Origin of the sequence: Prevotella sp. KH2C16 (genome assembly GCF_900113305.1) — a bacterium.
Lineage (GTDB): Bacteria > Bacteroidota > Bacteroidia > Bacteroidales > Bacteroidaceae > Prevotella.
The window spans coordinates 1-52,799 of sequence record NZ_FOOW01000020.1 but is presented as its reverse complement, the minus strand read 5'-3'; the positions used below and the strand labels follow the sequence as shown (position 1 = coordinate 52,799).

At 41.0% G+C, this 52,799-nt stretch carries 74 protein-coding genes, 3 tRNA genes and 3 pseudogenes; 5 read left to right on the top strand and 75 right to left on the bottom strand.

Going from position 1 to position 52,799, the window contains the following annotated elements; genetic code table 11:
* From BM114_RS11380 to BM114_RS11310, 15 genes and pseudogenes are all read right to left on the bottom strand, one after another.
* A pseudogene (locus tag BM114_RS11380) lies at positions 1–2,173 on the bottom strand (hypothetical protein); the annotation flags it as partial.
* Between the two features lie 44 nt (positions 2,174–2,217).
* Entirely contained in the window at positions 2,218–2,634 is a 417-nt protein-coding gene (locus BM114_RS11375; RefSeq protein WP_092113522.1) for a hypothetical protein, read from the bottom strand.
* Entirely contained in the window at positions 2,634–7,544 is a 4,911-nt protein-coding gene (locus BM114_RS11370; RefSeq protein WP_092113520.1) for a tape measure protein, read from the bottom strand. Before BM114_RS11370 ends, BM114_RS11375 begins: the two co-directional genes overlap by 1 nt.
* A 41-nt stretch (positions 7,545–7,585) precedes the next feature.
* A complete protein-coding gene (locus BM114_RS11365) occupies positions 7,586–8,299 on the bottom strand; it encodes a hypothetical protein (RefSeq protein ID WP_092113518.1) in 714 nt (237 codons plus the stop codon).
* A gap of 15 nt (positions 8,300–8,314) precedes the next feature.
* Positions 8,315–8,386, bottom strand: a tRNA-Met gene (locus BM114_RS11360).
* Between the two features lie 67 nt (positions 8,387–8,453).
* Positions 8,454–8,972 carry a hypothetical protein gene (locus tag BM114_RS11355; RefSeq protein WP_092113516.1) on the bottom strand — a complete coding sequence of 173 codons (519 nt, stop codon included), beginning with the start codon at positions 8,970–8,972 and terminating at the stop codon, positions 8,454–8,456.
* Between the two features lie 4 nt (positions 8,973–8,976).
* Positions 8,977–9,393 carry a hypothetical protein gene (locus BM114_RS11350; RefSeq protein WP_092113514.1) on the bottom strand — a complete coding sequence of 139 codons (417 nt, stop codon included), beginning with the start codon at positions 9,391–9,393 and terminating at the stop codon, positions 8,977–8,979.
* Positions 9,390–9,872 carry a hypothetical protein gene (locus BM114_RS11345; RefSeq protein WP_177207108.1) on the bottom strand — a complete coding sequence of 161 codons (483 nt, stop codon included), beginning with the start codon at positions 9,870–9,872 and terminating at the stop codon, positions 9,390–9,392. The genes BM114_RS11350 and BM114_RS11345 overlap by 4 nt, the downstream gene beginning before the upstream one ends.
* 1 nt (position 9,873) lies before the next feature.
* Positions 9,874–10,212 carry a hypothetical protein gene (locus BM114_RS11340; RefSeq protein WP_092113512.1) on the bottom strand — a complete coding sequence of 113 codons (339 nt, stop codon included), beginning with the start codon at positions 10,210–10,212 and terminating at the stop codon, positions 9,874–9,876.
* Position 10,213: 1 nt separating this feature from the next.
* Positions 10,214–10,540 carry a hypothetical protein gene (locus BM114_RS11335; RefSeq protein WP_092113511.1) on the bottom strand — a complete coding sequence of 109 codons (327 nt, stop codon included), beginning with the start codon at positions 10,538–10,540 and terminating at the stop codon, positions 10,214–10,216.
* A 2-nt stretch (positions 10,541–10,542) separates the two neighbouring features.
* Entirely contained in the window at positions 10,543–11,856 is a 1,314-nt protein-coding gene (locus BM114_RS11330; protein ID WP_092113509.1) for a major capsid protein, read from the bottom strand.
* Positions 11,857–11,871: 15 nt separating this feature from the next.
* Entirely contained in the window at positions 11,872–12,282 is a 411-nt protein-coding gene (locus tag BM114_RS11325) for a hypothetical protein (protein WP_092113507.1), read from the bottom strand.
* Positions 12,283–12,315: 33 nt separating this feature from the next.
* Positions 12,316–13,071 (bottom strand): hypothetical protein, encoded by a 756-nt coding sequence (locus BM114_RS11320; RefSeq protein ID WP_092113506.1) that lies wholly within the window; start codon positions 13,069–13,071, stop codon positions 12,316–12,318.
* Between the two features lie 264 nt (positions 13,072–13,335).
* Entirely contained in the window at positions 13,336–14,772 is a 1,437-nt protein-coding gene (locus BM114_RS11315; RefSeq protein ID WP_092113505.1) for a class I SAM-dependent methyltransferase, read from the bottom strand.
* A gap of 19 nt (positions 14,773–14,791) precedes the next feature.
* Positions 14,792–15,115: a hypothetical protein gene (locus tag BM114_RS11310; RefSeq protein WP_092113503.1), complete on the bottom strand. Its 324-nt coding sequence runs from the start codon at positions 15,113–15,115 to the stop codon at positions 14,792–14,794.
* Between the two features lie 227 nt (positions 15,116–15,342).
* On the opposite strand from BM114_RS11310, the gene BM114_RS11305 reads away from it, so the two are divergent.
* From BM114_RS11305 to BM114_RS11295, 3 genes are read left to right on the top strand one after another with little or no spacing between them, the layout of a single operon-like run.
* A complete protein-coding gene (locus tag BM114_RS11305) occupies positions 15,343–15,816 on the top strand; it encodes a hypothetical protein (protein ID WP_092113501.1) in 474 nt (157 codons plus the stop codon).
* The gene (locus BM114_RS11300; protein WP_143089323.1) at positions 15,813–16,334 is read left to right on the top strand and encodes a hypothetical protein; all 522 of its coding nucleotides are present in this window, start codon (positions 15,813–15,815) and stop codon (positions 16,332–16,334) included. The genes BM114_RS11305 and BM114_RS11300 overlap by 4 nt, the downstream gene beginning before the upstream one ends.
* Before the next feature lie 28 nt (positions 16,335–16,362).
* The gene (locus tag BM114_RS11295) at positions 16,363–16,692 is read left to right on the top strand and encodes a hypothetical protein (protein WP_092113497.1); all 330 of its coding nucleotides are present in this window, start codon (positions 16,363–16,365) and stop codon (positions 16,690–16,692) included.
* Between the two features lie 31 nt (positions 16,693–16,723).
* Here BM114_RS11295 and BM114_RS11290 read toward each other — a convergent pair whose 3' ends face one another.
* The 58 genes and pseudogenes from BM114_RS11290 to BM114_RS11040 form a co-directional block, all read right to left on the bottom strand.
* Positions 16,724–16,939: a hypothetical protein gene (locus BM114_RS11290; protein WP_092113496.1), complete on the bottom strand. Its 216-nt coding sequence runs from the start codon at positions 16,937–16,939 to the stop codon at positions 16,724–16,726.
* Between the two features lie 24 nt (positions 16,940–16,963).
* Complete coding sequence (locus BM114_RS14450) at positions 16,964–18,691, bottom strand: GNAT family N-acetyltransferase (RefSeq protein WP_177207107.1); 1,728 nt, start codon at positions 18,689–18,691, stop codon at positions 16,964–16,966.
* 173 nt (positions 18,692–18,864) lie between these two features.
* Entirely contained in the window at positions 18,865–19,197 is a 333-nt protein-coding gene (locus BM114_RS11280; protein WP_092113494.1) for a hypothetical protein, read from the bottom strand.
* On the bottom strand, positions 19,194–19,382 hold the full coding sequence (locus tag BM114_RS11275; protein WP_092113492.1) for a hypothetical protein: 189 nt from the start codon (positions 19,380–19,382) through the stop codon (positions 19,194–19,196). The genes BM114_RS11280 and BM114_RS11275 overlap by 4 nt, the downstream gene beginning before the upstream one ends.
* Positions 19,379–20,824 carry a phage portal protein gene (locus BM114_RS11270; RefSeq protein ID WP_092113491.1) on the bottom strand — a complete coding sequence of 482 codons (1,446 nt, stop codon included), beginning with the start codon at positions 20,822–20,824 and terminating at the stop codon, positions 19,379–19,381. Before BM114_RS11270 ends, BM114_RS11275 begins: the two co-directional genes overlap by 4 nt.
* A 129-nt stretch (positions 20,825–20,953) precedes the next feature.
* Positions 20,954–21,184, bottom strand: coding sequence for a hypothetical protein (locus BM114_RS11265; RefSeq protein WP_092113489.1), 231 nt, complete (start codon positions 21,182–21,184; stop codon positions 20,954–20,956).
* Between the two features lie 30 nt (positions 21,185–21,214).
* On the bottom strand, positions 21,215–21,460 hold the full coding sequence (locus tag BM114_RS14175) for a hypothetical protein (protein ID WP_143089322.1): 246 nt from the start codon (positions 21,458–21,460) through the stop codon (positions 21,215–21,217).
* A 10-nt stretch (positions 21,461–21,470) separates the two neighbouring features.
* A complete protein-coding gene (locus tag BM114_RS11260) occupies positions 21,471–21,767 on the bottom strand; it encodes a hypothetical protein (protein WP_092113487.1) in 297 nt (98 codons plus the stop codon).
* 42 nt (positions 21,768–21,809) lie between these two features.
* Positions 21,810–21,986 (bottom strand): hypothetical protein, encoded by a 177-nt coding sequence (locus BM114_RS14445; protein WP_177207106.1) that lies wholly within the window; start codon positions 21,984–21,986, stop codon positions 21,810–21,812.
* A 206-nt stretch (positions 21,987–22,192) separates the two neighbouring features.
* A complete protein-coding gene (locus tag BM114_RS11255; RefSeq protein WP_177207109.1) occupies positions 22,193–23,707 on the bottom strand; it encodes a hypothetical protein in 1,515 nt (504 codons plus the stop codon).
* Positions 23,697–24,041: a hypothetical protein gene (locus BM114_RS11250; RefSeq protein WP_143089321.1), complete on the bottom strand. Its 345-nt coding sequence runs from the start codon at positions 24,039–24,041 to the stop codon at positions 23,697–23,699. Before BM114_RS11250 ends, BM114_RS11255 begins: the two co-directional genes overlap by 11 nt.
* A gap of 4 nt (positions 24,042–24,045) precedes the next feature.
* A complete protein-coding gene (locus tag BM114_RS11245) occupies positions 24,046–24,912 on the bottom strand; it encodes an ATP-grasp domain-containing protein (RefSeq protein WP_092113484.1) in 867 nt (288 codons plus the stop codon).
* Complete coding sequence (locus BM114_RS11240; protein WP_092113483.1) at positions 24,890–25,609, bottom strand: ParB/RepB/Spo0J family partition protein; 720 nt, start codon at positions 25,607–25,609, stop codon at positions 24,890–24,892. The genes BM114_RS11245 and BM114_RS11240 overlap by 23 nt, the downstream gene beginning before the upstream one ends.
* The gene (locus BM114_RS11235; protein WP_092113481.1) at positions 25,599–27,674 is read right to left on the bottom strand and encodes a GNAT-like putative antirestriction protein; all 2,076 of its coding nucleotides are present in this window, start codon (positions 27,672–27,674) and stop codon (positions 25,599–25,601) included. Before BM114_RS11235 ends, BM114_RS11240 begins: the two co-directional genes overlap by 11 nt.
* Positions 27,659–28,744, bottom strand: a complete 1,086-nt coding sequence (locus BM114_RS11230; protein WP_092113480.1) for an NAD/NADP-dependent octopine/nopaline dehydrogenase family protein — start codon at positions 28,742–28,744, stop codon at positions 27,659–27,661. Before BM114_RS11230 ends, BM114_RS11235 begins: the two co-directional genes overlap by 16 nt.
* 28 nt (positions 28,745–28,772) lie before the next feature.
* A tRNA-Gly gene (locus BM114_RS11225) sits at positions 28,773–28,846 on the bottom strand.
* Positions 28,847–28,855: 9 nt separating this feature from the next.
* A tRNA-Gly gene (locus BM114_RS11220) sits at positions 28,856–28,927 on the bottom strand.
* Positions 28,928–28,984: 57 nt separating this feature from the next.
* On the bottom strand, positions 28,985–29,392 hold the full coding sequence (locus tag BM114_RS11215) for a DUF488 domain-containing protein (RefSeq protein ID WP_092113478.1): 408 nt from the start codon (positions 29,390–29,392) through the stop codon (positions 28,985–28,987).
* A gap of 90 nt (positions 29,393–29,482) precedes the next feature.
* Positions 29,483–29,629, bottom strand: a complete 147-nt coding sequence (locus BM114_RS14440; protein ID WP_177207105.1) for a hypothetical protein — start codon at positions 29,627–29,629, stop codon at positions 29,483–29,485.
* A complete protein-coding gene (locus tag BM114_RS11210) occupies positions 29,626–30,006 on the bottom strand; it encodes a hypothetical protein (RefSeq protein ID WP_092113477.1) in 381 nt (126 codons plus the stop codon). Before BM114_RS11210 ends, BM114_RS14440 begins: the two co-directional genes overlap by 4 nt.
* A 182-nt stretch (positions 30,007–30,188) precedes the next feature.
* Positions 30,189–30,434 carry a hypothetical protein gene (locus BM114_RS14170; protein ID WP_143089320.1) on the bottom strand — a complete coding sequence of 82 codons (246 nt, stop codon included), beginning with the start codon at positions 30,432–30,434 and terminating at the stop codon, positions 30,189–30,191.
* Complete coding sequence (locus BM114_RS11205) at positions 30,427–30,678, bottom strand: hypothetical protein (protein ID WP_092113475.1); 252 nt, start codon at positions 30,676–30,678, stop codon at positions 30,427–30,429. The genes BM114_RS14170 and BM114_RS11205 overlap by 8 nt, the downstream gene beginning before the upstream one ends.
* Before the next feature lie 2 nt (positions 30,679–30,680).
* Positions 30,681–30,845 carry a hypothetical protein gene (locus tag BM114_RS14435; RefSeq protein WP_177207104.1) on the bottom strand — a complete coding sequence of 55 codons (165 nt, stop codon included), beginning with the start codon at positions 30,843–30,845 and terminating at the stop codon, positions 30,681–30,683.
* Between the two features lie 397 nt (positions 30,846–31,242).
* Positions 31,243–32,409, bottom strand: coding sequence for a PcfJ domain-containing protein (locus tag BM114_RS11200; protein ID WP_092113474.1), 1,167 nt, complete (start codon positions 32,407–32,409; stop codon positions 31,243–31,245).
* Positions 32,406–32,819 carry a PcfK-like family protein gene (locus BM114_RS11195; RefSeq protein ID WP_092113473.1) on the bottom strand — a complete coding sequence of 138 codons (414 nt, stop codon included), beginning with the start codon at positions 32,817–32,819 and terminating at the stop codon, positions 32,406–32,408. Before BM114_RS11195 ends, BM114_RS11200 begins: the two co-directional genes overlap by 4 nt.
* Before the next feature lie 4 nt (positions 32,820–32,823).
* Entirely contained in the window at positions 32,824–33,180 is a 357-nt protein-coding gene (locus BM114_RS11190) for a hypothetical protein (RefSeq protein ID WP_092113471.1), read from the bottom strand.
* A complete protein-coding gene (locus BM114_RS11185; RefSeq protein ID WP_177207103.1) occupies positions 33,177–33,341 on the bottom strand; it encodes a DpnD/PcfM family protein in 165 nt (54 codons plus the stop codon). The genes BM114_RS11190 and BM114_RS11185 overlap by 4 nt, the downstream gene beginning before the upstream one ends.
* Before the next feature lie 360 nt (positions 33,342–33,701).
* Complete coding sequence (locus BM114_RS11180) at positions 33,702–34,343, bottom strand: DUF3560 domain-containing protein (RefSeq protein WP_092113466.1); 642 nt, start codon at positions 34,341–34,343, stop codon at positions 33,702–33,704.
* Positions 34,344–34,360: 17 nt separating this feature from the next.
* Positions 34,361–34,714 (bottom strand): annotated as a pseudogene (locus tag BM114_RS11175) (DNA mismatch repair protein MutS); the annotation flags it as partial.
* Between the two features lie 142 nt (positions 34,715–34,856).
* On the bottom strand, positions 34,857–35,210 hold the full coding sequence (locus BM114_RS11170; protein ID WP_092113465.1) for a DUF2958 domain-containing protein: 354 nt from the start codon (positions 35,208–35,210) through the stop codon (positions 34,857–34,859).
* Positions 35,211–35,222: 12 nt separating this feature from the next.
* Positions 35,223–35,453 carry a hypothetical protein gene (locus BM114_RS11165; RefSeq protein ID WP_092113463.1) on the bottom strand — a complete coding sequence of 77 codons (231 nt, stop codon included), beginning with the start codon at positions 35,451–35,453 and terminating at the stop codon, positions 35,223–35,225.
* 106 nt (positions 35,454–35,559) lie between these two features.
* The gene (locus BM114_RS11160) at positions 35,560–35,808 is read right to left on the bottom strand and encodes a hypothetical protein (RefSeq protein ID WP_092113524.1); all 249 of its coding nucleotides are present in this window, start codon (positions 35,806–35,808) and stop codon (positions 35,560–35,562) included.
* Positions 35,780–35,956 (bottom strand): hypothetical protein, encoded by a 177-nt coding sequence (locus BM114_RS14430; RefSeq protein ID WP_177207102.1) that lies wholly within the window; start codon positions 35,954–35,956, stop codon positions 35,780–35,782. The genes BM114_RS11160 and BM114_RS14430 overlap by 29 nt, the downstream gene beginning before the upstream one ends.
* Complete coding sequence (locus tag BM114_RS11155) at positions 35,940–36,221, bottom strand: hypothetical protein (protein WP_092113462.1); 282 nt, start codon at positions 36,219–36,221, stop codon at positions 35,940–35,942. The genes BM114_RS14430 and BM114_RS11155 overlap by 17 nt, the downstream gene beginning before the upstream one ends.
* A gap of 4 nt (positions 36,222–36,225) precedes the next feature.
* Positions 36,226–36,747, bottom strand: a complete 522-nt coding sequence (locus tag BM114_RS11150) for a hypothetical protein (RefSeq protein ID WP_218151488.1) — start codon at positions 36,745–36,747, stop codon at positions 36,226–36,228.
* Between the two features lie 13 nt (positions 36,748–36,760).
* Positions 36,761–37,018, bottom strand: a complete 258-nt coding sequence (locus BM114_RS11145; RefSeq protein WP_092113460.1) for a hypothetical protein — start codon at positions 37,016–37,018, stop codon at positions 36,761–36,763.
* 4 nt (positions 37,019–37,022) lie between these two features.
* Entirely contained in the window at positions 37,023–37,346 is a 324-nt protein-coding gene (locus tag BM114_RS14165) for a hypothetical protein (protein ID WP_143089319.1), read from the bottom strand.
* Between the two features lie 12 nt (positions 37,347–37,358).
* Positions 37,359–37,625 (bottom strand): hypothetical protein, encoded by a 267-nt coding sequence (locus BM114_RS11135; RefSeq protein ID WP_092113457.1) that lies wholly within the window; start codon positions 37,623–37,625, stop codon positions 37,359–37,361.
* A 323-nt stretch (positions 37,626–37,948) separates the two neighbouring features.
* Positions 37,949–38,239 carry a hypothetical protein gene (locus BM114_RS11130; RefSeq protein ID WP_092113455.1) on the bottom strand — a complete coding sequence of 97 codons (291 nt, stop codon included), beginning with the start codon at positions 38,237–38,239 and terminating at the stop codon, positions 37,949–37,951.
* Between the two features lie 3 nt (positions 38,240–38,242).
* The gene (locus BM114_RS11125; protein ID WP_092113453.1) at positions 38,243–38,632 is read right to left on the bottom strand and encodes a hypothetical protein; all 390 of its coding nucleotides are present in this window, start codon (positions 38,630–38,632) and stop codon (positions 38,243–38,245) included.
* Between the two features lie 128 nt (positions 38,633–38,760).
* Positions 38,761–38,946 (bottom strand): hypothetical protein, encoded by a 186-nt coding sequence (locus BM114_RS11120; protein WP_177207101.1) that lies wholly within the window; start codon positions 38,944–38,946, stop codon positions 38,761–38,763.
* A complete protein-coding gene (locus BM114_RS14660; protein WP_255406497.1) occupies positions 38,930–39,052 on the bottom strand; it encodes a hypothetical protein in 123 nt (40 codons plus the stop codon). Before BM114_RS14660 ends, BM114_RS11120 begins: the two co-directional genes overlap by 17 nt.
* On the bottom strand, positions 39,052–40,419 hold the full coding sequence (locus tag BM114_RS11115; protein WP_092113450.1) for a replicative DNA helicase: 1,368 nt from the start codon (positions 40,417–40,419) through the stop codon (positions 39,052–39,054). The genes BM114_RS14660 and BM114_RS11115 overlap by 1 nt, the downstream gene beginning before the upstream one ends.
* Before the next feature lie 109 nt (positions 40,420–40,528).
* Entirely contained in the window at positions 40,529–40,945 is a 417-nt protein-coding gene (locus BM114_RS11110) for a DnaB-like helicase N-terminal domain-containing protein (RefSeq protein ID WP_092113448.1), read from the bottom strand.
* Positions 40,942–41,511: a hypothetical protein gene (locus BM114_RS11105; RefSeq protein ID WP_092113447.1), complete on the bottom strand. Its 570-nt coding sequence runs from the start codon at positions 41,509–41,511 to the stop codon at positions 40,942–40,944. The genes BM114_RS11110 and BM114_RS11105 overlap by 4 nt, the downstream gene beginning before the upstream one ends.
* Positions 41,502–42,383, bottom strand: a complete 882-nt coding sequence (locus BM114_RS11100) for a helix-turn-helix domain-containing protein (RefSeq protein WP_092113446.1) — start codon at positions 42,381–42,383, stop codon at positions 41,502–41,504. Before BM114_RS11100 ends, BM114_RS11105 begins: the two co-directional genes overlap by 10 nt.
* A 207-nt stretch (positions 42,384–42,590) precedes the next feature.
* Positions 42,591–43,079 (bottom strand): recombination protein NinG, encoded by a 489-nt coding sequence (locus BM114_RS11095; protein WP_092113444.1) that lies wholly within the window; start codon positions 43,077–43,079, stop codon positions 42,591–42,593.
* Entirely contained in the window at positions 43,076–43,426 is a 351-nt protein-coding gene (locus tag BM114_RS11090) for a DUF4406 domain-containing protein (RefSeq protein WP_177207100.1), read from the bottom strand. Before BM114_RS11090 ends, BM114_RS11095 begins: the two co-directional genes overlap by 4 nt.
* Positions 43,416–43,811 (bottom strand): hypothetical protein, encoded by a 396-nt coding sequence (locus BM114_RS14160; RefSeq protein WP_143089317.1) that lies wholly within the window; start codon positions 43,809–43,811, stop codon positions 43,416–43,418. Before BM114_RS14160 ends, BM114_RS11090 begins: the two co-directional genes overlap by 11 nt.
* Before the next feature lie 1,244 nt (positions 43,812–45,055).
* A pseudogene (locus tag BM114_RS11080) lies at positions 45,056–46,057 on the bottom strand (DEAD/DEAH box helicase); the annotation flags it as partial.
* A 53-nt stretch (positions 46,058–46,110) separates the two neighbouring features.
* Entirely contained in the window at positions 46,111–46,770 is a 660-nt protein-coding gene (locus BM114_RS11075) for a hypothetical protein (RefSeq protein ID WP_092113438.1), read from the bottom strand.
* Between the two features lie 20 nt (positions 46,771–46,790).
* Complete coding sequence (locus tag BM114_RS11070; RefSeq protein ID WP_092113436.1) at positions 46,791–47,231, bottom strand: NinB/YbcN family protein; 441 nt, start codon at positions 47,229–47,231, stop codon at positions 46,791–46,793.
* Entirely contained in the window at positions 47,218–47,457 is a 240-nt protein-coding gene (locus BM114_RS11065) for a helix-turn-helix domain-containing protein (protein WP_092113434.1), read from the bottom strand. Before BM114_RS11065 ends, BM114_RS11070 begins: the two co-directional genes overlap by 14 nt.
* A 3-nt stretch (positions 47,458–47,460) precedes the next feature.
* Positions 47,461–47,928, bottom strand: a complete 468-nt coding sequence (locus BM114_RS11060) for a DUF3127 domain-containing protein (RefSeq protein ID WP_092113432.1) — start codon at positions 47,926–47,928, stop codon at positions 47,461–47,463.
* Positions 47,929–47,930: 2 nt separating this feature from the next.
* The gene (locus BM114_RS11055; protein WP_092113430.1) at positions 47,931–48,749 is read right to left on the bottom strand and encodes a hypothetical protein; all 819 of its coding nucleotides are present in this window, start codon (positions 48,747–48,749) and stop codon (positions 47,931–47,933) included.
* Complete coding sequence (locus BM114_RS11050) at positions 48,742–49,668, bottom strand: ATP-binding protein (protein WP_092113429.1); 927 nt, start codon at positions 49,666–49,668, stop codon at positions 48,742–48,744. The genes BM114_RS11055 and BM114_RS11050 overlap by 8 nt, the downstream gene beginning before the upstream one ends.
* 14 nt (positions 49,669–49,682) lie before the next feature.
* Positions 49,683–50,237, bottom strand: coding sequence for a response regulator transcription factor (locus tag BM114_RS11045; protein WP_092113427.1), 555 nt, complete (start codon positions 50,235–50,237; stop codon positions 49,683–49,685).
* Complete coding sequence (locus tag BM114_RS11040) at positions 50,225–50,452, bottom strand: RNA polymerase sigma factor sigma-70 region 4 domain-containing protein (protein WP_143089316.1); 228 nt, start codon at positions 50,450–50,452, stop codon at positions 50,225–50,227. Before BM114_RS11040 ends, BM114_RS11045 begins: the two co-directional genes overlap by 13 nt.
* 135 nt (positions 50,453–50,587) lie before the next feature.
* Between BM114_RS11040 and BM114_RS11035 the strand changes: the two genes are divergently transcribed.
* Together BM114_RS11035 and BM114_RS11030 are read left to right on the top strand one after the other, a co-directional pair.
* Entirely contained in the window at positions 50,588–51,334 is a 747-nt protein-coding gene (locus BM114_RS11035; RefSeq protein WP_092113424.1) for a hypothetical protein, read from the top strand.
* A gap of 5 nt (positions 51,335–51,339) precedes the next feature.
* Positions 51,340–51,651, top strand: coding sequence for a hypothetical protein (locus BM114_RS11030; protein ID WP_092113422.1), 312 nt, complete (start codon positions 51,340–51,342; stop codon positions 51,649–51,651).
* A 288-nt stretch (positions 51,652–51,939) separates the two neighbouring features.
* Here the strand turns inward: BM114_RS11030 and BM114_RS14425 are convergent, their stop codons facing one another.
* A complete protein-coding gene (locus tag BM114_RS14425) occupies positions 51,940–52,098 on the bottom strand; it encodes a hypothetical protein (RefSeq protein ID WP_177207099.1) in 159 nt (52 codons plus the stop codon).
* A 266-nt stretch (positions 52,099–52,364) separates the two neighbouring features.
* On the bottom strand, positions 52,365–52,799 hold a 435-nt coding region (locus BM114_RS14420), incomplete at its 5' end, for a hypothetical protein (protein WP_177207098.1).

Sequence of the window (52,799 nt, the reverse complement as noted above, 5' to 3'; positions counted from 1 at the left end):
CGAATATCGTGTTGCCGGCCTTGCCCAGGGAGAGGTTACCGGAGGTGTAGGTCTTCTTCCTGACCTCGAGCTCGGCGATGCTCATCTGCCTGCGTACCTTGAGGTTGTCGACCTCGAGCGTGCCCGTGCCGTCCTCGCTCTCGTAGAGGGAGTAGCCCAGACCCTCGTCGCCAGCCGTGTAGCGGCTGCTCGTTACGGAGCTTGCCACGACCCGGAAGAGCCTTGCGAAGCCGTCCGCGTCGAGGTAGTATTTCCCGTCCTCGCTGCCGAGGGCGATGCCCTCCAGGAAGGTTATCAGCCTCTGGGCGGTGTCCGGGGTATCCTTGCGGAGCAGGTGTGCGGCCGTATAGTTCTTCAACAGGTCGCCTATCTGCGAAGCGTTCAGCCCGCCGCCGCTAAAATTACCCGAGAGGATATTGTTCACATCCTCCTTTAATTGTGAGATAGTACCTTTGATGGCTTGGTTCCCGACTGTTATCTCCTGAATGATAGGGTAGTCCAGTTTAGTTACGAGTTTGATTACCCGTGTGGAGAGCTGGTAGCCGAAGCCATCATCATAGGTTACTTTCTGCCCGATGTAGAGGTTGGGGTTCTTCCTTGCGAACTCTACGGCATTGGAATGAGCTGTGTAGTTGTTATTATCTTGTGCACGGCGGTTTATTTCCTTGATGGTGCGTGCAGCAAGTTCCTCCTGTGCGAGCTTTGTTTCATACTCACCCATTACGATGTTAAACAGCACCACGATGTTGCAGGTGAGGTCGGGAAGTGCCTTGCCGTGCGGTATAAATCCGTCTTCCTCGTTGGTAGGGATAATAGTGTCGCCGCTTTGATACATTACTATCTCATAGTCGCCCTTGAGGACTGACACGCCGCTGTCGCCTGTTGTTTCTGATGCAGGAATATAGTGGCTATCCTCTTCGTGGAAATCCAGCTCAAAGCCATCTTGTCCGCTTGGCTGGCCAACCAAAGACTGTGTAAGGGCGTCATACTTACTATTCGTCGTATGCGTGTTGACCTTGAATGTTCCTTTTAGCGTGTAGCCTTGCAATATCTGCTTCTTTGGGTCGAGGTCATAGTCGTACCAGTAGTGAGTAACGGTATTTCCTCGTTCGTCTTTATCGGTGGTAGTGTTTACAAGTGGCTTAGTGGTGTCCTTGGTTGTGGTGCAGTATGCCAAACGCATATACCACACGGTGTATATCTTATTCGTGCCGTCGGGGTTCTTCTCATACTCGCCTGTGGTGTCATTCTTTAGCCAGCGTGTACGCTTGCGGATATTGTAGGCATATAGGTCGAGGTGGGGAAAAATGTCGTCAAAGGAGAGTGCCAGCGTCTGCTTGATGGCGTTGCTTGCGTCAAACCGTTCCTTGGTGATAACCTTTCCGTCTGTGCCCACATAGATACATCCATCGGGGTACTTGGTTGTATCAAGCCCTAATCGTGCAAGAGTGGCCACATTACCAGTGCCTACCTGCGCTTTGCGGCTCATGTTCTTTGTTGAGCCTTGCGGATAGAAACAGTTATAATAATCCTCCTTCGATTCGTTTACTGATGCAGTCTGGATGTTGTCGTGGACTTTCAATACTGGCACTTCCTCGCCTAAGTTGATGGCTATCTGCCCGAAGTAAAGCGCACGATGTTCCCATGATAGATGCCACTCGCAGTTATTATCCTTGCAGGCTTGTGCAATAGAGGAAAGAACGGAAAGTATATCGTTTGACGATACGGAAAAATTGACAGAGCCGTCCACAGTACCGCAAAGGGTATAGGTGAACTTCTGTGTATCATCCGTGATGCCGAACGCTTCATTGATAGCCTTGCACACGTATTCAAGTGCTGATACCGTCAGTCCCTCAAACGACCATTCCTGCTGCTTCAAATCGTTCTCTACATACAGAAACGGCACACGGCTAAGCCACATCAAAGGATGATGAAAACTTATATCATACTTGAAGCCCTTATCTGTTTCTGATGGGGTGTAGCTATTCAGTAGACGGTACTTTAATCCATCTTCAAAGGGGATAATATACGAGCCAGCGGGGATAGTAATTTTTACATCACTTTCCCACGAGAGCTTCACAAAGTCCGACTTGCTCAACTCTTGCTCATGCTCGGCACTCTCTGTTAAGATTACATCGAGCAATTTCTTGCCGTCTATGTCGTGTATAACCATATTGCAAAGATAGTTAAATTTATTTGATTAACAAATAAATAATTTCAATTTCTTTTGTTCGGGTTAGGCTCTGTTAATTTCAAGACAAACTTCCCTATCCCACGCATAAACTGGCTGAATTGAGAGCATGACTGATACAGACAATGATATACAATCCCTTGCTGAAATGAGGTTTCTATGTCAAGAATACCTTTTGCTAATTCTTCGCAAAAAGATGCGTACCGTTCAAAAAACTGTTGTTCATCGTTAGCAGTTAAATTAATCTGCAAGGTCAAATCACGCGAATCCACAAATACAGAAGTAGTAATCACTCTTTTACCATGCTCAGTTCTGTTATTATTCTCAATATACGCCTTTACGGATGGAGGTGTCATCAGTGCAGACAAAGATGTATCATCCATACTGACACCCCACGTGGTATAGGCATCTTTCCCATTTATCTTTAATTGTCCTATAAGCATTACTTCAATTCTTTTAAGTTTCTGTTTACATTATCCAACTTTGCGGCGAACTCTGAATAGATGGATTTCGAGCATTTCAAAATATCCTCCAAATAACTATTGTTATAAACCATTAAGTTTTTAATCTCCAATACTGCCGAGTTCGTAGATGATGAAAATGTGACCATTGATGATACGTTAGCCATAACGGCATTTGCCAAGTCCTTTATCTGCTCTCTCGTGATATTCCCAGCGGTAAGGAGCGCATCTATATTCGTTGCTTGCTCGTAGGTGATAGAGGAAACTCCGTTTGCGGTGGCATTCTGCTCTGGTTGTTTCCCTGTGTATCCCGTAGCCTCCTGCATGGCATTTCGTATGCTTAACGCCCTGTCCGTGAGTGTCTGGTAGTCATTGCGGAGCTCGTCTATCTCGCTTTTAGTGAAGTCGACTTTTCCGTTTTCTTTGTTCATTTTGTTCGTCCACTTCTCCTTGAACTTCTTCAGGTCGTCGTCCATGAGGTCTCCCACGGCGGCATTGGTGTACGCCCTTGCCATCATTTCTGTAAAGTCGTCCGCAAAGTCGGAAGCCGTAGCGTCCATGTCCATGATGGTCGATACGAAATCGTCATGTAAGCTATCGAACGATGTCTGTGTGAGGTTGTCGCTAATCTTCTCGGTAAGAGCCTCAAGCTCCCCTGCGAGGGCGACATATTTCTCCCAGTACTCGGACTTGTCGTATTTCCCCTCGTCAAGCATTCTCGACCACAGTTCCACATTGTTTACGGATATGGCCTTCATCTGCTCCGGAGTAAGCTTGTAGATGTCTTCAAGGCTGTGGACACTTTCAATAGCGGTCTTGGCTATCGGATTTTCTCTCTTATACTTTGCAAGCGTGTCGTTTATCTGCTTGTACTCCCTGTCTCCGAGGCTCCAGTAGTAGGCGTTGGAGTGATGGTTGTCGTGATAGCTCATCTGGGCTTTCAGTATCTCCATTGTATTCCTGTTCACGGCCTCCTGGTTCTTGTATGCTTCCTCGTAGCTGTCTATGGCCTTTGCCCCGCCAGACTTATCGATGCTCTCCCTTAGTTCGTCGATAGAGCCTTGCAGGGCGGCGTTGGACTTCGTGAGCCTTTCCGTAGTCTCTTTCACTTCCTTGGCGTTACTCCCGTTCATCCAACCGTCTTTTGCGCCGAACCAACTGCCTATGCCCTCTATTATACTTCCGACAATATTGGCAACACCCTTGATGACATCCATAATAATGTTGGGGAGTTCCGTAATGATTGCCTGTACGGCAGCATCGACTTTTTCGAGTAAACTTGTGATAAATTCGGCGGGTGCGTCCCCGAGTGCGTCAATAATCTGCAAGATGGCCCCTATGATACCGCCGACCTTTCCCCCGAGTTCAGACAACCCCTTTCCGACGCCGTCAGAGCCTTTCATAAGACTTGTTACGAGCTTGGTTACTCCGTTGGCAAACCCATAGAGCGACCCGTTGCTCATCTCGTTGAGGGCAGAGGTGAAATTATGTATTCCCTGCGCGGCAGCGTTGGTGCTGTCAGTTAGGTCTTGCTTGGCATTATCAGCGTCAGTTTTTGCGTTTTCTTGTTCTGTCTCCGTTTCGTTGACGGTTTTCTTAGCGGATTCCACTTTTGCTTTCGCAATACTCTTAGAAGTCTCATCCGTGGCTTTGGACAAATCGAATTCTGCCTTTCGCAAATCCTCTACGGCCTTGGTATGCGCGTCGGTCTTCTCCTTGAGTGTCTTCACGGCATCCTGATAGCCTCTTGTCTGCTCGGCTATCTTTCCCCAGATGCCGAAGTTGAACGGGGATGTAGCATCTCCTACGCCCTCCTTTCGGAGGTTGTTGCGCAAGTCAGCGTATGACTTTTTGCTTTCCGGGGAAAGAGCCTTGAATTCTGCCGTCTTCATGTACGCCTCGACCTCTTTCAGGGTGTCCCTGGCAATGTCTTTCAGTACATTACCCACGCCCTCAAAGGTTGCGCCCCAGTCTATGTCAAGGGCAAGGTTCCTTGATTTGGCAGAGGCGAGTGCGTCCTTCTTCTCCGCTTCGAGTATCTTCCTACGGTTCTCGTCCTTTTCCCTGGCTATCTTCTCGTCATACTCATTGGTGATAGCGTACATCTGCTCCTGTACTGTACCGTATTCCTTTAAATACTCATACAAGGAGTTTTTCTGCATAATCAACAGCTCGGATATAGACTTGCGCCTCTGCTCGACAGCAATTATTTCATACTCATCAAGTTGCGCCTTTTGCGTTACATTCAAATCGCTGTCTGTTAGATTGAGTGAGTTCCTGTAATTTCCCTCTTGCGATTTCGTCGCCTTTGGGTTCTTATTAAGCCACTCATTGACTTTATTGTTTTTGAGAGCCTCTATCATGTCCTTACGACGCTTCTCATTCTCAGCAATCAAACGGTCGTAATTGAGGTTTATCTGCTTGATTTCTTTCTCATAACTATCTTCCTTGAGGTCTATGTTATGCTGCCTTAAAGCAAGCTCTGTTTCCTTTTGTTGTTCCAAAACACTTTCTTCATAACCCTTGATAGCCTTGTTACGATTTATCGTTTCTTCCGCTATTCTTTCTTGCTCACGTTTAGCCTCTTCCGCTTTTCGTTTTGCATCATTTGCATATTTCTTTTTATTTTTCTCTGCATCTTTTGCAGCTTCTTCTGCTTTCCTTTTTGCCTCTTTGCCTGCCGCGTCTTTTTTGCTCTGCTTATCTTCAGCCGCCTCTGCATAGTCTGCTGAACGCTGGAGAGCTTGCTGCTTAGTATATCGCTTACCATTGACAATAGCAGACCCTCCGTCTTTCAAATTTGCACCGATAGAAGCGAAACGCTTGGAAAGCCTTTCAAGTTCAGGGATGCCCATCTTACCCATCCATGATGGAAACTGACCGTCAAAGTTGATATGAAAACCTATCGTGTTATCTTTGTACTGCGACATCAGTTCTTTGATATTCTTGTAAAGCTGATGAACACCGTCTGTTGGTCCTTGAAGTTTCCTTTCCAAAGCAGCAACCTTGTCCCCATAGTCCATAGATGCACTTGCGGCATTTCTTTCTGCCTCAGCAGACCTATTTACCATATCGAGATGCCTTTCTTGAGCTACGGTAGCTTCCTGCATGCTATTAACATACTTCTGAATAATATCATCTGACTTAAACAGTCCATTGTCTGCCCACTGGCTGTTGATGGCTTCTTCACTCAAACCTATCGCTTTCATACGCTCCTGTATCTTGGAGCGTATCTTATCCATTCCTTTCTCGTACTCTTCACCCGATTTGTTAACTATAAGATTCATGTTATTTCTAACGACGTCTCCTATAATCATACTGATAGCGGAAGCATTTTCTCTAATTTCATCAGCACTACCAAAAATCTTGTTAAGTAAAGTATCTCCAGTCTTATTATAAACAGCATTGCTAAGGTCGTTCACCAACTGATTTTGCGCATCTTGAGTAGCTTGCTGATATTCTTGGCTTACAGCGTCGATATCGTTCAATCTTTGACGCTCTATGCTTTCCTCTTTTATGAGCTGAATAGCCTGTTCTCTTTTTGCATTAACAACATCTATGTTGTCCCCCTCTTTTATCTGAGTAACACCATAATCAGCGAGGATAGAGTTAAGTTCTTCCAATACTTTCTTAGATGTACTTCCTGATAATTTCAACTTGTCATGTCCATCCGATAACCCTAAAAGAGTGTTGGAATAGGTATCAAGAGTAGTCAGAGTTGTGGCTGCATCTTTACCAAACTTATCGGTATATACAGCCATCTTGTCCATATCAGTATTCACAAGTTGAATAACACTCAATAACGCAGTAAGCCCGACCGTCAACGCACCTACGGGGTTGGCGGCAATGGCAGCCGTAAGACCCTTTATCGAAGCAGAGAACAATGTTGTACGTGCAGCCGCCATAGCTTCAGAATTGGAGAGAGTGATATTATTCATCGCTGCCAATTTGCTTTGCAAAGCTGCCTCCTGCAACAATCTGTTATGGATAGTCTGATAAACATTATAAGCAATTATAGCAGCTTTTGATATGCCATAAGCAGCAGCAACGGTTCCAAGGACACGAGCAACCGTTTCCCAATTCTCAACGAGTTTAGAAACAAGAGCAAGCCCTGTGTTTATACCACCCTCACTCTGTTTCCCTATTTCGTTGAACATCGTGTCGATAGCATCTTCGATATTACTTATCTGTCCTGTGATGGTATGAGATTGCTTTTCCATAAGACCTCCGAACCTGCCACCCTCCGAAGTCATGGAGATAATGGCTTTCTTTACTTCGGCCGCACCAACCTTGCCGGCTTCAACCAAATCAAGAATCTTATCTTCTGCAACACCAAACTGATCGGTAATTTCCTTTGCTATAGGAATGCCTCTGCCCGTAAACTGATGCAAATCTTTAGAAAAAAGCCTTCCCTGTACCATTGTCGTTCCGTACAAGTACACCAAATCTCCAAGAGGAACAGACAGACCTGCGGCAATATCACCAAGCCTTACAAGTGTCTCATTCACTTCGTTAGCACTTGTACCGTATGCGAGCAACTGCTTTGCTCCCTGCGATACGCTTTGCAAGTCAAACGGAGTGGTGGCGGCTGTCTTTACGAGTTGGTTCATCAGTTTGTTAGCTTCCTCTGCACTGCCGAGCATTGTTTCAAAGGCTACTTCCAACTGCTGGAACTCTCCACGAACGGACATGACTTTTGAGGCGAGTTGCTGTGCTGAGAAAGCACCCATAGCGGCAGTAGCAGCAGATTGTATCTTTCCGAACACCTGTTCTATACCTGCTCCGCCTTGCTCAACAACTCTTTGCGTCTGTCTTACGCCGTTCTGGACCCCCTGCAAAGCAGAGAGCATGTTGCCGTTATCCCCCGTTATATCAAATTTCAGTCCTGCCATCGTCTTTTTTATATAGTCTATTCCGTAAAGGTGTATATCTTTTATTTCCAACTCATTCCCTGTATGGCGTTCATCACAGCAGCCTTGCTGTTTCCGTCTACGAACTCTGAAATGTTGTTGATATGAATTTTCTTCATTTCTTCGTCTGTGAGATAGAGCGATGTTACTTTATCTTTCATAAGGAGCATGAGATTTGTGTAGCTTATCTCCCAAAGCACATAGTCGAAAGTCCATTTGTACCTCTCGCAAGCAGCATCTATGAGAGTGCCGTAGATAGACTTACCCCCAAAGCTGAAAGTATTTTTGCTTTCCTTTGCCTTTGCTATCTCAGACATTCTTTCTATCTCCTTGTCTATACCAAAGTGCTGGATGAATAATGTTGTCTTGTCGTTCGTTAGACAAGCGAGGATAAGAGTTGCTATGTCCTCATTATCCATTTCGCGCAGAAAGATGTTTTTACGGATAGTAACCGTTCGGTTGCTTAATACTTCTTTCTTAGTCTGTAAGGTATGATATGCAAGCAACAGACAACATTCCTCTTTCTTTGTCTCTACGAGCCTTAATGCTTCTGCGTATGGACTGACCTGTAATAGTTCTTTGTTCAAATCAAGGCTTTCTGTTACTCTCTGCTGTAAGTGCATCTTACCGAGGGTAACAGGGTATAAATAAAAATGCCGACGACCAACACTGAAACCTTTAGGCCTGTCTATGATGGTGTCGGCAATATCTAACTCTAATTGCTTGTCTTTATCCATAGTCGAATCATTTAGTTGCAGGTGGTGGAATCGAACCACCGTTCTTTACGTTATGAGCGTAATGAGATACCGCTTCTCCAACCTGCGATATTGCCGTCTGTCCGTGCTGTCATGCGTCTTTCCGCATTGTCCGTTATCCTACAATCTGATTACCTTAATCAGCATCTACATCAGTAAATACTACCGCTGTATCTTCGAGAGTTTCACCCTCTGCGATTGTAGAGAGGTCTGTAGCGATAGTGCTCCACTTGACGATATTACCACTGTCAGGTTTCAGTCCGTCGTGGTTGTAAGTGAGCAACCCGCCTTCCTCTGTTCCAAACTCATCAGCAAGAGATACAACGGTGTTGTCCATGCGAGGGCCGGGAACAGTAATATCCTCTGGCTGAACGAAGATTGCATAGCGGTGTGCTATTACACCATTTGCATCCTTGAAAGGCTTCTTGCGCCCTGCAAGACGGCGCAATACATATTCAAGCACATACTTGTTAGCAGAATACTTTACTGCCTCGTTCTCACCACCCTCAATAGGGGCTTCTTTCTTGTCGCCCTTAGTAGGCGTGAGCTTAGTTGTATTCTCTTTCGGAGTTCCAATCTTTGTCCACTTTGCACTTGGGGTATCAAGGTCTTTGGTAATAATATGACACTTGCCCCATCCAATCGGTTTTGACATAACTTTATTCGTTTATGATTTGATATAAAATTTTATTGTTTATCACGTGTTCTGAAGTTCCTGCCGATTCTATCACTCTCTGACCACATTCAAAGTTTGGGTCTGTGAGAGATAGGCGGAAGTCGTTTCCTCGCACGTTGTCGAAAAGGTCGAATGACATCTGACAGAGTTTTCGTAATCGGGCTGTCTGTTCCTCGTTTTGTCCGCTTACATCGTCATCGGCAACATAGATATTGACATTTACATAAGCGACTTGCTTCTGCTTGGTATCATTAGCAAGAATGGAGATAACTATATCCTCACTGCGTGAACCTTTCGGACGTACTGAGGTTTTCTTCAACTTGCCTGTTACCTCTTTAAGGAGGGAAGACTTATTGATTACTTTCCAAAGGTCATCCTTAATGTCTATATCTGATTTCATGCTACCAATTTTTCAATCTTGACAATAGCGGCCTTCTTGGCTCTTTCAAGCCGGGCGTTGATAACGCCCTTAGCCCAAAGTTCCGTCGATGCCAATACATCCTTGTTCTCGAGAGCTTCCACATGGTCTGCATAGTTCATTCCGGCTACCACTACCAATGCGTAGGTGCTGGAGTATTCCTTTCCTAACTGGCTTATCATCTTCTGACCCTCCGAACTTCCCTCACTGCCTTGTAAAACAGTTCTGAAAGCAGATTGCAGTTGCTTTACTCCGTGGTCATAAACAGCATAGCCGATTGACGAACGGAGATTGCCAGTTTGGTCATACCAACTTTCCTCACCCGACCTGTCTCTGATTTTGACAATACATTCCTCACCCAACTTCGCAAGACACATAGAGATTTCATTTTTCAAAATCTCAAATGCCTTGTAGAGGATTTTATCTACTGCGCTTGCAGGTGTTACCATTCGTATTGCCATTTCAAATCCAAATCTTGCACTGATGCTGGTAGCGGTGGAAACCTAACACTGTAAAGACCTTGCCTTCTCCTTTGCCGTAGAAATTGATGCGGATTTTCTCTCCGTACAAAAACTCACGACAATCCTGTGGCAGGTTATACACGGTGTATGAGTATGTCTGTACGCTCCCATCTGGGATAGCAATTCCATTTGCCTTGCCAGCAGGGACTATATCGCATTTGTAGGCATTATCAACCCAAGATGTTTGACCTTTTACATAGTCGCCAGTTTCCGGGTCTTCATGCCCCTGCGTTACAATCTGATAGCTGAGTGTATGTGCGGCAAAATCAAGTACAGCCATATCATTCTCCGATATATACCATCGGCTGACCAAGGTTTACCGTGGCTTCACCAATAGACTTATACAATGAGTTTATGCGAACCAATAGCCGTTCCTTATCCTTATCCGATAGAACTCCTACGCTCTTGTCAGATTCCGAATAATTCACGGCTTGCAGAAGAGAATAAAGACAGTCTGCAAGCGCACCTTTCCACTCGTTGGACTGCGCTATTTCATACGAATATTCAACATCGCCATCCAACTGGCGTTCTATGAGTTTATTCTCTACAAACCCTACTGGAATAGGGTAATGTACCTCATCACGGAGTGCTTGCAAGACTGTCTTCATAATTATACGGATTCTACGTTAGCGAAAAGAGTTTCCTCCTGTTCATCACTCAAAGCATTGACGGCAGCGATAACCGTCTCATCCTTTGCATTCTTGGCAATCTTCACGCCAAGAGCTTTCAGTTGAGCGACAAGGTCTGCTTTCTTGTACTTCTTACCGTTTACGGTAGTGAACTCATCAGATGCATCAGACTGCTCCGCTGTGGTATCAACCTCAGCAGACTTTGTTTCTGTGCAGTCAAGAACATAAATCTTATCCACATCTTCGATAACAGGAAGAACAAGTGACTGACCATTGGTAAACTCCTGCAATGGGTCTGTCTTGGAAAACTTGCTAATTAACTTATACTGATCAACGGTAACATACTTGACACCCTCAACAGGATTCGTAGCTTCTGCGAGTGAACCCCATACGAGCGAGCCTACCACATCAGAGCAGAGGAATACCATTCTGTCTGCGTTCCACGGCTTCTTGCTCTTCTGAACACCATTCTTCTCGAAGATAACAGAGCGATCGACGACTTGCAGTTTGATGTCAAACTCATCTTCAAATGCTTCTGTAAACTTCTTGACTGATGGAACTTTCAGAGTAGAATCATCTGTGTAAACCTTATCGTCTGCATCGGCAACCAACTCACGAGCCCAACGCTCCTTTCGGATTTCATTCAGCTTAGACTTTGCGAGCATAAGAGTAGTGATGGTATTGCCATCTGCATCAGCCTTACTCTTGATGTTCTCAATATCCTCGTAGCTTACATGACCCTTGACGATTGTTCCAAAGGTATTCTCATCAAGATAGCCGAAGTCAACACGCAAGCCAGTGCCTATGTTATCCTCATCCTCAACAAGCATCACGCCATCAGACAAAGCTGTAAGGAAGTTTGCTTCGTTTTTCTCGTCAATACCAATAGAGCAAGCTTCACCATCATTCAGCAGCTTCGTGAGAATACGCTGTTTCTCTGCTTTCTTTGCATCTGGATCTTTGGTCATTTCATAGTGGGCATTCATGATATTAAGAGCGTTAATCTCTGTCTCACGAAGAATCTTCTTCATACCGACCTTTGGCAACTTACCATTGGAAGTAGCAAGTGTACCACGCTTCTTGATAGGCAGCGGAGAATCCATTGCTACCATATCAGCAGCAACGTAGGTTGTCTTTGCAGATGTTCCCTCCCACTTCTGGTCTGAACTATACACAGGAGTGAGCATAGTCTTGTGGAGGTAAGTGCGCTTTACCGGAGCCTCCTTCTCCTTGATGTAAAGACCCAGCTTAGGCCAGATGCTGGCAATGAACTGGATAAAAAGTGATTCTTTCATTTCTTACCTCCTTTGTTAATCGTGTTCAAAAATAAGAGTAGGGATAGCCGTCTTGATAGCTTTCCGCATTTCCTCCGTGATAGGATAAGGCATAGCCTTGTCGTTCACACGTCCGTCATCCATCACGCCAACAAGAGGCTCGTTGGCTGGCTTGGAGCAGACAACAACACCTACATACTCATGCTTTTCTGGAAGAGCCTTATAAGCCCCACCATCAACAGGCATAGGCTTGTAGACGTAATTCACATTATCCTCATCAAGTGTGCGGATTACAAGATGACCAGCCTTGATAACATCCTCCTTGAAGTCTGTCATATCAAGCGTGCGGCCACCTGCAATACCGCCATTGTACTGACGGATAACAACAGAGTCGATACCAGTTACAATCTTGGTCGGCTCGTTTGCTAAATTTGCTTTTGCACCCATTTGTGTTAAAATTAAACTTAAACTTTTCGATGATTAAAGTTTAGCCAGCTCCTTTACCTCATCATCGGACATTACCTCTTCGTCATTCTTTTTAGCTCGCTTGTTTGCAGCTCCGGCAGTAGCATCGGGTGCACCCAATTTGTCAAGCCCACGATTGGCACGTTCTTGGTTCTCTGTTTCAAGGTCTGCTTCGACCTCGTCGTAGAAATCCTCAAACTCCTCATCATCCTTGAATGACATACGGTTGAAGGCTTTGAGCGTTCTCTCACCGAACTTACCTGTATTCTTCAGCAGTTTTTCGAGCTTGGCCTTACGGCTGTCGGCTGTCTTGCCGCTCTTCAATGCTGTAATCTCAGACTGCATGCCATCGAGTTTATCCATCAATGGTTTCAGAGCCTTGGCAAGTGAAGATTCCTCACCGTCTTCATCCTCGCTCTTCTTGCCTTTCTTGGAAGTCTGACTCTTACGATTCTTACGAGTTGCTGGCTCGTCATCGTCATCATCGTATTCCTCATCATCTTCCTCGTTAGCAGGGTGAGCTTCCTTGTAAGACTGGACACGGCGTTCTGATACCGTCTGTGAGAACTGGAGGAATGGCAGAGCGGCATCAATGGCATCGTCTACTGCTTCCTGAATTTCATCATCAGTTGCATCTTCTTTAATCTCGGAGTCAAGTTTGTCGGCAATCTTGGCAGCAACACCCTTCAACTCTCTGCGACTGAACCCAAGCGCCTTAATGTCCTTACTTGTTTTCAGTGCTTCCAACACTTTCCTAAAATGTTTCTTCATTGCGATTTATTTATAAATAAAAAAATGGCCTGCAATGCGAGTGAACGCAAGCAGACCATAGTCGGTAGAACTACACCGTTAGAGCAATGAAATTACGACCAGTTCTGTTGCGTGCAACTTCACACGCTTTCGACTACAAATATACTTAAATTTATTTGATTAACAAATAAAATTAAGAAAAATATTTTGCATGGTTTTTTTGAACACAAAAAAGTGGCAAGTGCATGATACACCTACCACCTAAATGAGTGATAAAATAAAACTTTATTTCTTTTTACTTTTCTTTGGCAGCACCCAGCCTCTTTGTTTAGCAACTGCTTGATTAAATTTCATCCATACATCTTCATCAAGGAACTCAAAGTGCATCGTTCCTTTCTTGAAACCTTTAATCCTAAAGAACGCCCACTCATACCAAGTGCCATAAGACATTTTATTGTTATCGACAAACCGATGTAGATTTTGAATACTATCATAATTCGTTCCTGTGATATAGCACAGAGCTTTTACAACGTCTTCAATCTTATACTCATTGCCTCCATAATGTAACCTCAAATGTCCGTAAAGGCTGCTATAACGAGAGTCGTAATCAACAACATATGGAACGATAAACTTTCGATTAACCATATAATTGGCATTGGTCTTCCACTTCTCCCCAGCCGTTGAGTTTTCTGCGGAGAAAGAGCAAATCAGGTCGAACGCCTCCAATAACGCCTTATCCATACGCTGACCTGTTGTCTGTACTACCATGCTTACCACTTGATAAATATTGTGCATAGTAAACGGAACATTAACCTGTTTTTCAATGAACTTATTAATTTGTTCACGCAAGCTATTGGTAGCATACTTCTCCATATTCAGTTTCGAGAAGATGATACGCCAATAATACTTTTGTAGTTGTTTCTTATACTGCTGACGAGTAATATTTACAGCAGAACCTTTTGTATCAACTGTTGCAAAACGGATTGGGATATAATCAAATCTTTCATCTGAGAATTTAGCCACCTCGTTAATCTTGTTTGCAGCTTCCATTGTTTCATCAAACAACTTAACCGCGGCGGTATAACGGTTTACCATATCCCTTACTACGTTATACTGAACAATACCCTCCGTTTCGTTTCTGTCAAGACTATCTTCCTCATCAGAGAACATATATCCGTCGAACTCATCTTCGTTTTCTCCCTCCTTGTATAGCTTGATAAGAGAAACGCCAACATTGGTTTTCCGCTCTGCAGTGTCAAACACAGTTCCGAGATATTCAGAACAACCATACAACTCTACAAGCTCGTATAACTCCTTCATTGCACCTGTATATCTATGTTCGAGATTTGAACTGTTGCACAGAGAAATAATGGTACACCCTGCCGGTGCTATTTCAAAAGCATGCTTGATGTGCTTTACTCCATCGCTAAATGGAGGGTTCATCACGATAAAATCCACATGACTAATATCTTCTGCTTTGACAGAAAGGAAATCTTCTGCTATAAGCTCGCACTCACCTTGCAGTAGTTTGCACAGCGTAGGGTCATTTTCGCAAGCAATAACTTCTCCGACTCCATTCTCTTTCAGCCACTTTACAATATTTCCACTTCCGGCAGACGGCTCAAGTATAGTCTTGCCGATAAAATCCTCACCGAGCATCATTGTATTGATAACCTCTATTGGTGTGGGGTAAAAATCCGTATTCTTTGTAAATAAATCCATTGATCTTAAATATTAGTCATTAGTAAAAAATTTCATCTGAAACGAACGACCAAATAAAAGAATTACTGCCATTAATTGTATCCATACATCTATTGCCCCAGTTATCAATATCATCTATAATTTCCGAGATAACAAAATCTTTGTATTCTTCAACTTCAAAATCTTCTAACTTAATAAGATTACCTTCTTCAGTGAGGAAGTATTTAGGAGAAATTTCGAGAACACCCTTTAGGAATATCTGAAAAGAATATTTGCTTAACTTTCCTGAGTTGTATAGCATAAAAGTATTCTCTAACTCACTTTTAATCTTTCTCTCGATTTCAACAAATTCCGACTTCTTCATTGCTCTTTAATTTTAATTGTTATTGTTTTATTTTGATAATGTAAAGGTAGTCATTTTTTGCGAGATTACCAAATATAACTTACTGAAAATCAACAAGTTAAAGGTTATTTAACTTTAAAGATATGTGTTTTACATGCCATCAAATAATATAAATAACTTTTCTCTTGGAATTTGGTAAAATCAAACAATTTTACTATATTTGCATTACTAATCAAACACAAAGAGCAATGAAAGTGATTAACCTTACAAATGGATACGTAAAGGTCAGACGTATGGACTTTATACAGGAATTCATGGAAGGAGGAATAATACCAGAAGACTTGTACTGGCTTACAGAGGACAGTAAAGGGTATATATCTTTTCCTAAATATCGGCTTGACGAATTGGAAGCAAAAAGAGTTGAACGAAAAAAAAGAACGGAAAAGTTATACAAATGTGTAGAGCTAAATAATAAGGGTATTAAGCTTGAGAAGCAAGGAAAAATTAGCGAAGCAATATCAGTATATGAAGACAACATAAAAGGGGACTGCTACCCTGCAAGACACTCTTTTGATAGGTTGCTTGTTTTATACCGCAAGGCAAAAGACTACGAAAGCGAGAAACGTGTTGCAATCAAAGCAATATCTCTATTTCCTGAAACAAAATACAAGGAACGTTTGAAGAAAATCGAATTGTTAATTTCAAAACAAAATAAATCGTGAAAAAATATCTATTAGCTTTAGCATTATTACTTATATCATTGTCATCTATTGGACAATCTGTGTTAGGAATTCCTTTTGGGTGTTCCTACGAAGACGTAAAACAGTCGCTAATTAAAAGGAATGTCGGAGATAATACGTGGGAGCAAGACGGGAGAATAATTGTAACTAATGGATATATAGGGAACATTCCATTTGGGCTTGGTGTTTTTTATTTCCAGTTCAAGGAAAACAAATCTTATTTGTCAGCAGCAGCTTTCTCTGACGTAGAATTAACTGCTGTCGAAGCAAAGAAAAAGAGAGAGGAATTTGCAAAAGCAATAAGAGACAAGTATTTTGACAGCTTTACAGAGTACATAGATGAAAAAGGTTTCAAACGGTATGAGTTTGGGGAAAATCCATTAAACAAAGAAGCTCCACTTGGTAAAATTTTCATATTCCATAATAAAAACGAAAAAAAATATGATGCCGTGTTGTATTACGGCCCCATTCACTACATTGAGCCTAATTCTGATTTTTAGACTATTTGCAAATTTCAAAGCAAACATTATGAAAAAATATCTTTTCCTTATATTATTATCGCTCATACTATTCGCATGTGGTGGTAATAAAAAGCTTTCTCATGCAGCGGTAAGATATGCAGAAAGCATTTCTGGAACAAGCGTTCTTAAAGCAACGGTAACGGATGTTCATGTACTAATAATTGCTATTGATGCAATAGAAGGGCAAAATTACGATGCTCTTGCAAGATACTATCTAAATGATGCAATCAAGCACGGTGCTTATGACATAAAAATGTGTGCTGTGGTAGATTATTCAACGTCAGAGTTCCAAGACGGAGCAGTCGTTGGCGACAGATTAGGAAAGGCTTTCAAATAACAATATCATAAAGGCGGTTGTTACACCGCCTTTACTTTTCTGAGAGTTTTCTCCAATAGTCTTTGTACTTAAGGGCTTGTTGAGGGGTTATCCCGTAAAAGCCACACCACTCTTTCATTGTGGTTCCATCGCAATCAAATCCTGCAACACTCCACATAGAACCTGCTTTATGCTTAATCTCTGTTTCTTTACTCACTGTAAATTCAGAGTGCATCTTTGCTGTCAGTTCTTCTTTCAACTCTTTCATACTGCAAATATATACAAAAAGTTATTAAATGTGCAAATAATCACGAAGATATTCAAACTGCACTTCGTTGGATAAATCTAAATACCCTTGCCATGATGAGCCTTTTAGCATATTTCTACCAAAGGACATATTTGCTAAATTTTGCATCGGAACTAACTCTTTATAGTTTTCTATCACAGACTTAGCTTTCGCATATTCATGAATGCTTATTTTATGCTCATTTAGAGCATTCTCTATTATCATTTCCACTTCTTTCTTTTCTGCGACAGCACCATATTTTGCCCAACAATAACCTCCTACATCAATATTAGCATGTATATAAGCTCTTTTTATTCCACAAGATTTGTATTGCTTGACCATTGCAGACATGAGTTCCTTTGAAATTCCTTTACCCTGCAATTCTTCTGGTAAAACAAACAACTTATGGTCTACCACTGGGACATTTTTTCCTGATATTTTTTCAAACCTAAAGTATCTTGATAATTCAAATTCTTTTCCATTTTCAAGACGCCCCAAGTATCTAAGTGCAACTTTCCCGTCAAGAGCATCCTCTATTCGCTTAATTTTGATCAATATTCTATTTTTGTCACAAACCTGTTCTACAACTTTATCAAATGCCAGTACATCAAATCCCTTAATTGCACTATTAGGAAAATCTTCCACAGAAACCATATTACGCCACCAAAAACCTCTTTGAATAAGCTGCTGCTTAACAGCTTCGTTGTAAACAAACTCTTTCTTCCATCCACGAGTAATATGTTTTTCATTATCCCTAACCCAACAAGGTAAAGTTCCTCGACTGCGTGCTTCATTTATTCTCTCTGAATTTTCTGAAACCCATTTTCCAAAATTATCAGGTGGAACCGTTATCATATTAGGGCTATTCTCTCTGTGATCAGACCAGTACTCTTCCTCGCTCATGACGATAGGAACAGTGTAGCACAAGCAATTAGGATGCCACCCGACAAACTTGAAATCCTTTGGATAATCGCCAACCAAATCGTCGCAAATATCATATCGTGGGTGTGAGCCTGACAACTTAATCTTATATCCGAGAATGAAATCAAACTGCTTCCAGCGTTCTTGTTCTGCTGTTCTGTAAGCAATGCTTATCTCGTTCCTTGCCAAACGGATAGACCTATACTCGCAATCATAGCACCTTGTAGCCTTACTATACTTCTCTTGATAATCTGCTTGAAGTGCCGGCCAGTCGTGTAAATACTTACTTAATCGCTTGGATAAGGTAACGGCACTCATACCTTTTTCAACAGCGGTAGAGATAGTTGCTTCGAGCGAATCCTTGTATATCTGCGACTGATTCCACAACTTAGCAGAGAGATTTAATCCTCTGTCTCGTCTTGCCAGGAACGCTTGCAGTTGGTCGCTATTGGTTTGAAAATAGTGCTTAAACTTCTCTCCATCAACCTGCGCACGATAATACTTCAAAGCCTTGTTCGCTACGATGTTTTGAAAAAGATTACTATTCGCCCACTCTGCGGAAGTACCCGAATAGATGAGGCTTTGCATATCACCTACAAACTGTCTTTGCAATAACTGCAAATCACGTTTTACCTCTGGGTAATCAGAAAAAGAAAACTCAATAGAACCATCATAATCAACAGACTCAACGATAGCTGCTGCCTTTTCGTTAAGTCTTTCATATATGCTTCTGACTTGCATCATATATCCTGCAAGCCGTTTACTCAATTCTTTATATGCCTTTCTCTGATTAGGCAACCTTGGTTTACCCATTCATTTTGAATTTGTCACACGCCCTTTGACTTAATAGCACGCAATACTTCTTATTCGTGTAGTGAGGACATCTTCCGAGAGTAGGTTCTCCTTTCAAACTAAGTGTTTCAAATTTTGTTTCTACTTCGCAAAATGAGCACTCTCTACAATAGTGAATTTCCTTAGATGCAACCTTACTCCTCGCTCTTGCGCACATAGACTTTTAAGCGTGATTCCACCACCTTTTCTCCGTCTTTCTGATACACCTTATCTTCTATAAGACAATTCTTTTCAAGTGCTTCAAAGATGTGGCTATGGTTGTTACCTTTCTGAATACGAACCATGTCAGCAACACCCTTTCGATATGAAGTCTTATCTTTACATGAACTTCTGTACTGCTTAATGTTCTTCTTTGTGATGGCAACTGCAATGGCTATTTCCTTTGCCTCATAATCAGGCTTTATCTCGTATGTAGGATAAATCTTGCTCGCCAATCTTACGAGTAACTTTGCGATGTTCTGTTTCATAATTTAATATCAACTTCTACATTATAATTATAATCCTCTTCCACTCCAAAATCATTGCTTTTCGTACAACGAGAGAAATACACTATTTTAACCTGTATTTTTGTCGCTTCTTCAAACTCTTTCAAAGCAGCAGAAATCTTCTGCTCCATTTCAAGTTTCTTTCTCTTTGCTTCTTCTATGGTCATAACACTTGATTATCCAAGTTAAATGCAGAAGCACTCTGTGATGCCTCGACAGCGTTTTCCTCCTGTATCTGCTTCAATGTGGCAGCAGCATCAGAACTCTTTCCGTACTTCTGAATTGACTCCAACTGGCTTTCTATAGGCTTATTGCCGTTGGCTTTCATTCTCTTGTTTATATCTGCAAGCTCGTCATTCTGAATATATGGAGTGATCACATGTTCTACTACGACATTATCAATCTCATCTTTCCACTTTGTGTTCATCACTTTCAAAAAAGCCTTAATAACGTTACACTCTCTTTCAAGAAACTCGATCCACATTTCTTTCTCATCGTCAATCCTAAGATGAGCATCTGTGAGTAAAGCCTGACGTGCTTCATAGCCTATGTTTCCAAGCCCTTTCATGTTCTCAAATGAAATGTCTGGTATCTGTGCCTGCGCCCAGTACAACTTCTCCATTTTATCAACATGGTACTTCAAAGCTTCAATGGACTGAGACCAAGATACATAAGAAACATCTCCACCAGTTTCACATCGGAAAATTCGATACGCCTCTCCCTTTTCTTCTTGACCTTTAAGGCCACCAGACACTTTCAAAAGCGGAGCTGAATTATAAGCAATAACGTTAGAATTTCGAGAAAGAGAGTATTCAATTTCTGATCGAAACGAAGACAGTCCATCATAGACAGGTTCTGACTTCCAAGCGTAGATACCTGGTATCTTCTTCAAGACAATATCTTCTCCATTGGCTATTTCTCCATCTTCGGTAATTTGCGTAAGCACAGATTCCCAGCCTCCGCTGTCAAGACCTTGTTTCCAAATGTAGTGCTTATCCTCTGTGTAAGTTTCAAAATAAGTTACCTCCTTATCTTTTACTTTCTTAGTATATTCAAAAGACATCGCGAGCATATCATCCATTTCGTTCAGCAACGGATAGAGGTGTACGCCACTCATAGGAGAAAAAGTCTTGCATTTCAACTTATAATCACTTTGGAAGCCGTAAAGAGTATTAGTTTTTTTAACTGCATACCATACTGTAAATATTTCACAAGATGCATATAATGCTTTTGCCCGCTTAATATTCTCGCTGTATATGTGAACTTTACGATAAATGGCTTCTATCGCTTTACTGATTTGCTTTCTTGTGTCATTGCCTTCAATATTGGAGTACACACGCTTAACAGGTATTGAGAATGTAAACTCTGCCATTCTCTTAACGTGCAGTTTTTCCAAACCGACGATTATACGAGCCGACTTATCCACCTGCCCATCACTTCTAATTTTGTCTTTCAAGGTCGTTGTGTCAGACAAAATAGCATGAAGTGTAGGCTCGTAGTCTTTCTTTAGCTTATCCCACGATGGTACAGATACCGACTTATCTTTTAATAAAGAAATGGTTTCTGATATATTCCGATTATCAAAATCTATTGAACTAAAATCAACCATAAAGTATACTTGTAATTACAGCTACAAATATAGTTAAAATTATTTGATTAACAAATAAATAATGACTTTTTTTAAGAGGACAAAAAAAGGCAGCTATCTTCACAAACAACTGCCTAACAATAACAATTCTCAAAAATACTTATCAACGAGCAGCTGACGAGTTCGTTCAATTTCTTTATCTACATCTATTACGAGTGAAAGATAGAAAACCTCATGTCCCCTTAAACATTCGTAAGCAATTTCGATACTTCTCTTTTCTTCTTTAGTGAATCCAAGCCTGAAAGTTTTAATAATTGCAAGTGCCTTCAAGAACTCCCCTGCTTTCAACAAGGCTTTTGCCTTTTCTGTTTTTCTGTACAAACTAATCTTTGAATATCTTCTTCTGTGATTTTATTTCCATGCTGATTTAATTCTTTCTTCTATCCATTTAACAAGCCCATCAGATGAAGCAATGGCCTTCTTTGGAACTTTTACCTTACGAGAGTGCCTTGCTATGATACGACACCAATCGTCTTTGAAAATTATTTCTACCGTTTCTTTCCTCGCAAGCTGCCTTAGTTCGTTAAACTTTATAGCTGGAGTATTAGTAGCAGAATGAGCTACCACAGAATTGAGATGAACTATTATTGATTCCATATTGCTACCCTTACATCAACTCGTATTCTACAACCCCATAAGTTGATTTTGCGTACTTCTTCTCGTTTATCACATTCGCTATCATGTGTACTGTAAGCCATATTGGCGTTTCGCCCTCATTCATTTGAAAAGAATCCCAAGGATGCTGAGAGTACTTTTCAACCTTATAGGTATTTCGCCATTCAGATACACGTTCTTCTATGTCGTTGATTGCACTCTGTTCTGTTGCGAAGAACTTACTACTTGCCCATATAATTTCGCCACCTTTTACGATGACAACTCTAAAAATTTTCTGATTCTTCTTCATTGCTCTATCATCTATTGGCAGGGAGGTTAGCCTGCCGTTGCCTTATTCAATGTAAAACTTTTCGTTCTTTGCAGTACAGAAACCATCTGCAAAAGTTGTAACCAACTGCTCACTATCGCTTGTATATAGAATCGCATCATCAGCTATTCTAACAAAAGCCATACATTTCAAATAATCCAAGTATGTAACCTTGTAATTGTAATCTTCTAACTCTTTCATTGCTCTTACTTTTAATTGTTATTGTTTTATTTTTATAATGTAAAGGTAGCCATTTTTTACGAAAGGACCAAATATAACTCGCTGAAAATTAATGGTTTAAAGATTATTTAACTTTAAGTTATGCAACAAAAAGTGTGTCTATCCATCACGGACAAACACACTAAGAGCAATGAAATCGTCAGAAAAACTGAGATTTCGCTACAAAGTTACAAAACATTCTGCAATATCCAAGCATCATCTACATAATCTTTTGCTTTCGGATAGAAAGTAGAAGCCAGCGCATCAGCCCTATCCGGACTTCGTTTAAGCCTCGATTTTATATCTTCCTTGGGCTCGATGATAATACTTCCACTACTTTGGAACGACCAATGAATTTCTGTCAGTTCCGCATCTAACTCGTCGCATGGAGGTAATGCTGGATTAAAACCATTCTTCGGGTTAAGCCAATCCCTTACAGCCCAATAGCAATAGGCTCTCATATTGGCAAACTCATACAGCCCAGTTATATCATGCAGCCCTCTTGTTCCCTCTGAGAATTTGCAGGAGTAGGCGTTATGGTAACCAAGTTCCTCCAAGCGTGCATAAACACCAGCACCCTCACCGATGGTATCTATCATTACTTTTGCTTTATCATCACGTAGCCATTGTACAGCTTCGCCAGCTACTTTCATGTGGTCAGCCTTTCCTCCAGACTGATGTATTTTAATCTCTGGTACATAGTTCCCATAGCGTGGGACAAAACAACTGCTATCACGGCCCATACCTGCAACATCAATACCAACAAGAGGATGTTTCCTTGACACAAACTTCTCTGATTGCAGCTTTTCCCACCTCTTATGTGCAAGTTCCAGCCAGTACATAGGTATGAGGGTATCTTCTGTTGCTTTCGGAAATAATCCAAGAACCTTGATACGGAACAAGTCGTTGGGCCGATAATATAAACCTTCCCATTTGAAATCTCCCTCACCCTCATCGAAATCATCCTCTTGAACAATGGTACACCAGTTTTCTACCTTATCCTTTACCCACTCGTAATCGACTTGGCCGGGGATAACATTCTGCTTTCTGACAACATTTTCAGCATTAAGTGAGTTTAGACGAAACTTCTTGAAACGAGAAGACTTCATGGCTTTTGCAGCATATCCAGTAGTGACGTTTGGGTTAAACACTAAAAGCAATCGTGAATTGCCTTGCAAATTTCCCTCGATAGCGTTAAAGGTGGTTTCGCTTACACCTGAAGCTTCTGTTACTATGAACATCGTATTTACTGCATGAAAGCCAGACCAAGCCTCTGTATTATCATCTGAAGCCTTAAATGCGGTCAAAAACCATTCGGCATTGTTCGTTCTAATACCATCAGACAACATTCTACCTGGCAAGACTTTTGCATTTCTAAACAAACGACTTACCTCTGGTATCATAATGTTTATGCACTGACGCCCCGTTGGAGCGGTCATTGCTATCTTAGTATTTTCTACAAGTCTATGATTTTTGTCCCATCTTGGAGTGAGATACATAAAGCACATAGCGGCACAAGCAGCAACGAAATCCTTGCCGCGACTCGTTCCGCTTGCAACTGCAATCATTTTGTTTGTTTGTAATGCACTTATTATCTCTCGTTGCTCTTTATCAAGATTTACAAGCAAAACTTCTTTGCAAAATAAGTTCCAGTCGCTTCGCCAAACCTCAAATCGTTTCTGCCATTTTATATCAATCTTCATCAACAGGTAAAGACTCCATTAATTCCAAGAATGGATTAGCATTAACATCATGTTCAGTTTTCTCAACATATCCACGCTTTTTACCCTTAGTCTTTAAGAAGAAAATTAAGGATGTTACATCGCCATCGTTGATATGCTCTACCAACTTTGATTCCGCAAAATCTAACAAAGACTCATCGGCTTCACTGATAAGTTCCTGCAGTTTCTTTGACTTTGCTTTTCTGTTGTAAAATGTTTGCCTTGTGATATTCAAAGCAGCGCAAGCGGCCGTGATGTTACAACCTTTCTTCTTGTAAATCTCAGCCATTTTTTCTATCGAAACAATCTTTCCCATAACCTTATAATTTTGTTGCTGATTCAATAACCATATTCAAAGTATCTGTATATGAATAATTTTCTGACAATAACATACATCTTGCCAAATCGCCAGTAGGACCAAGTCCGGGAATCAAATTCACATCTATAACATAGTAATTTCCATTATTATCCCGTCTGAAATCAATCCGTGCATGATGTTTAACACCAAGAGCCTCAAAAACCCTTTTGGAAATAGAATTTATTTCATTACGATCACCATCTTGTAATGGTAGTCCACATTCTGCAAATTCTGCTTTTCCTTTATATGTCTGTATTCCGAAAGTTTCATTGCAGTCCACCTCGATAGGGAAGCATCGTAGTTCACCACCTATGTTGAAGCATGCAACCGTGTATTCTTTACCTTCAATGAATTTTTCTACAATGGCTTTGCAACTACAACTATTATTGACGGCCTCAACTTGCATCCTTACCTCGTCCTTTGACTTGCAGATGCTTTTAACAGTTACTCCCTTACTATCGCTACCAAATCGTGGCTTTACGAAGTACACCTTACCATCTTCCACAAAATTAATGGACTGATGCGCTGGAACATGAATACCTTTACTCAGAAGAAACCTGCTAACCTGCAATTTGTCATTGGCAAGATAATAAGTATCGAAATCCTCTGCCGTTGTCATAACACCTTTCTTTCGTATAGTATCGATGAGGGACTTACTTGCTGTTCTAAGCAGCACAACATCATCTTCTGAAACGAAATCAAGTTTATCCGTTTCATCAACTACTGCGAGTTTGATATTATCTCGTCCTAATGCTTCTTGATAGAATTTGAACACATTTCCTGTGCCAAAATTCTCCATTTCTTTTTTACTTACTACCGACCAAATCATCTTCCTTACGAATTTCTGTTAAACGCTCCTTTGCCAACTCCAACAGCTTAGCAAACGTGATACTTGGGGACTTTATATCGTATTGCTTGCCTATCTCTGTTTGCAATTTCAAAAGCAACTTTTCATTCTCCTTTTCGCTTGCAAGGATAAGAGCATCACTCTTACTTGCCTGCTCACGAATATCTCCAAACAGCTCATCTAAATTTTCAAAAGAATCGGGATAGAGGATAACCGTAAAGACAAAATTTTCTTTCAAAGCGAAAACACTAATTCCGTCTGTACTTACAGGAGAAATCTCGTCTATGTTCACATGGGCAAATTGCTTGAAGTCCACTGACTGAATTTTCTCAAACATCTTCTTCAAAATGCTTGTGTTGTCGTATCCGTGCAATGAGTTGTGAGAAAGCTGAGTCGCAATAGCCTCATCTTGCATAAGTTCTTCTTCTGTAACATAAACTATACCAAGGTGCTTAAAGCCAACCTTTTTGCATGCCCTAAGCCTATGATGGCCGCTGACCATAACATATCTTCCGTCAGCCTTCTTATAACAACATGGCACGCTACTTAACCCTGCCTTCCCAATGTTATCACACAACTGGGCGAAGTCTTCACCATTCATTTCGTTGGCATTTAGTTCTGCCTCGTCGATTAGGTTTATGTCAACCTTATCATACTTCCATCTATCTTCAATTTCCATTTTTCAAAAGTTTTTGGTACTTGTCTATTACTTCTTTATTGCTGGCAAATTTCCCAAGCACACCCTCGTAAGCAAGATAGGAGGAAGTGCAATGGTCTTTTACTTTCGTATATACACCCCTGTATTTCATGCTCACAGGCTTGTGGGTATAAGCACAAGAGATTACTTTCTCTACCAATTTGTGCATCCTGCGACTTAATTCTTTCTGAACCGTCGAGGTCTGTATGCAGAACAAAATCAACTTACTTAACCTCGGAACTGCATTGTTTGTGCAGAAGTCAGTCAGTTGGAACAGGTCATACCCTTTATGCTGTGGAAGCGTAAAACCGAACCCACCAAGTGTAAATTTGTCGTACATAACCACAAAAGCGTAAGTACATCTACTTACCATATCAACCTTATTGATGTATTTCTTCTGTAAGCAATATAAGTAATCCGGACTAACCCTAACCACATTCAGACTTTTAGCATTACTTATTTCCAAATCGTCTGGGGGTACTACCTCATTTACCTCTATATGGCTTCCTTTGTACGAAGTGCTGACTTCGCTCACATTGCTTGGCTTATTGCAATATAAAAATCTTCCTGCAGACCATCTATCACCGCCCGAAGTATTAAACATTGCCAACTTGTGCATATTGTTCAAAAATGGGCTGTTGCTGATAAAATAGAAGTATGTGTCATTTGGCAAACTTTCTACTAAGTTATAATACTCATTCCTGTCAACAGAGAAGTCCACATCCAAATCACTATTTTCTTGAATGAGTTTGAATGTTCTTTTCTGCTTCTTATCCTTGCCATAATTGAAGAATATCACCTTTTTGCAATTAACGGCATCTTGCAAAGTACCTACATGATATTCGCAAGTAGCAAGCATTTTAAGCAACCTCTCATTGGCTTTCTCCGTCTTTTCGATAGATTCCTTAGCCTTGATTTTCAATGCTTCAAAAATAGCGTCATTTCTTGCGCTCTTACTCATAAAGAACTTTTGCAGGCTTGCTGCATATAGAGCCAGTGCAAGCTGCCTTGAAACAGTCTTGTCGTTATAGTCTTCCAACCATGCCAATTTATTCTTATAGGTCAGCGTGACTTTACCGTTAGCTATCAGATACAATAAATGACAATATGGGTCTTGGCTGTATATAGAAATATTCAGCTTCTCATAAAAGAACAGTTCATAGTAATACATAAAGCCATTGACTATACATATCTCCTTATGACCATTCTTTTTTACCGCTTCATACAAGGCTGATGCTTGCTTTGAGTTGTAAGATAACGATTTCGACTGAAATGTCTCTATATTGCTATATGGGTTGCCTTGATAAATAAGGGGTACGACCTCTCTTGGAACATTATATTTTAGCTTTGTAACAACCTTAAATTCTTCGTATGATGAAATGTTTTTGAAGTCCTCTAATTCGTTATTTACTGCATAGTAGAATATCCTATATGCAGAATACACACAGTTCATCGCAGAATAGAAGTCATCGGTGCCGTGGAAAGTCCTAAACTCAATCGTCTTAGTCTTAAAAAAAGCGGAAATATTCACTGCATGGCGGATAAAACCTTTCTTCGACTGATTGGTAAACAACTCTCGCATATCATCGAAAGTCTGAGCATTTAGCACTCCTTGATAATACTTCTCTGTTGGTGGCGGCATCAAAATAGGCACCATTTCGTCCCATTTCGATATTTGAGCATATTTCTTAAAATATGGATAGCAAACGCAGAAAAATAGGAATACTTTTTTCAGTTGCTCTACGGACAAATCACCTGCATATATATGTATATGAGTATATACCGTCCATTTGATTTTGCCACCAGCATCAACCATTGAACCATAAAGCGATTTGAGGTCATGCAAATCTTTCATGCACAACCTCAAAGGAGGTGTATTTATTTCACCTCCAAATTTCTTGTTAGACGATCCATCTGTATTTACAATTTCCTCGTCTTTACTCCACGAATATCCTTCCGGCAGAAAAACCTTTGACCTATCAAGATTGCACATTTCAATCTCAACGCCAAAGGTTCTTGTCTTTATGTCGTTTAATGCTTCTCCCATCTTTGATACTTCAAGTGTTGAATATACTGATAAGCACCAAGTTTCTCCAAAGTGCGCCCTTTGCTCCTAAAATCCTCTCCCAATGCCGCACTTGCAAGGCTAATGAGAGCAGAAGTAACTGGAGATATAATGTCTAATCTTAGTGCAATATCCTCCAAAAGCACAAGCCCCTGCGACACATCTTCCGTAATGTAGCGTGAGTGGATAGAGGTCGGACTTATTGCTCTATCCGATGATTCAGAATACTTGTAGAAACTCTCCAATGGATCTTTTCCAAGAAAACCTCCTGCATCGTAAATGTTTATCTTCCTACCTCCGAGAGCATCTAAGACATACATCTTCTCCTTATCCAACTGCTCCATGATGTTCAATGTAGCCTTATTCTTGCGTGAGTAGGCTTCACGATACATACAGAAGTTCCCATCGCTGAACTCAATGCGAGGAATACTCATTATTGCTCCAACCGTGTGAAGAACCATATTCGGATTGAGCAAAGCTGATTCTATCACAGAGTAATCAGCCGAAAATCCCTTGTAAAGGGATTGTAGGTTCTCCATACACTCGTCCTTTCTGTTATCGTGGAATACAGATAAAGGGCTTCGTGTAAGCCGGCAACCTACTCTGAAAACCACCTCGTTAGGTTTGTCGTTAAGTTCAACACGCCCCTCCAAATATGGGCCAGTAGCTTCCGCAATCATTGGAAGTTCCAAACAATACTTCGAGAAGTAGAACGAGGACATATAACTGCATATTACAAGCACTACTTGCTTGCTATTCAAGTATTGGCTAATTCTCTTAATCAAATCTTCGTGATATGTGCTTTGTATGGTGATAATGACAACCTCTGCATCGGTTATCTTGCCAAGGTCTTTAGAAACGCTATTAACTTTTGCTTCCGTGTAGATGGTATTTTCTTTCAGATAAACACGGTTGTTATTTCTTAAAAGCCTATCAAATGCTTCCGACTTTCTTTCAGACGTCTTAATTAAATCAACATCATGGCCGTTGATTGATAAGTCAGTGGCGATTGCCACCCCTACGTTACCTATTCCTATTACTGCTACTTTCATAAGCTATGTATCACTTCATACACATTTGAGCGGAGAGAAGGACTTGCACCTACGACCTCAAACTTGGAAAGTCTGCGCTCTGACTACCTGAGCTATCTCCGCATTATTTTGAGCGCAAGGATGGAATCGAACCACCGTCTTTATCTTGGGAAGATAACGCTCTAACCATTGAGCTACTTGCGCAAATATCGTCTGTCCGATTGTCAAGCGTCTATCCGCTTTGCCGAGGTTATTTATGAGCTAAAAAAGAGTTCCTTGAACATACTCCGGCTCTTTCTTTTCTACATAGCCGTATTCTGTTATTTCAATGCCTGTCTTTTCTTTTATCCACTCTGCCAATATATGACGGTGGCAGAAATCACCGGGCTTTTCATAGCAGCAGAGAGCAACATCTTGGCCTCCACTTGCCTGTTCAACCACTTTCAAGAACTGGCGCATATCTTGTTTATCGAGGACTTCCGACTTGTAGCGTCTTGTATATTCCTCCTGTGTTTGGTCTTTCGCAAAGAGAATACTCTTTGTCGGAGACACCTGCTTTAGCGAAATGCCATAAAACCATCTTGGGGGATATAAGGCTATTCCGATTACCTTGATACCCGCCTGTTGCAATTTCTTGCTATTACCGAAGTATGATGTGTAAATTTTCATATTCTTGTAATTATTTGTAAAGTTACTAATTTTATTTGATAATCAAATATATTTTGCTTAAAAAGTTTTGTTATTAACTATAATTTAACTTTATTCATCTGTGTCTTTCAAAACCTTAAAGGCGTCGTTTACGTCTTCTGCTGTTCTTTTCATCCGAAACAGATTATCTTTGTACATTTCTCCAATCGCAGCACAGAACATCTGTACTTTCAATTCAAGTTCTTTGTCTTTATTCATAATCCCAGTGCTTTTTTAAGTTTTCCCTTATAGTATTTGTTAGCCGCTTGTTTAGCTTCATCTATATTTAAGAAATATATAGGGTTTCCTGTTGGGAATTCGAGTGTATATTTCTCTTTAACATTTTCATTTACGTCTATATAATAATTGAAAATGTCTGTTTCGGCGATGTAACCACCTACACACTCTTCCCACTCCAAATCTGGGATATTATCTATCATACTCTGCATGCCTTCAACGAAGGCATCTTGTGCTATTTTATCACACATCTGCTGTAAGCGATAGTTTGCCATTTCACTTGTACCGTACTGGGCGTGGATTTCCTCACACCGTCTTTTCACATTGAAGGTCTCTGTTGGTTTGTTTACTCTGTTCATTATATTTTTCTTCTTTATAAATTACAAAACAATCACTCTTGCGATATTCTCTTGTTGCAACGACCACTGTACCGCAAGATGTATGGAACCTGGTATCATAACAGTACAGGGTGTTGTTATTTGATATTCTGCCCATTTTGATAACCTCTAACAAACAAGTTATGGCTATCTCGTGAGGTATGTCATTTCTTATGTCTATTGTCATAATCTTTTATTTTTTCTTCAAATAATTCAAATGCATCTTTTTCAAGACTTTCACGCAATTCCCGCTGTTCTTTTACAACAAGACAAACAACTTTCCTTATCCATTTTGTATTGCGTCTGTATCTTGGAACACAACCTTTGAATGAACATGCTTCATCATTGTTGTAAACAAGAGTTATGTTTTTGCAAGCCTTTTTTATCTTGCGAGGTATTAACTTACTCATAATTTAATTCTATTTCGTTATTTTCTAAGACCTTTCTGTAAAACTCATTCTCATCTTCAAACTCCTTTATCTTTGCTTTCAGACGCTGAACTTCCTTATTATATTCTTGCCGTTCAAAAGCAGCAAAGGTTTGTGTCTCACGGTGACAAATACAGTCCTGAATGTCGCCACTGATAGCGACTGCATCGCAACCGGGAATAAGCACCTTGCCAACACCTTTGATATTCTCGTAGTGGCAACGCATAGTTAATTGTTGGATAACATAACTATACCATTTGAAACTTTAACCTTGAAAATTTCAATATGATATTTTTCAACACCAGTCCAATCCGTATCTTCCATAAGAACTTCTATATCCCCATACTTTTCGTATGCTTCTTGAAGGTGTTTTTGCAATTCAAATATTGTCATACTTACTTCCTTTTAATTTCATTATTCACCCAAACAACATCATCCTCGTAGAAAGAACAAGCAGGATTGGTAACCTTAATTTTCAATAACCCGTTGAAAGTCCTGTTACTTTTCCTCTTACTACAATATTGTATTACACTATTACCACACTCCCACCTTTGACGATATAAGCAAGTTCTGCAAAACTTTGTTGAATTAGGCTTTACTTGTGGTGGCACATTAAATAAATCACTCATAGTTATTTTCTTTTAGATTTGTTCTTAAGTTTTCTGTTTCTCTTGTTTGCGTATGGCGTTGAGCCACTCCTATTCTTTCCTTTTCTAACTGAAATAAACTCCAAACCTCCTGTTTCAGGGCGATTATGAAAAGGGTAAGCAAATTCCGTTGGTGTCATTGATTATACTACTTTGTTAAATTTTCTAATTACACTCATATTCTCATTTACCAAGTTCACTATCTCATCGTGATACTTGGAGTTTTGATTACATACCCCACGAGATTGTACCAGTTGGTAGCGTTTCAAATCCACCTCGATGGTTTCAGCACGCTCACCATTAACCTTTGCAGTTAAAAGTAGGCTATCCAATCGCTTGTAATATTCGGCAGCAAACACGCAGTGGTGCATCGCTTCACCCTCTTGCATAACAGCTTTGACCGTTGGTAAGACTTTGATAATAACTTTACCGTCTGATAGCACCATGCCCATAAAGCACTTGCGAGCAACCTCATACTTCTTGGCTACTTTTTTATCTTCGAGCAACTTCTTTCGCTCAGCTATCTTTCTCTGCTTTTCCTCATGCTTGTGGTATAGTTCCAATGCTTCATCGTGGGTCTTTTGCAAGTCAATAGGACAAACAAACTTTGGATTTCGTATATCTTTATGCGCTCGTTTAAGTAAGGCTATCATATCAAGCCACATTCTACCGTCAGTAATCTTGTAACCGTGACGAAGTGCAACTTTAACTGCAGCCATCTTCTCGGTATCGTTGTAGCCGACGTTCCAATCATAGGCCAAAGCGTGGAGTAGGGAATATTGCTTACATTTCCAAAGCGTTTCAAACATATTGTTCTTTAATAATCCCTCTATCACATCACGTGGCTGTATATTATGGAAACTTCTTTTTAAGCCATTGCGCTTCAAGATGAGGAGAGTAGATGTAACCTTTGATGCAGATATAGGCAACATCAGAGTATAGTCCCTATACGAAGTATGGACTTGCTTTAATGACAGGTCGCTATCAACAATCCAACTATCTATTCTGCCACTCATGCAAAATCTATTCATCGCTTCAACTTCCATGTGTCCCTCAGCATTGAACCACAAGCGCATTGGCTCTATCACCTCATAGACCTGTCTTTGCTTACGTATCTGGAAGAAACGGCATACTTGCCAACCCTTGACACGAGAAGATAGGACAAAGTATCGGTACATAATCTTTGCATAGGTACGCTCCTTTGCTGTGTAGGAATGAGTAATACCCCATTCCTTTTGCTTGCTTGTGATAGGAGGAAGTACGCTACTTAAAGCGACTACTTCCCTTTGTATCTTATTTCTTGGCTTCATAGGTCAAAAAGTGATGGCTCTGCTACTTTTGCTTCAACCTTTTTCTTAGGCTTCAAACTCTCACGTTGCTTGGAAAGTTGTTCTTTGTAAAAATCATTACGAGCCTTATCTTTTAGCTCTTTCTTTTCTTCCTCGGTGAGTTCTACCGTATGATTTACAACCACTTTGCAGTTAATCTTCGTGCCAGCATCTAAATTGTCCTCGTCATAGTAGTGAACTGCCATGCCGAAAATTTCATCATCCTCAAAGCCGTTACAACCACTCCTTTGGACTTCATTCAGAATGTAGGTAACACACTCGTCTATGCTCTTGTTGGGCTTGGCATAGGACTTTGCAAATAACTCATCTGTTTTGGCACGCACTTCTAAATAGTCTTGGATAGTGCGCTTGAAATTATCTGTTGCTTTCATACTATTACTCTCTATATGTGTCGTATATTTCAATGCTAAAATCGTATTCTGAATAGATGCTGCTCTTAATAATAATATCACCATATTTGTCAAACAAGCGGAGAATATCATCAAGACTTTCTATTTCGATTTCCCATACATCTTCTTCTCTTTCGCAATCTCTAACTATACATCCTCTTTCTTCCCGATGATTTGTGCCTGAAGATATAAACTCATCATACCAAAACTTCGTCTTAGCCTCTTCCATAGAAGACACATTTATTCTGTCCTGATAATGCAATGTTCTATTTACAAGTACAGCTTCGTCAATTGGTTTTTCTTCACAACCCCAATTGCTTGTTCGTTCTACGGTTACTTTCATACAACTTCGATTGAATAGTCCCAAAAATCATTTGAACCCAAAACGATTTCCTCGTTATCGTACATATTAAACGCTTTTATTTTAGCGTCTGTTTCATTAGACGCTTTGACCTTAACCTTTTTCTGTAAGGTCTCGGTAATGATTGCTTCAAACTCTTTCATTGCTCTTTTATTGATGTTCATGCGCTTAGGGTGTTCGCCCTCCCTTTATAAGATGTGCTTTCCTTTATCACCCAATGTTACACTCTCTGCGGTTGCTTGCACTCCCCTGTAACGTCATAGTGGCTAACGGCTTTGATTACTGGTGTGCTCCAGTGCCGAATCACCTCATCGGTCATTGGTAGAACATTCTGGCAGTTCTAATCTCCCTGCTCGCTTCAAGTTCCTGTTTTTGTCTGTATCTTACGTTTCGAGAGTGCAACTTCAAGGGTAGGTGGAAATGCGGATAACTCTCTCTTTGCGCTTGTGGATGCCCTGTACCTTGAAACAGGTGTGTACCGCCAACGGATTCATCCTAAATCTTTAGCCCCACAACTTGACTGCAATATCGTAATTTTTCTGGGCTTCATTGACCGCTTTCTTTGCATAAGTCAGAGAGTAGGAATGACTGCGTTCAATCTTTCCCTCTTTCATTGCTTGATGGTAGGCTGTAGCCTTTTCCAGTCGGGCACGGTAATACTCGATGCTCTCTGGCATTGACAGGTTGATGTCCTCGGAATGTCGCTCCCACGCCTCTGCCTTGTCACGGTAGGCTTCTGCCTTATCCATTTCAGCGACCATCTTTCCTGTGTTGTTCCATGCGTCTTCAATCATCTTTCGATGTCTGCGCTCTGAATGATGCCCTACTTTGATAGGCTCTCCCAGAGAGAGAAAATCAGCGTGTTTCTCTGACTTCTGGAAAAACTCTTTGCTGCGCCTATCTGCATTGATGGCTGCTTGCTCGTACTTTTCGGCTTTCCGTTTCGCACGTTCCTGGCAGTTGAAACCATCAGCTCTGGTGATGGAGTAGTAGAAGAAACCGCCACACTCCATTACCAGATTATGCACGATGTGCTCATTCTCCTTACTGTACTTTGTAGTTACTAAAATCGTTTCGCCTTTCTCATGCCTCTCTTCGCATTTTGCCACGAAGACATTAGGACAATACTTTGAATACGTGTTCATTGCTCTTTGTTTTTATTTGGTGTTACTAATTCGGTTATACCTCTCTTGACTAACTTCTTTGTCAGTCTGAGGTCTTCCAGTTGGTCACATATAGCGATTCTCTTACCTGCACGAATCAACTTTGGCAGATAGGTGTCTAACGCATGATGTGGGAACCCTGCCATTGCTCCATCGTAGGTTTCATGGTTGTGGGGAAAAACATTAGTACGCCATGTCAGCGTAATTTCCAGAATACTTGCACACTCTTTGGCATCCATATTGTAGGATTCGTAAAAGTCACCGCAACGGAAAAGCAATACTGCGTCTGGATGCTTGCTCTTAATATCGTGCCATTGCTTCATAATAGGTGACAATTCTTGACTGTTTCCCATCTTCATTCCTCCACAAATTTGTTACATGTTTCACATCGGCTCATAGACTGGCCGTTGCGCTCACTCTCTTCATTGGTACATTCATAGTAGTGGTAGCCCATACACTTCCAGAACTTGCAATTTTCACAACACTCTTTCATGCTCATGCCTCCTCATACATTCTGGTTAGAAACTTCTGGACGAACTCATTATCAAGGTCTGCCAGTTTTGTAGGTTTGAAAGCAATGTCACGCTCAACAGGAAGCCGGAAGCGTGTTGCTCTTAATTCTTGAAGTGCTATCAGTGAGAAATACCCATACTCACACTCTCCATCTCCATTAACAGTGATTCCATAGGCGATGTTTTCATCCAAATTGGCCTCCATGACAAACCACATCCATGTGCCTAACGGCAAGAAGAACTTTGCTACTGCAACGGCTTCTTTTTTCTTACCATCCTGTGAGTAGAGAGGATAGTTTTTCAGCCGATTCACGATTTCTTTTGTCAGTAATTTCATTGCTCTTTGATTTTATACGATTGTTAAACTTTCCATTTCCTGTGCATCAAAGGTGTACCCATATTTGAGCATCGTCTTGACTGCGGCTCTCTTTGCGGATTTCTCACTCTTGTAGAACTTCCCGATTGAAAACCAATACTCGCCATCCTGTGTGGCGAAAACCATTATCTGGTCGGCTCTTCCACCGTTTGGGAAGAAAGTCACAGCTTTGCTGTTGGAGTTGTTACATTTGATTGATTTCATTGCTCTTATTCTTTATTATTGTACTACAAAGATAGCGTATTTTTCTGAAATATCAAAACGCAAAAACCTTTATTTTCAACCGACCAACTCTTTTTAACTCTTGGATTTACAGGTATTTTGAACGCAAGATAACCAATGCTTTCTCCAGTTCCAAATCAGTATCAATGCCGATGCTCTGATAGAAATGTGCATGACCGCTGACTACCTCACTCGCAATCTGGATGGTTCTGCGCTCACCCTGTGTTAAACCCAGGCGAAAGGTGCGAAAGATAGCCAGTGCCTTTTTAGTCTGACCATCTTTCAGCAACTCCACGGCTCTCTTTGTTTTAGTTTCTGATGATGTGACCTGTAACATAGATTTCATGTTCAACATTGTTATCATCATACTTTACCTCTGACTGCTCCCAGAGTGACTGCGCCTTTTCAAACGCCTCATCCTTATTGGACGCTTCCACAACTATTTCTGCGGTGTGGGTCTCTAAAATCTTACACTTGAACTTCATAGATATTATACTCTTTATCGGTGTGAACAAACTTATACGGCTCTCCATTGAATTGAAGCACTTTTGCCCCATGTTCCAGAGCCTCATCAACAGTCGCAAACGGATAGTCACAACCATCAACATGACAATTATACTCTTCATCAAACCACTTGCCCGGACAGTCAATCTGGAAAGCGATTCTTTCTACTTCCTTACGGCCAGACTTATACTTGGTAGTAATCCAGATGTGATTATCTACGACAGGATGAACAATATACGTCTTCATACTCCTAAAATGATGGGTCAATATAATGTCTGCGAAATCCTACGGTCAGAGTAACGCTGCCAAACTTCTTTGGTTGGCCCTCTTCAACCCATCTGCCATTCTTACGTAAAGTAAACGTATGCTTGCCCATATACTCTGCAATAGTATCGAGGACTTCATAATTACCTGCGTAGTAGTCAATACACTTCGTTTCGTTTTCCTGCACAACTATCTTTCTGGGTGTCACTACCTCGACAATGGTCATGGCTCTGCGGTCACTCCAGAGGTTCATGGTGGCTCCCAGACCCACTTTCAACTCTGGGTTGGATTCAGCAAACACTTCTGCTGCAACTTCCGGCCAATCATCTCTCATCCATGATGGCAGCCACTCATTCAGAAAGTAGCCAAAATCATAACCATTCAACTTGCAGACATCGGCTTGGTGGCGCAAATCTGCTAACTGGGTCTCTGTCATTTCGATGGTGTAGGCTTTGCCTTTCCACATCTTTGTTTTGGTCTTTACAACCGTTTCTTTTGTCGTTTCCATTGCTCTTTTGTTTTTAATGTGCTAATAATTCATATCCGATTAACTCATTCACTTCTTTTGCTGTGTGAGCCTCATACCCTCTTTTGATGATGGGTGTCTGGCTCGAATATACGAGACTTCCGTAATATGGAAGATACTCTGGCTTATAGTTCACGCTCCGAATCTCATACACCTTGTACTTCGTCACGATGTATCGTTTCTGGGATTCCAGACAGTCATTCAACTTTTCCTCATCCAGAGAAACATGGCCTATTTGAACAGTCATTCTCATGCTCTCAAAAGATTAACTTTCGTGCGATTGAACAATTTGCATACGCTTTCACCAGTCTTTGCTCTTCTTTTTTGAAAGCCTTGTTGTGAGTAGCGTTGCCATCACTCGTAATCAGTATCTGGTGGGCGACCTCATGGCAGAGAGCATAGGCAGCACCTATACAGATTCTCGACAAATCTATCTGGATGGAATAGACTTTCTTTCCAGAGTAGGAACAGCAAGCACCGCCTTTGCCTACACGCTTGAAATACAGACTTGCTTTCTTGATGCCCTCAGACTTGCAGATGAAGTCGTACAGTTCCTTGACCAATATCATATCGTGCTCCATGACTTTTCCGTTTTAGAGTGAATCAATATATAAGTTCTTAACCTCTCCACTTGCAATCATTGAAGAAACTTTCTCATTGATTGCGTCCAGTCCGATGATGTCCTGGCAGTCATGCTGCTCGACCTTGATAAGATGGAACTCTCTGTCTGATGTCAGCAACTCGATTACATATTCACCGTTGATGGTCTCAACGACTATCTGCTGCTTCCAAGGGTCGTACTGGTAAGCCATCTTATTGTACTTCTTTTGAAGTGACTTCATTTCTTTTGTCTGTTTCATTGCTCTTAATCTTTATTTAACCTAAAATCCTTGAATATCTTGCGCTTGCCATTAGAAAGCGCCTTTTCCAACGCTTTGGGGTAAACCGAAGAAGTAAACCGAGATAGACACAACCTCCGATTATCAAAGGCAAACTATTACTAATCAAACAAACTACAAATGGAGATAATAACAAACTCCCAATAGTAAAAATTCCGACTCTTTTCATTGCTCTTTTCTTTTAATTGTTATTGTTTTATTTTTATAATGTAAAGGTAGTCATTTTTTGCGAGATTACCAAATATAACTTACTGAAAATCAATGAGTTAAAGATTATTTAACTTTTAATAGTTAGCATTTTTTATTTCATCAAACAGCCCATCTTCTTTACACCTTCGCAGTGCTTCCAAGAAGTAGTAGGGTGAGTTCTTTATTGCAGGAACTCCACTTGTACCCTTACGCCACATTTCAGTCTGCCAATCCTCCATCGACATTGTAGTAGATACTCCATGTTTCTGTAGCACTTTGTTAATCTCTGCGCAATGCTCATATGCTTCGTTCACTTGAAACACATTGCGCACACAGATAAGGATATAACCGCCATAGTTAAGTAGGATTTTCTCAAAAATATTCATAGGTTAAACTTCCTCAACTTCTAATTCAACCTGTTCCCAACCATCGCAAGCAGACAGCAACCTTTGCAGCTCTCTACCTTTGCTGGTGTTAAGTGATGTATTCTTAATATCCTCCTCTACATAGGTTTTCAACTTCGCAATAAGTTCCAATGCTGTGTATTCCTGATTAGAATACTCTTTAGCCCAATCAGTATCAGAAGTATCAGCAGAAACACACTTTCCAAAATCATCATCCCAATCTTCCTCTGCTACATAGTCAGTAGTAGAGAGAGTAACTTTCCTTGCGATTGTTTCTGTTACCTCACAATCACGCTCGATTTCCGGGTTATCTACTTCGTTCCAAGGTGCTGAAGAATTATCTGCACCTAATGGATAATCATAGTCATTATACATTTTCAAAATCTCCTTTCTTTCTTAACGATTTCATTGCTCTTATATGTTTTATATTACGATGTAAAATTAATAAAAAAATTCGATATTACAAAATGTAACGCATTGAAAATCAACAAATCATACATTTTTCATGCTCTATGGATGATACTTTTACGCTTCTGCTCCATTCTATATGCCTCTTGCTCTCGGTCAATCTTATGTCCCCAATTCAATGCTGCATACAAGGCAGACCTATACCATCCCTTTTCTTCCTCGGTTGTCAGATACTGATTATCTTCAACTAAACGGCTGATAAATTCAATTTCTTTCATCATCTTCATTTCTTTTACGATTATACCATTGCGCAATAGCACTATTCTCATACTCCTTGTTGGCGGCTATTTCTAAAATCACCTCTCCAATCGACTTAACCTCACTCATTAGAATGGCATATTATCCTCTACCTGCGGTTTATTATCCAACTCATAGAACTGCGTAAATCTACCATCAAATCCAACAAGCGCATTACCTGTACCAACCCCACGCCCTTTAGCAAGTATCAGTTTTGCCGTTCCGTGTGTATCTTGGTCGCTGAAATCACCCTCGTATCTGATACTGCTGTTCGGATAGGCTTCTGGGCGGTCAATCAAAACGATATTATCTGCACTCTCCTCTATTTGTCCAGACCCACGCAACTGGTTAATAGTGGGGTGGTCTTTACCTCTTGCAAGTTGAGAAAGCAGAATAACGGCTATTCCGCATTCCTTTGCTATGTTTTTTGCAGAGCGAGCCATATACGCCAGACTTGCTTCTACGCTGTTACCAACCTGTGCATAAATCTGCAAGTAGTCTATCACGGCCAACTTTATGCCTTTTGTTCTCACAAGCGTTCTGATAGACTTTATCGTGTTATCAAACGACACAGTGGCTCGTTCATCTATGTATATGGGCAAACCTTGCGTTTCTCCGATAGCCCTGTCAAACTGCTGTAATTGGAACTCTTCAAGTTTACAGTTCACTATCACGCTTGATGAAATACCAGCCTTACCGCTGATTGCTCGTGCAGCAAGTTCCGACTTTCCCATTTCAAGAGAGTAGTAGGCAACAGGATTACCCTTTTCAGCCGTGTGCATAGCGATATTCATAGCCAAACTACTTTTACCGCAGCCTGTAAAAGCCGCAACTATTGTCAGCGTTGTCGGTCTGAGCAGAAAGTGCTCGTCAAACAATCTAAAGCCAGTTTCAAGGCTCTTGCGCTTACCCTTGGCATTGTCATTAACAATCTCTTTCAGTTCATCCACAGAATCGTCAAATGAATAAATGCCACTATCCGCCATATCGCTCTGTATCTCTCCGAGGGTGTTCATCGTATCATTTACGACCTCATCGAAATCTTCCATCGGGTCGAGAACCTTTTGTGAAGCCAGATGAAGTTCTACCCACAGTTTCCTTTGCTTCCACATCTTGCGTAATCGCTGAATATCCTGTTCCAGCGTGTCAATGCTAAAGAACTTGACTATATTCAAGAAACAGATCTTGTCAACTGGATATGGTAATTCATGTGTCTTAGCGTAATTACATAATGCCTTTATGTCCGCAATCTTATTCTCCGTAATCACTCCGGATATGCACTGGTACATGGACTGATTTTTTTCTTGATAGAACATTTCAGCAGTAAGCATGTCGCTATACTCACTGAATTTTTCATTGTACCGCATCAAAGTAGCCAGCACCGCAACCTCCGTATTGTCATCATGCGGTTGCAACTGCCCCTCTCCGATAATCCTCACTTTTTCTTTCTCTTTCATCGCTCTTTATATCTTTACTCGTTAAATTCGATTTTTGACACTTTTTAGCCTCGTGGCGGCGTTATTTCTTGCTTTTGGTAAACTATACTATTATTCGTTAGAAAGTGGCTTAAATCGCTTTATTTTGCGTTTTGTACTTTCCAATTACAATTTCCAGGAATTTTGCCACATAATCGGTGAACTTTACATCTGTGTATCTGTACCGCTTCCCGTCAATCAGACTTGCAAGCCAAACTCTCTCGTTGTAGTCCACTTTCTTTGCGAGGAAATAGTAATCTCCGGCCAATTCTACCATATACCCTGCAAGAGGAAGCAAATCATTATCGAACTCGCAGAGGTGATAAGGAGTAATAGCCTTGTCCCCTGTCTTGCGATATTCGATAATGGCAGAGTAAATCCTTGCGTTCCTTTCGTCTGTGAACATATCAGCCGTGATGCAGTAACTGCAATCAGCGAACCAATCCGAATCAAACGTGTTCAGCAGAGTGCCGATGATGATGCTCTCTATTTCCTGTCTGCGTGTCATTTTCTAAAACTCTCTCCAGTGAATAGAACAGGGCGAGTGAGATACCGAAGTCTGTCAAGTGTCCGCTCTCCGTATTTCTCGCATATTTCGTCAAGCGTGAGATTGGTAGTAAGGAGCAGCATCTGATTTCTTTTTTCAGCAAGACTGATTACTTCCTCGAAGACATTATGAGTTTCCCCATAAATCTTTCCTACATCCTCAACTCCAAAATCGTCTATGAGTATTGCACAATCACACTCCCGTAAAAGTTGCCGCTTGTCGTTTATCTCATACCCATCAAACTTAATCAAGTTCTTTCGGAGATAGTATCTGAAGATATTTGGCATTATCTTCTCGCAGATAAGCGATTTACCACGACCGCACTTGCCGTAGCACAGAAGCCCCTTGTGTTTATTGTCTGTGAGCCACTCAACGATTTCATCATATTCTGGAGCCCAACGTGCATCTTCACCCACGAAGAACTTTAGACCTCGCATTAACAACCCCTTTGCATCTTCAAGGTTGATATTGAAGATTTCTTTTTTCTCAACGTCTGAGAAAACTGATTGTTCTTTTATCACTTCCATTGCTTTATCTTTTGATTGAGATATTTTTCATCTGTGTTATCACGGAGAATAATTCCTATTTGACCTTTCTGTTTCCTTGCTTGTGATATAAGTTCGTTATATTTGGAACTAATATTCGGAACAGAAAGGTTTGCTAATATCCAGTTGTCGCTTATCTTATCAAGAAATACTTGTAATGCGCTAAGCAAATCATCGTCAGAAACAGGCAAGCCTTTGCTTTTACGTGAGAACTTTAACTGATTAAGCAACCGTTTCATTTGAACAGCATCTGCTACTTTCCAGTAATACTTCTCGCCTGTCTTTTTCTCAAAGTATGGTTCAAATATATTTCGAGCCTTAGTTACGATTGTTGGCTCTTTCTTTGTTTTCGATTTGGCTTTGTCATTTTTGCAGTCAAAAGCGTTTGCGCTTAACCCTCCGTTAGGAGAATTATTTTCTATTGTAGTATTTCTTATATTAGTATTTATGGGTAACATATTGTTACCATTGGTCGGTAACATATTGTTACCATTGGTCGGTAACATATTGTTACCATTGGTCGGTAACATATTGTTACCATTGGTCGGTGCTAAACTTGGTATGAAGTCTTCATTAACGACATACTCAAATCTCTTCACATGACTCTTATTAAGTTCTCCAGACAGCTCACTCTTTAAGACAAATTTTGCTTCTACAAGTTCTTTCAAAATACGAACAAGTTGCATTTTTGAAATACCCAAATTTGAAGCAAAGGTTTCCAACGTAAGATGAAGAGAGCCGTCTCCATGTTGGCTAAATCCATGGATATAACCGTAAACAAGAGCCTTGTTCCCTGTTAGTTTCAAATGGCTAATTACCCACAAAGGGACTTGCACATATTCGCCAGCCTTCATTATAAACCTCCTAAAATAACAACGCCCCTAACTTTCAGTCCTAAAGTAACGAACAGACCTACTCGTTAAGGGGTTGATTTTATATTTTCTTTTTTCATTTGGTCGTTACTCCAAAATGTTTAATTCTGTTATTCGCTTGTAAAGTTAGTAAATTTATTTATATTAACCTAAGATTAGTCTAATAAAATTCTTTTTGCTAACATTTTTTCAGATATTGACCTTGATACCCTTCAACGAACTAAGCCTTTTGACCTCTGCGGTATAGTACTTAATCATCGCTTCAAGTTCAAAATCCGACCAATGCTTAGTCTGGTGTTTCTTCGATTCAAGCAACACTACACGTTGCTCTCCGTACTTCTTCACAAGTCCTTGCCGATAGCCCATGATGTTACCTTCATCGAAACGATTGCACTTTCTGCATTGCATATTGCAATTCATTTCACTAAACCGTAAACTCATGTGCTGGCGATTAACGTAATGTCCGTTATCTCCTTGCTCAAACGGCTTTATCTGCCCACAAGAAATGCACTTAAAGAAACCACTTGGCATCACATCGCGCAAACGGATATATGCCGAGAAAACCTTATCAAGTTTCTTGATGAGATTAGGTTTACTCCGTATGGTTTTCTTTCTATGCGTTTTTTCTTCGCTGTGAGCGTCTTTTGACTTCTTTTTGAAGTAGTATTTGTTCATCATCTGAATATCGTCTTAAATCGCTTGTTTTCGCCTAATTCTATTTCACTCATGTTGCTCTCAAAGATTATTTCGCAACCGATTGCCGTTGCAACCATAAACTCCGTATAACAGCCTTGCGAGTGGTTCCACTTATCCATCATGAAAATGGCATCACACTCCGTGAGCAACTGAATATCTCGTTTCATGTGCTGATTGGTTGAGGCTTCTGACGGCAAACCGTTCTCCATAGGATTGACTACTTCGTAACCTGCTGCTTCAAGCATGACTTGTGCAGCCTTGAACGCTTTTCTTCTTTCGTTTAAGCCCTTGCCACTGATAGGGCCGGACACATAACATTTATTTTTCATCTTTGTATATTTCTTTTTGCAAACATTTCCAACAACATTTAGCAATCCAACTAACCATGTAGGCAGCGTGCTCATCGTTAGTCAAATCGTATGCTATACCTAACTCGTCAAATACAGAATTTACAGCGTGTAGGCTTTCGTGGGCAATACGCCCAACTATTTCACTACCGAGTATTTTATCCTCCAAAATGAAGAGTATCAGCGTGCCATATTTCTTACTCTTCTTGTGCATCACGAAACTATATGTATAGGCGTTGCCATCTTCGTACTTTTCTATGGGCTTATCATCGTTTTTGTGGCACACAAATTTATCCTCTACATCCTCCCAACTTGTAGCAACCCACAACTTGCGTGGGTATATGTCGTTCTTAAATTCTTGCAACATTAAAACATTCTATTAGTTAAAATTTTTCCATTACTTTTCACGCACCACAATTGCGAGTGAGGTTTCTCGACATCAATCTTCAAGTCAGACACTTTGCCGAAACGCTTATAGTTGCCAGCCAAATCAATAACCCAACCGTCTTTATCTTTGAACGGTCGGATAGCACGACCACAATTACCCATGATGAGAACTTTCCCGTTCCTTCTTGTAACTATTGTTCCAAACTTATCTTTGACACACCAAACATATTCACCTTTAGACAATTCAGCTTGGATTCTCGCTCTTTTGTATGGTTTCTTGCCACCTACTGCACCATCTTTGACAGAGTTCCCCGCTATTGTGCAATATGTCAATTTCTTGAAGTGTAGTAAATATTGAGTACCACCATTAGTAGCAATATACTCAGTTTGGTTGCATCGCCAACCTCTTCTAAGAGCTAACGATTGAAGTCGATCCGCATAATCCTTGAACGTTCCGCAAGAAATTGCAAATGACTTTGCTTGATAATCGATAGCTATTCTGTGGTCTCCATCTGCTCTATAGATAGAGTTGATGAATACCTCAAACTGAGCCTCATTCATTTTGTCAAGATTATCATTCCATTGCTTGCATCCAATAATATACTTCTCGTACTTACTCCATCCCGTAAGTCCTATAAGTCTATCTGACTTTCTACGAGGCATACCATAAGAAACAATGAAATGGTAGGTATCTGCGTATTTGGCAAATTCCCCTTTTCGCTTAGCAAGTATTTTTGAATATCGCAAACCGATATTCTTCAATACCATCTCTATTTCTTTGATGTTGTCTTCGTTCTTAACTGATTGAACAATGTGAATGGCATTGTTATGCTTATTAACATTACCATCCGAGATAACCCAACCTAAAAAACAAATCTCATCATCGGTAAGAGGAAGTCCTTCAGTATACTCGATTCCCGAAACAGGTACTATTATCATTCCGTTTCGTTCCATAACATCTTGCGCTTTCTCTTTCTTGTAGTCGCATACTGATCCTCTTGATTTAACCAACAAATCATGTTCTCCGGTTACTCTGAAATCAAGATGACTATTACAGAATGAAACGAAAGGCTCACCTTCGTATGTCTGTCTATGTACAATATCCTCAATGCTAGTAAAAACTATTTTACCACCATGATATGCGGCTACTTTATCATCTTTGCTTATCTCTGAATATTTCAAGAATCCACGCTTGGTAAGAATCTCAGTTTTCATATCCAAACACATCTGATAGTACAGAGCAAGGCTTTTGGTCGGTCGGCCCAATATCACCGTATCAAGTTCTGGATAGTCAAAACCAGTGGTAAGAGTTCCCACATTGGCTACCACTTTCACGATTCCATTCTTAAAATCCTGCAATATGCTCTCTCGCTCTGCTTTTGTCGTAGCGCCTGTTACAATTGCTGCGGATATACCCTTTATCTTCAACTTTTCTACAAGGCTTTCGGCTTCCTCAACAAACCGAGTGAATACCAACACGCCTTTGCGTGGTATTCCACTTTTGGGCTTCAATACTCGCAAGGTGGTGGTAGTGAGCTTGTCAAAGAAACCGCTACGCTCGTACTCCATTTTCAAAGACTTCTCGTCATAATCTGCACCTGTCGAATTACTTCTAACATTATCCATATTGATTGCAGTTAGGTCGTAATACTTCAAGTCCGCTAAATACCCTTTGGCAAGTAAATCAGATGTCTGGCAAACATACAAAACCTCACTGAAAATTCTCGGTCTTGTCCGTGTGAGAAACTTCAACATAGAACCTCCCATATACGAACTGAGACGGTAAGGTGTTGCAGTCAAACCTACTACCTGTCTGTCTTGTGAATTGATAAACTTTTCGTACATTCCACCTTTACTGTTCACAACATGGACTTCATCAATAAGCACGTACTTGAAATGCTTGAAATCCTCCATGTGATTCATCACGCTTCCGATAGTGGCAAAGGTTATTCTATTTATATCCTTACAGCCGACAGATGCAGAATAACAACCACAGTCAAGTATTCCGTAACTTTGTAGTTTTGCAAAATTTTGTTGCAAAATTTCTTTACTTGGTTGAAACACCAACAATGGGGAATCAAGCCTTGATGCTATATCTGCTATGATAAGCGACTTGCCACCACCCGTACTTACGATAATCAATCCGTTTGTTTTCTTCGTACTTTGAAAGGCTTTAACCGCTGCATCTGATGCTTGTTTCTGATAGTCGCGTAAAACATACTTCATTGCTCTTAGTGTGTAAAAATGGTGCGGAATTTCACCGCACCGATTGTAGTTAGTTATTCATCTTCATCGTCGCCAAAAGGCAAATCGTCATCATCTGCACTTTCGGGCAAGTCTTCGTTCATCGTAGGCTTTTCTACTTCGGGGAACTCGATACCAAACAATTCTTTCATTGCCTCACGGTTCACATCCTCCTGTGACCACAACGTGTTTCGATCCCATTCGGGAATCTTTTGAGCTTTCACGAGTTGCATTTCTCCATCTACCCACGAATAGAACAAGAAATAGCCATTGAGGGCAATCCTCACTGTTTCTGTCGATGAGAGCTTGAAGTCTGTCGTACCCTCCTTTACTCTCGCTGCCAAATCAGCAATTTCAAGTAAGATAGAGTTGTAGGCTTCCTCTGCCGACTTCTTCATTGCCTTGATAGCTTCCAGCGTTTCGGCAAGTTCCTGCTTACGCTTTGGAACATCGTTCTCTTCTTTCAGACAATACTCTTCTCTAATCATAGAGATTTCGTGATTGTCATAGTTACGAGTTGCCAACTCACCCTCTGGGAATAGGCAGTTGAATTTCTCCTTGAAAACCTTTAAGGCTTCCTTTGATGACTTGGCACCTTTGAAGAGTACCATTACTTCACTGAATGTTTCTTTTGCTTTATCGTCAAGCACGAAGTTAATCTTTGCTGGGCGATAGTCTTTTAAATCTGCGAGCATAGTTTTATTTTTGTTTAATGTTATAAAAATTCTTTATTATTTTCAATCTGTTGCTGTGCGTAAAACAGCATTTCTGATTCGTGAGGACTGGGCAAGTATAAGCCACATTCTGATGCACTCCAATTTCTGAACCTTTCGATTGCAGTTGTCATTTCTCCTTTATCAAGCTCGGTAGTGCTTCTGATATAGGTTACTTGCTGTCCTCGCTTGTTTATTCTCGTTCTCTCGAATATATCCTTATTGCATTTTTTCTTGAAGAAGTCGTACTTCACTTGCTCGATTGTCATACCAAACTCTGAACCGAAGTAACCCAACAAAACGTGCAAGAAACTATTTTGAGCCAAAGACCTTGTTGTGAGTTTATTCTTCAACTCTACATAGGCTTTCCTACGCACCATTTCATTGCACTTCTCTTTGAACTTCTGCAAGTCATAGTCATTCAAGAGATTATACAGAGCCATTACCTACCAACTTATAGTTTGCAAAATGAACCGGCCTGCCAGTGATACGACTAACAGAAGCCTTTGTTTCTGTGATGATGTTGTAACCCTCACTTCGTAGGTCTGCCACTCTTGCCCCCAAACGGTAAATTCCATACTCTCGTAAGGCTGTAAGTGGCTCAATACTGCCAAATCTTTTCAGATGTTGGAGTACAACCGTTTTCTGTGTCATTCTTTCTTCTTCCATACGCTAAAACGGTAAATCATCTTCGTTTTTCAAATTACCACTCTCATCTACTTGCGGTGGAAACGGCTGCTCGTTTTGTCCGCTTGTAGGCTGCTGTGGACTTGATGGGGTAGGAGTGTTTGATTGAACACCATTGGACTGCTGATAGCCGTTGTTTTGGCGCTGATAAGGCTCTATCTTATACCCCGTAACGGAGGTGATGTAGATAGTCTTGCCGTCTTTGTCAAATGGTCTTCCGTTCAACGCAAAGGAAATCGTTACTAAATCTCCGACCTTGAAACTATCCAACTCATTCACCCTGTTGCCCACGAAGTCAAAGGCAGGATAATTCTCAAACTTTTGTCCTGTCATTGGGTCGTAATGACTTGCGTCAAGGACAATCTGACGCTTGGTGAACGTGCCTCCACTCCTTGTAGGGAGGGTAACAGCATTTTCTATAATCAATACTTTTCCGCTAATCTGATTTGCCATAATTACGCTTCATTAAAAATCTTCTTGTTACTTATCAAATTCCTGTTATCTTCCAAGAACTCGCAAAATCTCTCACAGATGTCTTTCAACAGAACCTTGCTTTGCTCATGGTCGTACTGATAGACCTCTGGGTACTGAACTCCCGTGATGAGAGGTGTCCGACTTGTACCACCTTTTAAAACGTAAGCAGTGAACTCAAAAGAGTTAATCTCCGTACAAGCACCGCTCTCTATGAGAGTGTAAGGATAGACATGTCTTTGCCAATACTTGGCATACTTCCCGAACTCGTAGCGTGATGTTGTCTTCAAGTCAAACACCTTGTTTTCTCGTAACTCGTCTATATATCCGTACAACTCTACTTCTCCGTACTTGGTTTCAAGAGTTGCAGCAGTATAGACTTGACTTAACGAGCCTTTGAAATACTCAGCAATGGACTTGCAGAAAGGTATGTCAAACAAGAACTCAAAACCATCACAGGTAGCCTTGATAGCCTTAACTCCGTTGAGGTCTGCCTTGCAAATTTTAACGCTATCATTGTCGCTATTACGATGATGGATAAGACAATCTACTACCTCATTCAGTGCAGTTCCTTTACTTGCCGCTTCTGACGGTTCGTGAGGCACTTTGTTTATGGCATCCAATAACTCCTGCTTCAGAAGCGCATCCACTTCTTCCTGCGAGAAGTGGAGCGTTTCGTCTGCTTCGTTATAGTTTTTATGCCATTCACCTTGCTCGTCTTGGTAGAAGTAATCCTCCGCCTGCGTATCTAAAAAATTAGAAAATTTATCGAGCAAGGTCGGATAAAATCTGTATTTAAGCATATTTCTTGGTCTTTTTGTCGAACTTCAATCCCAACTTGTCGCACTTAGCCTTAACAAGCATACCTATTTTCAGTTTGCTGTCCCAAATCTGCTTACTCTCTGCGAAAGCCTTGCAGAAGTCGTTGGCAGTGCTTGCATCTACGATTGCTTCAACTTCCTCCTTTGCAGACTCAATCAGTTCGTCATACTCTTTTCGAGTTTCACGCTCATTCTTCAAATAGGTGTGGTAACTCTCGAAAATATTAGAAAGGAAGCGATTCTCGCCTGTAACAGCACCTTGCTCATTAATGATAGTCGGTACTTCCATAGCGTTAGGCAGATTGCAAGTATTCTTGGTGTATGCTTTCTCGTTCACGCCCCAATAGACATAGCGTTTCTCTCCGTAGGCTTGCATATAGCCCACCAAATCCAGCTCTTTGATAAGGTCGCCGACAGAACTACCTCCCATTTCTGGACGGACAATCTTCTGCTCACCATCCTTATCCTCTCGCTCGTGAGCGATAAAGACGAGGTTCTTACCCATCATGCTGACCTGCTTCAAGAAATTGATAAACATAGTCTTTCTTGCTCCAAACCCTTGAAGTGAAAGGCTGCCATCACGCTTGGCCAACTTTGGCTCGTTCTTGATGATGTAGGCTGACATGAAGTCCAATGCCTTACCTGCTGTGTCGATGACGATTGTCTTGTACTCCGACAAATCTTCGTTGAGTGCGGAGATTACATCATCCCACTTCTCAACCTGCAAGGTTGGCACTTGGAACGCTCCGTTCACTCGTTGAACTCCACCGTCAAAATCCAACAACACAGGACTTGGTGCTGAAAGGCCGAGAGTTGACTTACCCATGCCAGGCGCACCGTAAACTAACACTTTAATCGTGGAGTTAATAGCCAACTCCGAAGGCTTCTTAAATAAACTCATTGCTCTTAGTGTGTTTAATTGTTAAACAAATTATTTTCATTCGCATATCTGATAAAATCAGACTTTTCATGTATCCCCAACTTCAAGTATGCAGACTTGATATGGTTCTTAATCGTGTTCGGAGAGAGGTACAGTCGTTCTGCAATCTCTTCCTTGCTTGCTCCTTGATAGATAAGTTTCATAACTCTTAACTCTGCTTCAGATAGTTTTGAGTTGAATTTCGGCGAGCAAACCACTCCCTCAAACCTACACTCCCCCCTTAAAGGACACTCAACTTTTTCAAAGTTAAATCTACCCGTTCTGTCTATATCAGACTTAGTCCCATCTAACTTGCCGAAGTTGCATTTACAAAATCTTCTAACGATAAGGTACTGATAGTACGGAACATTCAAAGAACTCTTTTGATACTCTTTCGTTAGAGCTTTGTAAGCATCAGGGTAGCACTCTCTTATCTCCTCCAATACAGACTTGATAAGTTCTGTTTGACTTTCATCTACGACTTGGTTTTTACCGTCATCAGACTTGCACCAAAGCTCACCTTCAAAAATGTAGAACTCTAATCCATCCATAATTCATCCGCAGGTATTCCTGTAACATCTACCAACACTTTAATATGGTTTTCATTAGCAGGTTTCATGCCATAGAAAATCCAATTTCTAACCGTCGTAGAGGTAACTCCTGTCCTTGAGGCGACCTCGTTGATGAAATCCGTCTTCGGACAATTTGCGTCAGGAAGACCCTCATAATAGCCCCGCAGGGTCATTTTTTTTCTGTTTTTCTCCATTTTCTTGCTATAATCAAATACTTTCTTTATCTTTGCATCGTTATATTTAATATTACAATGCAAAGGTAATAAATAAATTTAGAATAACCTAAGGTTAATCTAAATATTTACTTGCCGTTAAGAATAATTAAGAGTATGAACGAGGTGCAAGAAAGATTAAAGTGTTTTATAGCTTATCTTGGAATTAACGAGTCTCAATTTCAGCAAATAACTGGATTAGCAAACGGTTTTGTTTCAAGTACAAATTCTAATATGCGAAACAGTTCAAAAAAACTAATATCAGCTCATTATCCCGAATTAAATATGGACTGGCTTATTAGCGGAAGAGGGGATATGCTTAAATCTGATAAAAACACTATAAATTCATCTGGAGCAAACTCTGCAAATGCAATACATGGGAACGCTGTAATTCTTAACAGTAACGAAATCTCTCACGAAGACAAACGGAACAAAATCCCGTTCTATGATGACGTTTCTACTATTGGAGGAACAAACTCTATGATAGCTAATCTTGATAGTAACTCCGTTGCAGAATACATTGATACTGGAGATTGGTTCCGAGAGGCTACATCTGCCATACGGCATTATGGGGACAGCATGGTGGAATATCCCAGTGGATCTATTCTTGCACTAAAACGTGTATATGATACCAATCTGCTAATATGGGGTCGAAATTACTGTATTGAAACGACCGAGTTTAGAATAACGAAAAGACTTCAAGATGGAGGGGAAAATTATATTTTAGCATATAGCTCAAATACAGAAACTTATCCAGATGGAACACTAATACATTCTCCTATAAAAATACCCAAATCATCTATACGGCATGTAGACTTAGTCATAGGATGTGTAACAAAAGAATATAGTAATAATTTAATATAACGATTATGGCAAGTAATGAACTAAACTCAAAAGGAGGACAAAGTGATAATTCCATAAAAGGAAACAGCACGCAAATATCTGGAAACAGTCCAACTATAAACAATTACGCAATGAGTGAAGATATGGAAAACTTCTATAAGTCAAGCCATATCAAAGCCATTGACATCATAAAGAGTCAAAGAGCTATAATATCTAAACTGCAACATCAGGTAGATAGACAGCAAGACCAAATAGATGTAATGCAGGAAATAAAAAATAAACTTGTAGTAATGCTAATGCGATTACTTGACGAACATAATAACAGGAGTAATGTTTAATGTCTCACCTGAAGCGATAGCTATAACAAAAAGATTTTTTATAGCCTTAGATGTTCTAATAGGTCAACGCAAACTAAAAAGTCTGAATTCTTTTGCAAAAAAATATAATATAAATTATTGGAACCTTTGCACTCTGCGTAACGAGCCGGAACGCAGAGTGCTAAAAATAGAATATATTACATGTCTTATAAAAGACTATAATATATCTCCATGGTATATTTTATTTGGAACGGGAAACATTTTCTCGCAAACAACAACCGACATCCTTTAAGACGAATAATTAGACCATCAGCTTGCCCCCTCCGTATTCTTCCGGATGAAGTCCGCCATCCTTTCGTTGACCCAGTTCATGGCCTCCTCGGCACCCTGCCTGTAGGCGAGCTGGATGGCCACATCGCCGGAGTATTCCCTTGACTTCTCGATGATGTACTTTCCAAAGTCTTTCATATAATCCTCCTTTCCGTTAATCGTACACCATGCACTCGTTGAGTATGTCCGTGATGCCGTCAAGCTGCACGGCGATGACCGCGAGCAGCAGCAGGATGCCCAGAAGGGCGACGATGATAAAGTTCCTGTTCTTCATTTTGTTTCCTTTCTTTCAATAAATTGCCTATAATTCACGCACCCCGGGTTGTTGCACCAGAAGTTGTCGCCCTCCGTCCCTCCGTACCATGCGCAGCGGGGGCAGGGTGTATCTAAAAAATTCCTATTGCTCATATTTTCTGAAATTTCAGCCCGTGCACCGTGCCGTTCCTCGAGATTGCGCTGCTGATATAATTCTGGGGGAGATTGTACCTCGCTGCCGCCTCCCCGATGGATGCGAACCGCTCTCCCGTGGTGAGGCACTCGACGGGCTTGCGCTTGTCCAGGTACCGTCCCCAGTTGCTGCCGGGGGTGGCATTAAGCCGCCTGCAGAGCTCCCGTGCCTTGTCCGACCTCATTTTCCTCGTCTCAGCCGACTGGCGTGCGGCATAGATGGGGGACATGGTGTGCCCCGGCTTCAGCGACCCGTCAAGGTTCCGCCCCGGAGTAGGCTTGTAGCGGTAGTCTCCGAGCGGCGACCAGTCATCCTCGTACATGAGCTTCCATCCCCGGCAGAGGTAGCCTCTGGTGCATGCATTGGCGATGGTGTGTCTGTCGGCCTTGCC

What these genes read in the sequence shown, in the direction of transcription:
- BM114_RS11375 (WP_092113522.1), bottom strand. Translation starts at nt 2,634, where the DNA reads ATGCTTATAGGACAATTAAAGATAAATGGGAAAGATGCCTATACCACG.
- BM114_RS11370 (WP_092113520.1), bottom strand. Translation starts at nt 7,544, where the DNA reads ATGGCAGGACTGAAATTTGATATAACGGGGGATAACGGCAACATGCTC.
- BM114_RS11365 (WP_092113518.1), bottom strand. Translation starts at nt 8,299, where the DNA reads ATGGATAAAGACAAGCAATTAGAGTTAGATATTGCCGACACCATCATA.
- BM114_RS11355 (WP_092113516.1), bottom strand. Translation starts at nt 8,972, where the DNA reads ATGTCAAAACCGATTGGATGGGGCAAGTGTCATATTATTACCAAAGAC.
- BM114_RS11350 (WP_092113514.1), bottom strand. Translation starts at nt 9,393, where the DNA reads ATGAAATCAGATATAGACATTAAGGATGACCTTTGGAAAGTAATCAAT.
- BM114_RS11345 (WP_177207108.1), bottom strand. Translation starts at nt 9,872, where the DNA reads ATGGCAATACGAATGGTAACACCTGCAAGCGCAGTAGATAAAATCCTC.
- BM114_RS11340 (WP_092113512.1), bottom strand. Translation starts at nt 10,212, where the DNA reads ATGGCTGTACTTGATTTTGCCGCACATACACTCAGCTATCAGATTGTA.
- BM114_RS11335 (WP_092113511.1), bottom strand. Translation starts at nt 10,540, where the DNA reads ATGAAGACAGTCTTGCAAGCACTCCGTGATGAGGTACATTACCCTATT.
- BM114_RS11330 (WP_092113509.1), bottom strand. Translation starts at nt 11,856, where the DNA reads ATGAAAGAATCACTTTTTATCCAGTTCATTGCCAGCATCTGGCCTAAG.
- BM114_RS11325 (WP_092113507.1), bottom strand. Translation starts at nt 12,282, where the DNA reads ATGGGTGCAAAAGCAAATTTAGCAAACGAGCCGACCAAGATTGTAACT.
- BM114_RS11320 (WP_092113506.1), bottom strand. Translation starts at nt 13,071, where the DNA reads ATGAAGAAACATTTTAGGAAAGTGTTGGAAGCACTGAAAACAAGTAAG.
- BM114_RS11315 (WP_092113505.1), bottom strand. Translation starts at nt 14,772, where the DNA reads ATGGATTTATTTACAAAGAATACGGATTTTTACCCCACACCAATAGAG.
- BM114_RS11310 (WP_092113503.1), bottom strand. Translation starts at nt 15,115, where the DNA reads ATGAAGAAGTCGGAATTTGTTGAAATCGAGAGAAAGATTAAAAGTGAG.
- BM114_RS11305 (WP_092113501.1), top strand. Translation starts at nt 15,343, where the DNA reads ATGAAAGTGATTAACCTTACAAATGGATACGTAAAGGTCAGACGTATG.
- BM114_RS11295 (WP_092113497.1), top strand. Translation starts at nt 16,363, where the DNA reads ATGAAAAAATATCTTTTCCTTATATTATTATCGCTCATACTATTCGCA.
- BM114_RS11290 (WP_092113496.1), bottom strand. Translation starts at nt 16,939, where the DNA reads ATGAAAGAGTTGAAAGAAGAACTGACAGCAAAGATGCACTCTGAATTT.
- BM114_RS14450 (WP_177207107.1), bottom strand. Translation starts at nt 18,691, where the DNA reads ATGGGTAAACCAAGGTTGCCTAATCAGAGAAAGGCATATAAAGAATTG.
- BM114_RS11280 (WP_092113494.1), bottom strand. Translation starts at nt 19,197, where the DNA reads ATGAAACAGAACATCGCAAAGTTACTCGTAAGATTGGCGAGCAAGATT.
- BM114_RS11275 (WP_092113492.1), bottom strand. Translation starts at nt 19,382, where the DNA reads ATGACCATAGAAGAAGCAAAGAGAAAGAAACTTGAAATGGAGCAGAAG.
- BM114_RS11270 (WP_092113491.1), bottom strand. Translation starts at nt 20,824, where the DNA reads ATGGTTGATTTTAGTTCAATAGATTTTGATAATCGGAATATATCAGAA.
- BM114_RS14175 (WP_143089322.1), bottom strand. Translation starts at nt 21,460, where the DNA reads ATGGAATCAATAATAGTTCATCTCAATTCTGTGGTAGCTCATTCTGCT.
- BM114_RS11260 (WP_092113487.1), bottom strand. Translation starts at nt 21,767, where the DNA reads ATGAAGAAGAATCAGAAAATTTTTAGAGTTGTCATCGTAAAAGGTGGC.
- BM114_RS14445 (WP_177207106.1), bottom strand. Translation starts at nt 21,986, where the DNA reads ATGAAAGAGTTAGAAGATTACAATTACAAGGTTACATACTTGGATTAT.
- BM114_RS11255 (WP_177207109.1), bottom strand. Translation starts at nt 23,707, where the DNA reads ATGAAGATTGATATAAAATGGCAGAAACGATTTGAGGTTTGGCGAAGC.
- BM114_RS11250 (WP_143089321.1), bottom strand. Translation starts at nt 24,041, where the DNA reads ATGGGAAAGATTGTTTCGATAGAAAAAATGGCTGAGATTTACAAGAAG.
- BM114_RS11245 (WP_092113484.1), bottom strand. Translation starts at nt 24,912, where the DNA reads ATGATTTGGTCGGTAGTAAGTAAAAAAGAAATGGAGAATTTTGGCACA.
- BM114_RS11240 (WP_092113483.1), bottom strand. Translation starts at nt 25,609, where the DNA reads ATGGAAATTGAAGATAGATGGAAGTATGATAAGGTTGACATAAACCTA.
- BM114_RS11235 (WP_092113481.1), bottom strand. Translation starts at nt 27,674, where the DNA reads ATGGGAGAAGCATTAAACGACATAAAGACAAGAACCTTTGGCGTTGAG.
- BM114_RS11230 (WP_092113480.1), bottom strand. Translation starts at nt 28,744, where the DNA reads ATGAAAGTAGCAGTAATAGGAATAGGTAACGTAGGGGTGGCAATCGCC.
- BM114_RS11215 (WP_092113478.1), bottom strand. Translation starts at nt 29,392, where the DNA reads ATGAAAATTTACACATCATACTTCGGTAATAGCAAGAAATTGCAACAG.
- BM114_RS14440 (WP_177207105.1), bottom strand. Translation starts at nt 29,629, where the DNA reads ATGAATAAAGACAAAGAACTTGAATTGAAAGTACAGATGTTCTGTGCT.
- BM114_RS11210 (WP_092113477.1), bottom strand. Translation starts at nt 30,006, where the DNA reads ATGAACAGAGTAAACAAACCAACAGAGACCTTCAATGTGAAAAGACGG.
- BM114_RS14170 (WP_143089320.1), bottom strand. Translation starts at nt 30,434, where the DNA reads ATGAGTAAGTTAATACCTCGCAAGATAAAAAAGGCTTGCAAAAACATA.
- BM114_RS11205 (WP_092113475.1), bottom strand. Translation starts at nt 30,678, where the DNA reads ATGCGTTGCCACTACGAGAATATCAAAGGTGTTGGCAAGGTGCTTATT.
- BM114_RS14435 (WP_177207104.1), bottom strand. Translation starts at nt 30,845, where the DNA reads ATGACAATATTTGAATTGCAAAAACACCTTCAAGAAGCATACGAAAAG.
- BM114_RS11200 (WP_092113474.1), bottom strand. Translation starts at nt 32,409, where the DNA reads ATGAAGCCAAGAAATAAGATACAAAGGGAAGTAGTCGCTTTAAGTAGC.
- BM114_RS11195 (WP_092113473.1), bottom strand. Translation starts at nt 32,819, where the DNA reads ATGAAAGCAACAGATAATTTCAAGCGCACTATCCAAGACTATTTAGAA.
- BM114_RS11190 (WP_092113471.1), bottom strand. Translation starts at nt 33,180, where the DNA reads ATGAAAGTAACCGTAGAACGAACAAGCAATTGGGGTTGTGAAGAAAAA.
- BM114_RS11185 (WP_177207103.1), bottom strand. Translation starts at nt 33,341, where the DNA reads ATGAAAGAGTTTGAAGCAATCATTACCGAGACCTTACAGAAAAAGGTT.
- BM114_RS11180 (WP_092113466.1), bottom strand. Translation starts at nt 34,343, where the DNA reads ATGAACACGTATTCAAAGTATTGTCCTAATGTCTTCGTGGCAAAATGC.
- BM114_RS11170 (WP_092113465.1), bottom strand. Translation starts at nt 35,210, where the DNA reads ATGAAATTACTGACAAAAGAAATCGTGAATCGGCTGAAAAACTATCCT.
- BM114_RS11165 (WP_092113463.1), bottom strand. Translation starts at nt 35,453, where the DNA reads ATGAAATCAATCAAATGTAACAACTCCAACAGCAAAGCTGTGACTTTC.
- BM114_RS11160 (WP_092113524.1), bottom strand. Translation starts at nt 35,808, where the DNA reads ATGTTACAGGTCACATCATCAGAAACTAAAACAAAGAGAGCCGTGGAG.
- BM114_RS14430 (WP_177207102.1), bottom strand. Translation starts at nt 35,956, where the DNA reads ATGAAGTTCAAGTGTAAGATTTTAGAGACCCACACCGCAGAAATAGTT.
- BM114_RS11155 (WP_092113462.1), bottom strand. Translation starts at nt 36,221, where the DNA reads ATGAAGACGTATATTGTTCATCCTGTCGTAGATAATCACATCTGGATT.
- BM114_RS11150 (WP_218151488.1), bottom strand. Translation starts at nt 36,747, where the DNA reads ATGGAAACGACAAAAGAAACGGTTGTAAAGACCAAAACAAAGATGTGG.
- BM114_RS11145 (WP_092113460.1), bottom strand. Translation starts at nt 37,018, where the DNA reads ATGAGAATGACTGTTCAAATAGGCCATGTTTCTCTGGATGAGGAAAAG.
- BM114_RS14165 (WP_143089319.1), bottom strand. Translation starts at nt 37,346, where the DNA reads ATGGAGCACGATATGATATTGGTCAAGGAACTGTACGACTTCATCTGC.
- BM114_RS11135 (WP_092113457.1), bottom strand. Translation starts at nt 37,625, where the DNA reads ATGAAACAGACAAAAGAAATGAAGTCACTTCAAAAGAAGTACAATAAG.
- BM114_RS11130 (WP_092113455.1), bottom strand. Translation starts at nt 38,239, where the DNA reads ATGAATATTTTTGAGAAAATCCTACTTAACTATGGCGGTTATATCCTT.
- BM114_RS11125 (WP_092113453.1), bottom strand. Translation starts at nt 38,632, where the DNA reads ATGTATAATGACTATGATTATCCATTAGGTGCAGATAATTCTTCAGCA.
- BM114_RS11120 (WP_177207101.1), bottom strand. Translation starts at nt 38,946, where the DNA reads ATGATGAAAGAAATTGAATTTATCAGCCGTTTAGTTGAAGATAATCAG.
- BM114_RS14660 (WP_255406497.1), bottom strand. Translation starts at nt 39,052, where the DNA reads ATGAGTGAGGTTAAGTCGATTGGAGAGGTGATTTTAGAAATAGCCGCC.
- BM114_RS11115 (WP_092113450.1), bottom strand. Translation starts at nt 40,419, where the DNA reads ATGAAAGAGAAAGAAAAAGTGAGGATTATCGGAGAGGGGCAGTTGCAA.
- BM114_RS11110 (WP_092113448.1), bottom strand. Translation starts at nt 40,945, where the DNA reads ATGACACGCAGACAGGAAATAGAGAGCATCATCATCGGCACTCTGCTG.
- BM114_RS11105 (WP_092113447.1), bottom strand. Translation starts at nt 41,511, where the DNA reads ATGGAAGTGATAAAAGAACAATCAGTTTTCTCAGACGTTGAGAAAAAA.
- BM114_RS11100 (WP_092113446.1), bottom strand. Translation starts at nt 42,383, where the DNA reads ATGAAGGCTGGCGAATATGTGCAAGTCCCTTTGTGGGTAATTAGCCAT.
- BM114_RS11095 (WP_092113444.1), bottom strand. Translation starts at nt 43,079, where the DNA reads ATGATGAACAAATACTACTTCAAAAAGAAGTCAAAAGACGCTCACAGC.
- BM114_RS11090 (WP_177207100.1), bottom strand. Translation starts at nt 43,426, where the DNA reads ATGAAAAATAAATGTTATGTGTCCGGCCCTATCAGTGGCAAGGGCTTA.
- BM114_RS14160 (WP_143089317.1), bottom strand. Translation starts at nt 43,811, where the DNA reads ATGTTGCAAGAATTTAAGAACGACATATACCCACGCAAGTTGTGGGTT.
- BM114_RS11075 (WP_092113438.1), bottom strand. Translation starts at nt 46,770, where the DNA reads ATGCTCGCAGATTTAAAAGACTATCGCCCAGCAAAGATTAACTTCGTG.
- BM114_RS11070 (WP_092113436.1), bottom strand. Translation starts at nt 47,231, where the DNA reads ATGGCTCTGTATAATCTCTTGAATGACTATGACTTGCAGAAGTTCAAA.
- BM114_RS11065 (WP_092113434.1), bottom strand. Translation starts at nt 47,457, where the DNA reads ATGGAAGAAGAAAGAATGACACAGAAAACGGTTGTACTCCAACATCTG.
- BM114_RS11060 (WP_092113432.1), bottom strand. Translation starts at nt 47,928, where the DNA reads ATGGCAAATCAGATTAGCGGAAAAGTATTGATTATAGAAAATGCTGTT.
- BM114_RS11055 (WP_092113430.1), bottom strand. Translation starts at nt 48,749, where the DNA reads ATGCTTAAATACAGATTTTATCCGACCTTGCTCGATAAATTTTCTAAT.
- BM114_RS11050 (WP_092113429.1), bottom strand. Translation starts at nt 49,668, where the DNA reads ATGAGTTTATTTAAGAAGCCTTCGGAGTTGGCTATTAACTCCACGATT.
- BM114_RS11045 (WP_092113427.1), bottom strand. Translation starts at nt 50,237, where the DNA reads ATGGATGGATTAGAGTTCTACATTTTTGAAGGTGAGCTTTGGTGCAAG.
- BM114_RS11040 (WP_143089316.1), bottom strand. Translation starts at nt 50,452, where the DNA reads ATGGAGAAAAACAGAAAAAAAATGACCCTGCGGGGCTATTATGAGGGT.
- BM114_RS11035 (WP_092113424.1), top strand. Translation starts at nt 50,588, where the DNA reads ATGAACGAGGTGCAAGAAAGATTAAAGTGTTTTATAGCTTATCTTGGA.
- BM114_RS11030 (WP_092113422.1), top strand. Translation starts at nt 51,340, where the DNA reads ATGGCAAGTAATGAACTAAACTCAAAAGGAGGACAAAGTGATAATTCC.
- BM114_RS14425 (WP_177207099.1), bottom strand. Translation starts at nt 52,098, where the DNA reads ATGAAAGACTTTGGAAAGTACATCATCGAGAAGTCAAGGGAATACTCC.